This window comes from Cellulomonas edaphi (genome assembly GCF_030362815.1).
GTDB classification, from domain to species: Bacteria; Actinomycetota; Actinomycetes; order Actinomycetales; family Cellulomonadaceae; genus Cellulomonas; species Cellulomonas edaphi.
In genome coordinates this window covers 167,571-223,306 of the sequence record NZ_JAUCGR010000004.1, presented here as the reverse complement: position 1 = coordinate 223,306, position 55,736 = coordinate 167,571, and the positions used below count along the sequence as shown (strand labels likewise).

At 73.3% G+C, this 55,736-nt stretch carries 58 protein-coding genes and 1 pseudogene (1 of these 59 only partly in view); 25 read left to right on the top strand and 34 right to left on the bottom strand.

Going from position 1 to position 55,736, the window contains the following annotated elements; translation table 11 throughout:
* Positions 1-42: 42 nt before the first annotated feature.
* From QRT05_RS14645 to QRT05_RS14615, 7 genes are all read right to left on the bottom strand, one after another.
* Positions 43-411, bottom strand: a complete 369-nt coding sequence (locus tag QRT05_RS14645) for a DUF3039 domain-containing protein (RefSeq protein WP_289448081.1) — start codon at positions 409-411, stop codon at positions 43-45.
* Between the two features lie 120 nt (positions 412-531).
* Positions 532-1,314: a glucosamine-6-phosphate deaminase gene (gene nagB / locus QRT05_RS14640; protein WP_289448080.1), complete on the bottom strand. Its 783-nt coding sequence runs from the start codon at positions 1,312-1,314 to the stop codon at positions 532-534.
* Complete coding sequence (locus QRT05_RS14635) at positions 1,314-2,339, bottom strand: ROK family protein (protein ID WP_289448079.1); 1,026 nt, start codon at positions 2,337-2,339, stop codon at positions 1,314-1,316. Before QRT05_RS14635 ends, nagB begins: the two co-directional genes overlap by 1 nt.
* Position 2,340: 1 nt before the next feature.
* Complete coding sequence (locus tag QRT05_RS14630) at positions 2,341-3,261, bottom strand: carbohydrate ABC transporter permease (protein WP_289448078.1); 921 nt, start codon at positions 3,259-3,261, stop codon at positions 2,341-2,343.
* Positions 3,258-4,202 (bottom strand): carbohydrate ABC transporter permease, encoded by a 945-nt coding sequence (locus QRT05_RS14625; protein ID WP_289448077.1) that lies wholly within the window; start codon positions 4,200-4,202, stop codon positions 3,258-3,260. The genes QRT05_RS14630 and QRT05_RS14625 overlap by 4 nt, the downstream gene beginning before the upstream one ends.
* Before the next feature lie 155 nt (positions 4,203-4,357).
* Complete coding sequence (locus tag QRT05_RS14620) at positions 4,358-5,701, bottom strand: extracellular solute-binding protein (RefSeq protein WP_289448076.1); 1,344 nt, start codon at positions 5,699-5,701, stop codon at positions 4,358-4,360.
* An 86-nt stretch (positions 5,702-5,787) separates the two neighbouring features.
* Positions 5,788-6,948 (bottom strand): ROK family transcriptional regulator, encoded by a 1,161-nt coding sequence (locus QRT05_RS14615; RefSeq protein ID WP_289448075.1) that lies wholly within the window; start codon positions 6,946-6,948, stop codon positions 5,788-5,790.
* 159 nt (positions 6,949-7,107) lie between these two features.
* Between QRT05_RS14615 and QRT05_RS14610 the strand changes: the two genes are divergently transcribed.
* Positions 7,108-8,175, top strand: coding sequence for an LLM class flavin-dependent oxidoreductase (locus QRT05_RS14610; protein WP_289448074.1), 1,068 nt, complete (start codon positions 7,108-7,110; stop codon positions 8,173-8,175).
* 4 nt (positions 8,176-8,179) lie between these two features.
* Here the strand turns inward: QRT05_RS14610 and QRT05_RS14605 are convergent, their stop codons facing one another.
* From QRT05_RS14605 to QRT05_RS14595, 3 genes are read right to left on the bottom strand one after another with little or no spacing between them, the layout of a single operon-like run.
* Positions 8,180-8,674 carry a DUF6584 family protein gene (locus tag QRT05_RS14605; RefSeq protein WP_289448073.1) on the bottom strand — a complete coding sequence of 165 codons (495 nt, stop codon included), beginning with the start codon at positions 8,672-8,674 and terminating at the stop codon, positions 8,180-8,182.
* A gap of 39 nt (positions 8,675-8,713) precedes the next feature.
* Positions 8,714-9,550 (bottom strand): PfkB family carbohydrate kinase, encoded by an 837-nt coding sequence (locus QRT05_RS14600; protein WP_289448072.1) that lies wholly within the window; start codon positions 9,548-9,550, stop codon positions 8,714-8,716.
* The gene (locus tag QRT05_RS14595) at positions 9,547-9,852 is read right to left on the bottom strand and encodes a hypothetical protein (RefSeq protein ID WP_289448071.1); all 306 of its coding nucleotides are present in this window, start codon (positions 9,850-9,852) and stop codon (positions 9,547-9,549) included. Before QRT05_RS14595 ends, QRT05_RS14600 begins: the two co-directional genes overlap by 4 nt.
* Positions 9,853-9,955: 103 nt before the next feature.
* On the opposite strand from QRT05_RS14595, the gene pgi reads away from it, so the two are divergent.
* The gene (gene pgi / locus QRT05_RS14590; protein WP_289448070.1) at positions 9,956-11,626 is read left to right on the top strand and encodes a glucose-6-phosphate isomerase; all 1,671 of its coding nucleotides are present in this window, start codon (positions 9,956-9,958) and stop codon (positions 11,624-11,626) included.
* A gap of 113 nt (positions 11,627-11,739) precedes the next feature.
* Here pgi and QRT05_RS14585 read toward each other — a convergent pair whose 3' ends face one another.
* Positions 11,740-12,963 carry an amidohydrolase gene (locus QRT05_RS14585; protein ID WP_289448069.1) on the bottom strand — a complete coding sequence of 408 codons (1,224 nt, stop codon included), beginning with the start codon at positions 12,961-12,963 and terminating at the stop codon, positions 11,740-11,742.
* 70 nt (positions 12,964-13,033) lie between these two features.
* On the opposite strand from QRT05_RS14585, the gene QRT05_RS14580 reads away from it, so the two are divergent.
* From QRT05_RS14580 to QRT05_RS14555, 6 genes are all read left to right on the top strand, one after another.
* Complete coding sequence (locus QRT05_RS14580; RefSeq protein ID WP_289448067.1) at positions 13,034-13,405, top strand: RNA-binding S4 domain-containing protein; 372 nt, start codon at positions 13,034-13,036, stop codon at positions 13,403-13,405.
* 83 nt (positions 13,406-13,488) lie between these two features.
* A complete protein-coding gene (locus QRT05_RS14575; RefSeq protein WP_289448065.1) occupies positions 13,489-14,304 on the top strand; it encodes a DNA-3-methyladenine glycosylase family protein in 816 nt (271 codons plus the stop codon).
* A gap of 104 nt (positions 14,305-14,408) precedes the next feature.
* The gene (locus tag QRT05_RS14570; protein WP_289448064.1) at positions 14,409-14,747 is read left to right on the top strand and encodes a YciI family protein; all 339 of its coding nucleotides are present in this window, start codon (positions 14,409-14,411) and stop codon (positions 14,745-14,747) included.
* A gap of 121 nt (positions 14,748-14,868) precedes the next feature.
* The gene (locus QRT05_RS14565) at positions 14,869-15,090 is read left to right on the top strand and encodes a hypothetical protein (protein WP_289448063.1); all 222 of its coding nucleotides are present in this window, start codon (positions 14,869-14,871) and stop codon (positions 15,088-15,090) included.
* Positions 15,091-15,208: 118 nt separating this feature from the next.
* Positions 15,209-16,384, top strand: coding sequence for an LCP family protein (locus QRT05_RS14560; RefSeq protein ID WP_289448062.1), 1,176 nt, complete (start codon positions 15,209-15,211; stop codon positions 16,382-16,384).
* Positions 16,385-16,405: 21 nt separating this feature from the next.
* Positions 16,406-17,140 (top strand): pentapeptide repeat-containing protein, encoded by a 735-nt coding sequence (locus QRT05_RS14555; protein ID WP_289448061.1) that lies wholly within the window; start codon positions 16,406-16,408, stop codon positions 17,138-17,140.
* Positions 17,141-17,171: 31 nt separating this feature from the next.
* On the opposite strand, the gene QRT05_RS14550 is transcribed toward QRT05_RS14555, so the two are convergent.
* Positions 17,172-19,262, bottom strand: coding sequence for an acyltransferase family protein (locus QRT05_RS14550; protein WP_289448060.1), 2,091 nt, complete (start codon positions 19,260-19,262; stop codon positions 17,172-17,174).
* Between the two features lie 103 nt (positions 19,263-19,365).
* Here QRT05_RS14550 and QRT05_RS14545 point away from each other — a divergent pair, with 103 nt between their 5' ends.
* Together QRT05_RS14545 and QRT05_RS14540 are read left to right on the top strand one after the other, a co-directional pair.
* On the top strand, positions 19,366-19,818 hold the full coding sequence (locus tag QRT05_RS14545) for an S-ribosylhomocysteine lyase (RefSeq protein ID WP_289448248.1): 453 nt from the start codon (positions 19,366-19,368) through the stop codon (positions 19,816-19,818).
* Entirely contained in the window at positions 19,815-20,543 is a 729-nt protein-coding gene (locus tag QRT05_RS14540) for a 5'-methylthioadenosine/adenosylhomocysteine nucleosidase (protein WP_289448059.1), read from the top strand. Before QRT05_RS14545 ends, QRT05_RS14540 begins: the two co-directional genes overlap by 4 nt.
* 86 nt (positions 20,544-20,629) lie before the next feature.
* On the opposite strand, the gene QRT05_RS14535 is transcribed toward QRT05_RS14540, so the two are convergent.
* The 7 genes and pseudogenes from QRT05_RS14535 to QRT05_RS14505 all read right to left on the bottom strand — a co-directional run bounded on the left by QRT05_RS14535 (position 20,630) and on the right by QRT05_RS14505 (position 27,743).
* On the bottom strand, positions 20,630-22,495 hold the full coding sequence (locus tag QRT05_RS14535) for a carbohydrate-binding domain-containing protein (RefSeq protein WP_289448058.1): 1,866 nt from the start codon (positions 22,493-22,495) through the stop codon (positions 20,630-20,632).
* 19 nt (positions 22,496-22,514) lie between these two features.
* Positions 22,515-23,258: a polyphosphate polymerase domain-containing protein gene (locus QRT05_RS14530; RefSeq protein ID WP_289448057.1), complete on the bottom strand. Its 744-nt coding sequence runs from the start codon at positions 23,256-23,258 to the stop codon at positions 22,515-22,517.
* Positions 23,255-23,850, bottom strand: a pseudogene (locus QRT05_RS14525) (DUF4956 domain-containing protein). The gene QRT05_RS14530 and the pseudogene QRT05_RS14525 overlap by 4 nt, the downstream one beginning before the upstream one ends.
* 32 nt (positions 23,851-23,882) lie before the next feature.
* A complete protein-coding gene (locus QRT05_RS14520) occupies positions 23,883-24,956 on the bottom strand; it encodes a bifunctional glycosyltransferase family 2/GtrA family protein (protein ID WP_289448056.1) in 1,074 nt (357 codons plus the stop codon).
* A complete protein-coding gene (locus QRT05_RS14515) occupies positions 24,953-25,939 on the bottom strand; it encodes a phosphodiester glycosidase family protein (protein ID WP_289448055.1) in 987 nt (328 codons plus the stop codon). The genes QRT05_RS14520 and QRT05_RS14515 overlap by 4 nt, the downstream gene beginning before the upstream one ends.
* Positions 25,940-26,048: 109 nt before the next feature.
* Positions 26,049-26,921 (bottom strand): LLM class F420-dependent oxidoreductase, encoded by an 873-nt coding sequence (locus QRT05_RS14510; protein ID WP_289448054.1) that lies wholly within the window; start codon positions 26,919-26,921, stop codon positions 26,049-26,051.
* A 3-nt stretch (positions 26,922-26,924) separates the two neighbouring features.
* Entirely contained in the window at positions 26,925-27,743 is an 819-nt protein-coding gene (locus QRT05_RS14505) for an SDR family oxidoreductase (protein ID WP_289448053.1), read from the bottom strand.
* A 135-nt stretch (positions 27,744-27,878) separates the two neighbouring features.
* Here QRT05_RS14505 and QRT05_RS14500 point away from each other — a divergent pair, with 135 nt between their 5' ends.
* Positions 27,879-28,457, top strand: coding sequence for a TetR/AcrR family transcriptional regulator (locus tag QRT05_RS14500; protein ID WP_289448052.1), 579 nt, complete (start codon positions 27,879-27,881; stop codon positions 28,455-28,457).
* A gap of 33 nt (positions 28,458-28,490) precedes the next feature.
* Here QRT05_RS14500 and QRT05_RS14495 read toward each other — a convergent pair whose 3' ends face one another.
* Positions 28,491-29,204, bottom strand: a complete 714-nt coding sequence (locus tag QRT05_RS14495; RefSeq protein WP_289448051.1) for a copper homeostasis protein CutC — start codon at positions 29,202-29,204, stop codon at positions 28,491-28,493.
* A gap of 79 nt (positions 29,205-29,283) precedes the next feature.
* Here QRT05_RS14495 and QRT05_RS14490 point away from each other — a divergent pair, with 79 nt between their 5' ends.
* Complete coding sequence (locus tag QRT05_RS14490; RefSeq protein WP_289448050.1) at positions 29,284-29,628, top strand: iron chaperone; 345 nt, start codon at positions 29,284-29,286, stop codon at positions 29,626-29,628.
* A gap of 28 nt (positions 29,629-29,656) precedes the next feature.
* Positions 29,657-30,679 carry an LLM class flavin-dependent oxidoreductase gene (locus tag QRT05_RS14485; RefSeq protein ID WP_289448049.1) on the top strand — a complete coding sequence of 341 codons (1,023 nt, stop codon included), beginning with the start codon at positions 29,657-29,659 and terminating at the stop codon, positions 30,677-30,679.
* Here QRT05_RS14485 and QRT05_RS14480 read toward each other — a convergent pair.
* Genes QRT05_RS14480 through rlmC form a run of 4 tightly spaced genes read right to left on the bottom strand, consistent with a single transcriptional unit; the run spans position 30,676 to position 34,792 of the window.
* Positions 30,676-31,674 (bottom strand): matrixin family metalloprotease, encoded by a 999-nt coding sequence (locus QRT05_RS14480; protein ID WP_289448048.1) that lies wholly within the window; start codon positions 31,672-31,674, stop codon positions 30,676-30,678. The genes QRT05_RS14485 and QRT05_RS14480 overlap by 4 nt on opposite strands.
* A 56-nt stretch (positions 31,675-31,730) precedes the next feature.
* Positions 31,731-32,546, bottom strand: coding sequence for a glycoside hydrolase family protein (locus tag QRT05_RS14475; protein WP_289448047.1), 816 nt, complete (start codon positions 32,544-32,546; stop codon positions 31,731-31,733).
* The gene (locus QRT05_RS14470) at positions 32,546-33,640 is read right to left on the bottom strand and encodes a flavin-containing monooxygenase (RefSeq protein ID WP_289448046.1); all 1,095 of its coding nucleotides are present in this window, start codon (positions 33,638-33,640) and stop codon (positions 32,546-32,548) included. Before QRT05_RS14470 ends, QRT05_RS14475 begins: the two co-directional genes overlap by 1 nt.
* Positions 33,641-33,649: 9 nt before the next feature.
* Positions 33,650-34,792: a 23S rRNA (uracil(747)-C(5))-methyltransferase RlmC gene (gene rlmC, locus QRT05_RS14465; protein WP_289448045.1), complete on the bottom strand. Its 1,143-nt coding sequence runs from the start codon at positions 34,790-34,792 to the stop codon at positions 33,650-33,652.
* A gap of 328 nt (positions 34,793-35,120) precedes the next feature.
* Between rlmC and QRT05_RS14460 the strand changes: the two genes are divergently transcribed.
* Complete coding sequence (locus QRT05_RS14460) at positions 35,121-36,761, top strand: endonuclease/exonuclease/phosphatase family protein (RefSeq protein ID WP_289448044.1); 1,641 nt, start codon at positions 35,121-35,123, stop codon at positions 36,759-36,761.
* A gap of 25 nt (positions 36,762-36,786) precedes the next feature.
* Here QRT05_RS14460 and QRT05_RS14455 read toward each other — a convergent pair whose 3' ends face one another.
* Both QRT05_RS14455 and QRT05_RS14450 read right to left on the bottom strand, forming a co-directional pair.
* The gene (locus QRT05_RS14455) at positions 36,787-38,085 is read right to left on the bottom strand and encodes a sensor histidine kinase (RefSeq protein ID WP_289448043.1); all 1,299 of its coding nucleotides are present in this window, start codon (positions 38,083-38,085) and stop codon (positions 36,787-36,789) included.
* A 6-nt stretch (positions 38,086-38,091) separates the two neighbouring features.
* Entirely contained in the window at positions 38,092-38,745 is a 654-nt protein-coding gene (locus tag QRT05_RS14450; protein WP_289448042.1) for a response regulator transcription factor, read from the bottom strand.
* A gap of 83 nt (positions 38,746-38,828) precedes the next feature.
* Here QRT05_RS14450 and QRT05_RS14445 point away from each other — a divergent pair, with 83 nt between their 5' ends.
* The 5 genes from QRT05_RS14445 to QRT05_RS14425 are packed head-to-tail and all read left to right on the top strand — an operon-like array spanning position 38,829 to position 42,637.
* Positions 38,829-40,019, top strand: coding sequence for a LolA family protein (locus QRT05_RS14445; protein WP_289448041.1), 1,191 nt, complete (start codon positions 38,829-38,831; stop codon positions 40,017-40,019).
* Positions 40,016-41,005, top strand: coding sequence for an ABC transporter ATP-binding protein (locus QRT05_RS14440; protein WP_289448040.1), 990 nt, complete (start codon positions 40,016-40,018; stop codon positions 41,003-41,005). Before QRT05_RS14445 ends, QRT05_RS14440 begins: the two co-directional genes overlap by 4 nt.
* Positions 40,992-41,870, top strand: coding sequence for an ABC transporter permease (locus tag QRT05_RS14435; protein ID WP_289448039.1), 879 nt, complete (start codon positions 40,992-40,994; stop codon positions 41,868-41,870). Before QRT05_RS14440 ends, QRT05_RS14435 begins: the two co-directional genes overlap by 14 nt.
* Before the next feature lie 29 nt (positions 41,871-41,899).
* Positions 41,900-42,040 (top strand): VOC family protein, encoded by a 141-nt coding sequence (locus QRT05_RS14430; protein WP_289448038.1) that lies wholly within the window; start codon positions 41,900-41,902, stop codon positions 42,038-42,040.
* Between the two features lie 15 nt (positions 42,041-42,055).
* A complete protein-coding gene (locus QRT05_RS14425; protein WP_289448037.1) occupies positions 42,056-42,637 on the top strand; it encodes a VOC family protein in 582 nt (193 codons plus the stop codon).
* Positions 42,638-42,728: 91 nt separating this feature from the next.
* Here the strand turns inward: QRT05_RS14425 and QRT05_RS14420 are convergent, their stop codons facing one another.
* On the bottom strand, positions 42,729-43,025 hold the full coding sequence (locus tag QRT05_RS14420; RefSeq protein WP_289448036.1) for a DUF1905 domain-containing protein: 297 nt from the start codon (positions 43,023-43,025) through the stop codon (positions 42,729-42,731).
* Positions 43,026-43,078: 53 nt separating this feature from the next.
* On the opposite strand from QRT05_RS14420, the gene QRT05_RS14415 reads away from it, so the two are divergent.
* Genes QRT05_RS14415 through QRT05_RS14405 form a run of 3 tightly spaced genes read left to right on the top strand, consistent with a single transcriptional unit; the run spans position 43,079 to position 45,045 of the window.
* The gene (locus QRT05_RS14415) at positions 43,079-43,735 is read left to right on the top strand and encodes a maleylpyruvate isomerase N-terminal domain-containing protein (protein WP_289448034.1); all 657 of its coding nucleotides are present in this window, start codon (positions 43,079-43,081) and stop codon (positions 43,733-43,735) included.
* A complete protein-coding gene (phzG, locus tag QRT05_RS14410; RefSeq protein ID WP_289448033.1) occupies positions 43,732-44,355 on the top strand; it encodes a phenazine biosynthesis FMN-dependent oxidase PhzG in 624 nt (207 codons plus the stop codon). The genes QRT05_RS14415 and phzG overlap by 4 nt, the downstream gene beginning before the upstream one ends.
* A gap of 24 nt (positions 44,356-44,379) precedes the next feature.
* Complete coding sequence (locus QRT05_RS14405; RefSeq protein WP_289448032.1) at positions 44,380-45,045, top strand: hypothetical protein; 666 nt, start codon at positions 44,380-44,382, stop codon at positions 45,043-45,045.
* A gap of 21 nt (positions 45,046-45,066) precedes the next feature.
* Here the strand turns inward: QRT05_RS14405 and QRT05_RS14400 are convergent, their stop codons facing one another.
* From QRT05_RS14400 to QRT05_RS14385, 4 genes are all read right to left on the bottom strand, one after another.
* Complete coding sequence (locus QRT05_RS14400; protein WP_289448031.1) at positions 45,067-46,533, bottom strand: DHA2 family efflux MFS transporter permease subunit; 1,467 nt, start codon at positions 46,531-46,533, stop codon at positions 45,067-45,069.
* 43 nt (positions 46,534-46,576) lie between these two features.
* The gene (locus QRT05_RS14395; RefSeq protein WP_289448030.1) at positions 46,577-48,007 is read right to left on the bottom strand and encodes an MATE family efflux transporter; all 1,431 of its coding nucleotides are present in this window, start codon (positions 48,005-48,007) and stop codon (positions 46,577-46,579) included.
* Between the two features lie 109 nt (positions 48,008-48,116).
* Complete coding sequence (locus QRT05_RS14390; protein WP_289448029.1) at positions 48,117-49,598, bottom strand: amino acid permease; 1,482 nt, start codon at positions 49,596-49,598, stop codon at positions 48,117-48,119.
* Between the two features lie 146 nt (positions 49,599-49,744).
* On the bottom strand, positions 49,745-50,122 hold the full coding sequence (locus tag QRT05_RS14385; RefSeq protein WP_289448028.1) for a nuclear transport factor 2 family protein: 378 nt from the start codon (positions 50,120-50,122) through the stop codon (positions 49,745-49,747).
* 65 nt (positions 50,123-50,187) lie between these two features.
* Between QRT05_RS14385 and dinB the strand changes: the two genes are divergently transcribed.
* The 3 genes from dinB (at position 50,188) to QRT05_RS14370 (ending at position 53,744) form a co-directional block, all read left to right on the top strand.
* Entirely contained in the window at positions 50,188-51,387 is a 1,200-nt protein-coding gene (dinB, locus tag QRT05_RS14380; RefSeq protein WP_289448027.1) for a DNA polymerase IV, read from the top strand.
* Positions 51,388-51,507: 120 nt separating this feature from the next.
* On the top strand, positions 51,508-53,067 hold the full coding sequence (locus tag QRT05_RS14375; RefSeq protein WP_289448026.1) for an AMP-binding protein: 1,560 nt from the start codon (positions 51,508-51,510) through the stop codon (positions 53,065-53,067).
* Positions 53,064-53,744, top strand: coding sequence for an alpha/beta fold hydrolase (locus QRT05_RS14370; protein ID WP_289448025.1), 681 nt, complete (start codon positions 53,064-53,066; stop codon positions 53,742-53,744). The genes QRT05_RS14375 and QRT05_RS14370 overlap by 4 nt, the downstream gene beginning before the upstream one ends.
* Positions 53,745-53,803: 59 nt before the next feature.
* On the opposite strand, the gene QRT05_RS14365 is transcribed toward QRT05_RS14370, so the two are convergent.
* The 3 genes in view from QRT05_RS14365 to QRT05_RS14355 are tightly spaced (at most 23 nt apart) and all read right to left on the bottom strand, a layout consistent with a single transcriptional unit that may run on beyond the window.
* Positions 53,804-54,538, bottom strand: a complete 735-nt coding sequence (locus tag QRT05_RS14365) for an FAD:protein FMN transferase (protein WP_289448024.1) — start codon at positions 54,536-54,538, stop codon at positions 53,804-53,806.
* 23 nt (positions 54,539-54,561) lie between these two features.
* Positions 54,562-55,167 (bottom strand): FMN-binding protein, encoded by a 606-nt coding sequence (locus tag QRT05_RS14360; RefSeq protein ID WP_289448023.1) that lies wholly within the window; start codon positions 55,165-55,167, stop codon positions 54,562-54,564.
* Positions 55,167-55,736: the 3' end of a ferredoxin reductase family protein gene (locus QRT05_RS14355; RefSeq protein ID WP_289448022.1), read on the bottom strand. The gene runs 789 nt beyond the window's last position; only the last 570 of its 1,359 coding nucleotides appear in the window; the start codon falls outside the window, past its right edge — the gene reads right to left on this strand; the stop codon is at positions 55,167-55,169. The genes QRT05_RS14360 and QRT05_RS14355 overlap by 1 nt, the downstream gene beginning before the upstream one ends.

Below are 55,736 nucleotides of genomic sequence, written 5' to 3'. Positions count from 1 at the left end.
CGGGCTCGGGCTGGGAGGTGGACGACGGGCGCGGGGCGCCGCTCACTTGCCGCCGCGGCCGAAGCCGAACCGTCGCCCGGAGCCGCCGTCCCCGGACCCCTTGCCGGAGCCCGCGTCGTCGCCGTCCTGCGGCTCGCGCAGCCCCTCGTAGATCTCCTTGCACACGGGGCAGACCGGGAACTTGTTGGGGTCCCGCCCGGGGACCCACACCTTGCCGCAGAGCGCGATCACCGGCTTGCCGCTCATGGCGGACTCCATGATCTTCTCCTTGCGCACGTAGTGCGCGAAGCGCTCGTGGTCGCCCGGCTCGACCTGCTCGGTCGTCTCCTGGCGCTCCAGCACGCTCGTCGAGGTCCCCTGGTCCGGTCCGCTCGGGTCGACGGTCGCGGGGTTCGGCAAGGGCTCGCTCATGGCGAGAAGTGTACGACGCGGGCCCGACACCACCCGGCCCGGGACGGCGCCCGGGCGCGGACGCACGGCGGCCCGGCTCACCCCACGTGAGGGGAGAACCGGGCCGCCGAGTCGCTCGGGCTAGAGGTGCTGCCAGTCCGGCTTGGCGGCGTACGTCTCGCGGTAGTAGTCCGCGAGCTGGAGCCGCGAGGCCGCCGCGTCGTCCACCAGCACGGTCACGTGGGGATGGTGCTGCAGCACGGTGGCCGGCCACATCGCACTGACCGGTCCTTCCACGAGCTGGTGCACGGCCTCCGCCTTGCCACGACCGGTGGCGAGCAGCACCAGGTGCCGGGCCGCCATGATCGTGGCGAGCCCCTGCGTGAGGCAGTGCTCGGGCACCTGCGTGATGTCGTCGTCGAAGAACCGCGCGTTGTCCTCGCGGGTCTGCCGCGTGAGCGTCTTGATGCGGGTGCGCGACGCAAGCGACGAGCCGGGCTCGTTGAACGCCACATGCCCGTCGGTGCCGATGCCCAGGATCTGCAGGTCGACACCGCCCGCGTCCGTGATGGCCCGCTCGTAGTCGGCGCAGGCGGCGATCACGTCGTCGGCCAGGCCGTCCGGGCCCTGGACGGCGCCGGGGGCGAAGTCGACGCGCGAGGCGATCTCCTTCTCGATCACGTTCCGGTAGCGCTCCGGGTGCTCGGCGGGCAGGCCCACGTACTCGTCGAGCATGAACGCGCGCGCGCGGGCGAAGGACAGGCCCTGCTCGGTGTGGCGCCGCGCCAGCTCGTCGTACACGGCCAGCGGGCTCGACCCCGTGGCGAGCCCGAGCACCGCGGTGGGTCGCGCACGCAGCAGCGCCTCGATGGCGTCCGCCGCGATCCTGGCGAGCTCCGCCCCCGGGGCGATGACGACCTCCATCAGATCGCTCCTTCCGTGGCGCGGCGTCCGGCGAGGGCGGCACCGACGGCGCCGACCGGCATCCCGGCGGGGGCCAGGCTGATGCGGTTCGCGAGGCCCATCGAGGCGAGGAACGGCGAGGCCTGCGCCTCGGCGACGAGCACGTCGCGGACGGCCTCCAGCAAGGGTGCGCCGACGCCGGACACGCCGCCACCGATCACCACGTGCTGCACGTCGCACGTGAGCACCAGGATGCGCACCGCGGACGCGACGGCCCACGCGAACCGGTCGCGCACCTCGACGGCGCGCGGGTCCCCCGCGGCGGCCGCGTCGAACAGCTCGAGCGGAGCGGGTCGTGCGTGCGGCCCGGGCCAGGCCACGTCGATCGCCGTACCGGAGGCGTACTGCTCCACGCAGCCTGCCTGGCCGCACTTGCACGGCAGGCCGTCGACGATGAGCGTCAGGTGGCCGATCTCGCCGGCCGCGCCGGTCGCGCCGCGGCGCAGCCGCCCGTCGAGCAGCAGCCCGGCGGCCACGCCGGTGCCGAGCGCCAGGAAGGCCAGGTCGGCCACGGGCGCGTCGGTGAGATGGGCGGCGCCGAGCGCGGCCATGTTGAGGTCGTTCTCCACCTGGACCGGGAGCGCCGCGCCCAGCCGGGCCGCGACCAGCGCACCCAGGGCCACGCGAGCCTCGATCCCCAGGTTGACCGCGTGCTCCACGGAGCCGTCGACGGGGTCGACCACCCCGGGGAGCCCGATGCCCACGCCCGCCAGGTCCTCGACAGAGACCCCGGCCAGGCCCGCCAGCTCGTGCACCGCAGCCACGACCCCGTCGACGACGCCGTCCACGCCGCGCACGGTCGTCGACCGCACCTCGTGCCGGACCACGCCGGCGGGGTCCAGCACCACGCCGAGCACCTTGGTGCCGCCCACGTCGAGGCCCACGGACCAGCCCTGCGGAGACCCGTCGGGGGTTCCCACCACGCTCGCGGGCAGGCCGTCCGACGGCACCTGCCCCCCGGGCGCCGTGATGAGTTGCTCGCTCACGTCAGCCCTTCACCGCACCCGAGACCAGACCCGAGGTCATGCGGCCCTGCACCAGCAGGAAGAACGCGATGACGGGGATCGCGATGACGGCGGAGCCCGCCATGACCACGCCCCAGTCGGTCGCTCGGTTGGACTCGACCAGGCTCTGGAGCCACAGCGGCAGCGTGCGCTGCTCGGGGTCCGTCATGACCACGAGGGCCAGCGTGTACTCGTTCCACGCCTGCAGGAAGCCGAACACCCCGGCCGCGACGAGGCCCGGGGCCAGCAGCGGGAAGGTGATACGGAAGAAGGCACCCACGCGCGAGAGCCCGTCGACCATGCCGGCCTCCTCGAGCTCGATCGGGACGCCCGCCACGAAGCCGCGCAGCATCCAGATGGTGAAGGGCAGGATCGCGGCCGTGTAGACCAGCGCCAGGCCGAGCACCTTGTTGACGAGGCCCCAGCCGTCGAGCACCTGGTACTGCGAGATGAACAGGCCCTCGGCGGGGATCATCTGCACCACGAGGATCGCGAGGATGAACGACTTGCGGCCCTTGAACCGGAACCGGCTCACCGCGAGCGCGGCGAGGAAGGCGAAGATCAGCGCAGCGAACAGCACGAGGACCACGACGGCCAGCGAGGTCCGCATGGCCTGCCAGAACGTGCCGTCGTCGATGACCTGGCGGAAGTTCGCCACGGTTCCGCCCAGCGGCAGCCAGGTGGGGTCCTCGGCCTGGAGCTTGTTCAGCGGCTGGAACGCGCTGTTGATCATCCAGTAGATGGGGAAGACCCAGGCGATCGCGACGACGATGGCGAGCGCGCCCAGCACCCGGCGCGACGTGCTCGTCTGGCTGCGGCCCGAGTCGGTGGCCCGGGTGGCCGCGACGCGGGTCGGGCGGTCGGCGGGGACTCCGAGCGTGGTGGGGGCGGCGACGGCGCTCACAGCTCGTCCTCCTTCAGCATCTGCCGGATGTAGAACCCGGTGAGGGCGAGAGTCAGCACCAGCATGATCGTGGCGAGCGCCCCGGCCAGGCCGAACTCCTTCGAGTACGAGTAGATGAGCGTGCCCAGCAGGTTGGTGTCGCGCGTCGGTGCGCCGGCACGCTGCAGCACGTAGATCTGCGTGAAGACCTTGAGGTCCCAGATCACCTGCAGCAGCAGGACGATCGACAGGACGGGGCGGATCATCGGGATGGTGATGCCCCAGAACCGCTGGCGCGCCGAGGCGCCGTCCAGCTGCGCGGCCTCCATCGTCTCGGTGGGGACCTGGAGCAGGCCCGCGTAGACCGAGAACGCCACGAACGGCACGGACATCCACACGACGATCACGGTGGCGACGAAGAAGAAGGACAGCGGCTCGATGATCCACGAGTGCTGGGCCATGGACTCGATGCCGAGCACGTTCGACAGCGTCCAGTTGATCAGGCCGTTCTGGGTGTCGAACAGCCACTGCCACACCGTCATCGAGGCGAGCACCGGCGTGCCCCACGCGAGCAGCAGGGAGACCTGGAGCGTGATCCGCGCGCTGCGGCCCACGCGCTGCATCAGGACCGCGAGGCTCATGCCGATCGCCATCGTCACGACGGCGTTGACGAGGCAGAACGCGACCGAGCGGGCGATGACCGTCCAGACGTAGCTGTCGGTCAGCAGATCCTTGTAGTTCTGCAGGCCCACCCACTCGGGGGCCGCACCGAACTGCTGCTTGAGGCCGAACTCCTGGAAGGAGATGACGAACTGGCGCACGAGCGGGTAGCCGAGCGCGATACCGATGATGATGCTCGCGGGCACGAGCAGGCCGTACGCACCGACCTTGGGGCGTCGGCGACGGGCGGGCGGGACGGGCGTTGCCGTGGTCCCGGCGACCGTGGGGGCAGTGGCTGCCATGGGGAGCTCCAGTCTGATGGCACGGCCGAGCCGGCCTGTGAGCAGGCCCGGCCGCGCCGGATCAGGGGTCGCGGTCTCGGCGGGGGTGCGGTTCCGCGACGGGTGATCGGGTGGTCGGTGGCCGGCCGACTCGTGATCGGCCGGCCACCGACGTACTAGTTGAGCGTGTCGGTGATGAGCTTGTCGGCGTCGGCGGCCGACTTCGTCACGTCAGCACCGGTCGCGAGCTTCTGGAAGAAGTCCTCCAGGATGCGGTCGCCCTCGACGGTCGCCCAGTTCTCGGCGGCGGGCGTCAGCTTGGCACCGAGGGCGGCGGCGATCGCGGCCTTGGCGTAGACGTCGTCACCCATCGAGGTCGCGTACTCCGAGTTGCCCGGGATGAGACCGTTCTGGCCGAGCATGTTCTGGAACTCGGCCGAGAAGATGATCTTCAGCAGGTTCTGGGCCAGCTCCTGGTGCTGCGACTTGGCGGGGATGCCGATGTTGGAGCCACCGGCGAACGCCGTGGCGACCTTGCTCGCGTCGAGACCCGGCATCGGGAAGACACCGGTGTGCTCCTCGTTGCAGGCCTGCTGCTTGGTGCGCTTGGCCGTGGCCTCGTCCGACTTGTCGTCAGCGGCGACGCCCTCGTTGCACTCGGGCAGGTCGATGCTCCAGCGCGCCCAGGTGGGAGCGGAGAACATGGCGGCCTTGCCCTGGTTGAAGGGAACCCACGGCTCGTTCGAGTCGCTGTCCGCCGGCGCCTTGGTGGCCGTCTTGAACAGCTCCTGGACCTCGGTCAGGCCCTTGATCGACTCGGGCGAGGAGAGCGCGCCCTTCCACTGGTCGCCGTCCTGCACGGCGAGGTCGCCGCCGTTGGTGTAGATCCAGGTGGCGCCGTTGTACCAGTCCTGGCCGGGGAACCAGAAGCCGGAGACCTTGTCGGTCGTGAGCTTCTGCGCGGCCTTGGTGAAGTCGGCGAGCGTGGTGGGGACCTCCACGCCGGCGTCCTTGAACATGTCCTTGTTGTAGAACACGGCGCGGGCGCCCGAGTAGTACGGCACCGCCATGATCTTGCCGTCGGCCGTGCCGGCCTCGACGAAGCCGGGGAGCAGCTTGTCGCCGCCGAGCTCGGGGTACAGGCTCGTCAGGTCGGAGAACGCACCCGCGTAGGTGAAGGTCGCCGACTGCGTGTTGCCGACCTCGACCACGTCGGGGGTCTGGTCCTCGGACGCGAGGGCCGTCTGGAGGCGCGGGACCAGCCCGTTCCAGTCCTGCTGCTCGATGACGAGCTTGGAGCCCGGGTTCTGCGCGGCGAACGTCGTCGTCAGGTACTCGCGCAGAGCGTCGGGGGTGTCCGTGCCGTTGAGCCACAGCTTGATCGTCGCGGCCTCGGGGGCCGCAGCCGACTCCGAGGCGGTCGGCTTCGTCGTCTCCGACGGGGTGTCGCTGTCGGAGCTGCACGCGGTCAGCGCAAGCGCTGCCGCCACGCCGACGGCCGCGAAACGTAGGATCTTCACGTTGGGGTTTCCTCCCGTGAGCGAGGCGAGCGCCGGATGGCGTCGCCGGGGGTTGTTCCGACCTGCAGTTGGTCGGCTCGGGGTCGTCACGAGACCCCGAGCTGACCTGCCAGGACGAGCACTGCAGCGCCTGCCAGCGCACCGTCCTCGTCTAGTGATCCCATCCGCAGCGCGAACGTCTGCCCGATCACGGGCATGGTTCGCGCCCGGACGGCGTCGAGCGCCGCCTCGCGCAGAGGTCCGTCCAGCAGCTCCGGCGGACCGGAGAGCAGGACCTCGCCGAGGTCGAGCGCTGACACGACCGGTGCCAGGGCGAACCCCAGCAGCCGTCCGACCGACGCCAGCTCGGCGTCGGAGTCCTCGGTGCTCAGACCGGAGGTGCGGCGGCGCAGGGCCGGCACGCTCAGCACGGTCTCGAGGCAGCCGCGGCGCCCGCAGGCGCACTCGTCGGCGTCCTCGTCCAGCACGGTCACGTGACCGATCTCGCCGGCGGCGTGGTGCCGCCCCACGACGAGCGCACCGTCGACGACGATCCCCGCGCCCACACCGGCGCCGATCGTCACCACCATGCTCCCGCCGGCGGCCTCGCCGTACGTGAACTCGGCCAGCGCGCGGGTGTTGGCGTCGTTGGCCACGTGCACGGGGACCTCGAGGCGCTCGTGCAGCAACTCGGCCAGCGGCAGGTCGTACCAGCCGCGGTTGGGCGCCTGCACCACGCGGCCGTCGTTGTCGATGACGCCGGGCGACGAGATCCCGACACCCACCACGGGCCGGTCGGCGAGCGCCAGCAGGTCGCGGCAGAGCGTCTCGAGCAGCTCGACGGCGGCCTCGCCGGTGCGCCCCTCCAGCGGGACCGAGCGGCGCTGCAGCACGTCCCCCACCAGCGTCATCACCGCACCCAGCAGGCGCGAGTCGTCCGTGAGGTCCACGGCCACGATCTGGAAGGCCTCGGTCTGCATCCCCACCAGGGTGGCCGGCTTGCCGACCTTGCCCTCGGACCGGACGCCCAGCTCGGTGACCAGGCCCTCCGCCATGAGGTCCGCGACGAGTCCCGACACCGTGACGCGGGTCAGGCCCGTGGAGCGCGCGACGTCGGCACGCGACGAGGGGCCCTCGTGGAACAGGTGCGCCAGGACCATCGACCGGTTGTGCGCCCGGGCGTGCTCGGGCAGCGCCTTCGCCGTCGGACGGAGCATCCGTCCGACGGCTCGCGCACCCGTCACGGGAAGCTGCCCGACCGTCGTCATGTTTGTTAGTAGACCTGCCTTACTAATCCGTGTCAACCACCTTCTGTGACCGTGACCACATCGTGACCGACCCGAAACATGGCGTAACCAGCGGCGTCGCTCCTCGTCACACCGCTCGGGCCGTGGGGCAGAATCACCCGCGCGGCCTATCGTCGGGACATGGAACTCGGCTTCTACACCTTCGGCGACGTGCACCCCTCCCCGGTCACCGGCGAGGTGGTCTCCCCCGGCCAGCGCCTGCGCGACGTGCTGGAGCGCATCCGGCTGGCCGACGAGGTGGGCCTCGAGTACGCCGGGATCGGCGAGCACCACCGCCCGGACTACGCGATCTCCTCCCCCTCCACCGTGATCGCCGCCGGCCTGGCCCAGACGTCGCGCATCACCGTGGGGTCGGCCGTGACCGTGCTGTCGACCGAGGACCCGGTGCGCGTCTACCAGCAGTTCGCGACGATGGACCTGTACTCGCAGGGCCGCGTCGAGCTGCTGGCGGGACGCGGCTCCTTCATCGAGTCCTATCCCCTGTTCGGCGCCTCGCTCGACGACTACGACGAGCTGTACGACGAGAAGATCGCCCTGCTTCTCCAGCTCGACCTGGCCGAGCGGACCACCTGGTCGGGCCGCTTCCGTCCCGCCCTTGACGACGCGCTGGTCCTCCCGCGCCCGTCCGACCTGCCGGGCCGGGGCGCGCACCTGAACATCGCCGTCGCCACAGGGGGCAACCCCCAGTCGTCCGCCCGCGCCGGCCTGCTGGGCCTGCCCATCAGCTACGCGATCATCGGGGGGCAGCCGGCCTCGTTCGCGCCGCTCGTCGACCTGTACCGCCGCTCCTACGCCGAGGCCGGACCCGCGGTGCGCGAGCGGCTGGCGGACGACGCGCGGCCTTTCGTCTCGGTCGCCGGCATGGGGTTCATCGGCGAGGACGGCAGGTCCGCCCGCGAGTTCTTCTACCCCTACTGGCTCGAGTCGATGCGGCGCATCTCCGCCGAGCGCGGCTTCTCGATGCCCAACCGGATCTCCTACGAGTCGCAGGCGGCGCGCGGTGGCGCGTACTTCGTGGGCCACCCCGAGGAGGTCGCCGAGCGGATCGTCGCGCTGCACGCCGTGCTGGGGCACGACCGGCAGTCGTTCCAGATGGACCTGTCGGGCGTCCCGCAGGCGGAGTCGTTGCGTGCCATCGAGCTGCTGGGGACCCGCGTCGCTCCCCTGGTGCGGGAGGCGCTGGGCTGAGGACTCAGCCGGAGAGCCAGTCGAAGATCGCCACCGCGCCGGCTGTCGCGAGCCCCAGCGCGAGCACGATGACGACGAGGCAGCCCAGGTCGGCGGGCTTGAACGCGTCGCGGCGGAGGGGGTCCTCCCAGGTGAGGCGCCGTCCAGCCAGCGCCTGCGCGCGTGCCCGCACCTCGGCCAGCCGCGCGCGAGCATCCGGGTCAGAGGCGTCGTCCTCGGACCCCCTCCACCGCAGCGCCGCCATGATCTGCACCGGATCGTCCTGGAAGAGCCTTTCGAACGCCCGGTCCTCCGCCGAGACACGAGACTCCTTCAGGTAGCTCCACCGACCCGCCTGCGCCGCGTTGCCCTCGCGCCGGTACACGTCGGCGAGGCGGGCGCGCAGGTCGAGGCGGCGGGGCTGCTCTCGGACCAGGTCGCGAAGCCTGACGCGGGCAGCGCGCAGATCGCCGGCGGCGATCAGCTCGTCAACGGCGACGAGGGTCTGCTCGATCGGCACGCCCGCACCCTACGTGGCGCCAGCCGACCGGTCATCCCCTTATCGCACCCAGCCGAGCGCGCCCGCGTACCGGACCGACTCGCTCGCCTGCCGGATCCCGAGCTCGAGCGCCTCGAGAGGAGCAGCACCCCGCGCGAGCGCCGCGGCCATCGCACCGTGCAGCACGTCGCCCGCGCCCAGCGTGTCCACCACGTCGTCGACGCCCGGCGGCACGAGGACCGACTCGGCCCCACCGGCCCGCACCCGCACTGGCCCGGCCCCGGCGGAGACCGCCACCGTCGAGGGGCCCAGCTCGGCGACAGCGTGCATCGGATCCCCCGAACCCGGTGCGCGGAAGTCGGCCGACAGCACCGCGTGGTCGACGACGGCGAGCAGCCGCTCCAGGCCCGGCTTCCAGCTGCCGCCGTCGAGCAGCACGGGGACGCCGGCGGCCCGCGCGGCCGACGCCAGCTCCAGGCCCGCGTCGAGCAGGTGCCCGTCGACCAGCACGGCCGTCGCATCGCGGGCCCACGGCGCGGCCGGCAGCAGCTCCGCGAGCCCGGTCGCGTTGACCGAGACCACGGCCCGCTCCCCCGTCGCTGCGGTCACCAGGACGGTGGAGACCGCGGGCGCACCCGGCCCGTCGAGCAGGTCGACGACCTCGACACCCGCCTCCTCGAGGCCGTGCCGCACCAGCTCGGCCAGCGGCGACCGGCCCAGGGCGGTCACGAGCCGCGTCGGGACGCCGAGCGCGGCGGCGGTCGCGGCGGCGTTGGCGGCCGGGCCACCGAAGGTCACGGACACGCTGCGGGCGACGACCTTCTGGTCGGCCGCGGGCACCTCGTCGACCACCTGGACGACGTCCAGGGTGGCCAGCCCGCAGCAGACGAGCCTCACGCGCGGGGTCGCCGGTCCACGAGAGCCCAGGTCACCGCGCCCAGCACGGCCGCGACCAGCAGCACCGACGGCCACGCCCCCAGGTGCGGCGCGAGCACGTGGGCGGCGACGAAGCACACCGCGCCGACCACCACCACCGTCGCCAGCCGGAGCACGCCCGCCGCACGCGCGCGCCACACGCACCACGCGACGCCGGCCACGAGCACCAGCCCGCCCAGCGCCCGCACGTCGGTCACCTGCGCGACGAAGAACCCGGCCGCGAGCGTGAGGGCAGCGATGAGCGAGGTGGGCACGCGCGACATGGCGTCAGCCTAGGTCCGTGCGTCGATGGTCCCGCGCACGGACGGTGCCGCCCGCACTAGGTTGGGATCCAGCCCCGCCGCACCCGTCAGAGAGGGAACACCCGTGTCCACGCAGCCCATCGACGCCACCACCACGAGCGCCTGGCAGGCCCTGTCCGAGCACGAGTCCACGCTCACGCCCGACCTTCGCGGCTGGTTCGCGGCGGACCCGGGCCGCGCCGAGCGGCTCTCGTTCGAGCTCGCCGACCTGCACGTCGACCTCTCGAAGAACCTCGTCACGGACGAGACGGTCGCGCTCCTGCTCCGCCTCGCCGACGAGGTGGGCGTCGCCGACCGCCTCCAGGCGATGCTGCGCGGCGAGCACATCAACGTCACCGAGGACCGCGCGGTGCTGCACACCGCGCTCCGCCGGCCGGCCGGCGCGCGGCCCGCACTCGTCGTCGACGGTCAGGACGTCGACCACGACGTGCAGGAGGTGCTCGCCAAGGTGGCCGCGTTCGCCGACAAGGTGCGCAGCGGCGAGTGGACCGGGGTCACGGGCAAGCGCGTCGCCACGGTCGTGAACATCGGCATCGGCGGGTCCGACCTGGGGCCGGTCATGGCGTACGAGGCGCTCAAGCCGTACGTGCAGGACGGGCTGGAGGTGCGGTTCGTCTCGAACATCGACCCCACCGACCTCGCCGAGAAGGTCAAGGGCCTGGACCCGACCACGACGCTGTTCATCGTCGCGTCCAAGACGTTCGGCACGCTGGAGACGCTCACCAACGCGCGCCTGGCGCGCGACTGGCTGTGGGAGCAGCTGGGCACGCCGGACGACGAGAGCGCGCGCAACGAGGCCGTCGCGAAGCACTTCGTCGCCGTGTCCACGGCCCTCGACAAGGTGGCGGCGTTCGGGATCGACCCCGCCAACGCGTTCGGGTTCTGGGACTGGGTGGGCGGCCGGTACTCGGTCGACTCGGCGATCGGCACGTCGCTGGCCATCGCGATCGGCCCGGACGCGTTCCGCGACTTCCTCGCGGGCTTCCACGCGGTCGACGAGCACTTCGCCACCACCCCCGCCGAGCGCAACGTGCCGCTGCTCATGGGTCTGCTCAACGTCTGGTACGTCAACTTCCTGGGTGCCCACACGCACGCGGTCCTGCCCTACGCGCAGTACCTGCACCGCTTCCCGGCGTACCTGCAGCAGCTCACCATGGAGTCGAACGGCAAGTCGGTGCGCTGGGACGGCGAGGCCGTCACCACCACCACGGGTGAGGTGTTCTGGGGCGAGCCCGGCACCAACGGGCAGCACGCCTTCTACCAGCTCATCCACCAGGGCACGCGGCTGATCCCGGCCGACTTCATCGCGGTGGCCAACCCGGCGCACCCGCTCAAGGACGGCGACGTGGACGTGCACGCGCTGTTCCTCGCGAACTACTTCGCCCAGACCAAGGCGCTCGCGTTCGGCAAGACGGCCGACGAGGTGCGCGCGGAGGGCACCGACGAGGCGATCGTGCCGGCCCGCGTGTTCTCCGGGAACCGCCCCACCACCTCGATCCTCGCGCCGTCGCTGACCCCGTCCGTGCTGGGCCAGCTGATCGCCCTCTACGAGCACATCACGTTCGTGCAGGGCGTGGTGTGGGGCATCGACTCGTTCGACCAGTGGGGCGTGGAGCTGGGCAAGAAGCTCGCACTCGAGGTGGCCCCGGCCGTGCAGGGCGACGCCACGGCGCTCGACGCGCAGGACCCCTCGACGAAGTCGCTCATCGCGAAGTACCTCTCGCTGCGCGCCTGACCACCGCGCCGGGCCGGTCGGCCCTCTGCCGCCCGCCCGGCCCGCCGGCCGGCCATTCGATGGGCAGCGTTCCTCCCGCTGAGCGGGAAGAACGCTGCCCGTCGGGCGAGCGGCTACCGCGGGGGGAACCGCTCGACCACCACGCCACGGTGCGCGGCGGCGTCCCACGTGTAGACCGTTCGCCCCTCGATGAGCACGTGCTCCGCGCGCGACGCCACGTCGAGCGGGTCGCCCGACCAGACGACGACGTCGCCGTCGCGACCGACCTCGAGCGCGCCCACCCGGTCGTCGAGGCCCAGGAACGACGCGGGGTTCGTGGTCAACGCCTCGAGCGCGGTCTGCACGGGCAGGCCCTCCTTGACCGCGAGCGTCGCCTGGTGCACCAGGAAGTTGATGGGCACCACGGGATGGTCGGTGGTGATCGCCACCCGGACGCCGGCCGCCGCGAGCGCTGCGAGGTTCTCGATGGCGCGGTCGCGGAGCTCCACCTTGGAGCGCGAGGTGAACATCGGCCCGAAGATGACGGGCACGTCGCGCTCGGCCAGCACGTCCGCGAGCTTGTGCCCCTCGGTGCCGTGGTTGATGACGAGCTTGTAGCCGAACTCGTCGGCCAGCCGCAGCGCGGTGGCGATGTCGTCGTGCCGGTGAGTGTGCTGGTCCCAGTAGAGCTCGCCGTCGAGCACGCGGGCCAGCACCTCCAGGCCCAGGTCGGATGCGAACGGCTCACCCTTGTCGGCCGCCGCGGCCCGCGCCGCGCGGTAGTGCTGGGCCTTGGTGAAGGCCTCACGGATCACCAGCGCGGTGCCGAGCCGCGTGGACGGGAGCTGCTTGCGCTCGCCGTACACCCGCTTGGGGTTCTCGCCCAGCGCCGACTTCACGCTCACGGCCGCGCGGATCACCTGCTCGTCGACGGTCCGCCCGCCCCACGTCTTGAGGGCCACGGACTGCCCGCCGATGGGGTTCCCCGAGCCGGGCTTGACCACGACCGACGTCACGCCGCCCGCGAGCGCGTCCCGGAAGCCCTCGTCCTCGATGTTCACGGCGTCGATCGCGCGGACGGCCGCCGTGTCGGGGCGCACCATCTCGTTGGTGTCGTTGCCGGCCGGGCCCTCGCCCTCCTCGTGCAGACCCACGTGGCCGTGCGCCTCGACGAACCCCGGGAGCACCCAGCGGCCCGTCGCATCCACGATGCGGGCCTCGGCGGGGACGGCGACGTCGGTTCCGACGGCAGCGATGCGGCCGTCCACGACGAGCACCGTGCCGTCCTCGATCGGTGCGGCGCTGACAGGGACGACGCGGCCGCCGACGACGGCGACGACGGACGGGGAGGTGGTCATGCGAGCCAACCTACGTCGGACCCGTGTGCGAGGCTGGGCGGGTGCGGTGCTCGACGACGGACCAGGCGCGATGCCCGAGGTGACGCGGGCCCGCGTCGATGCGTGGACCTGGGCGGTCCGCCTCTTCCCGACGCGGTCGGCGGCCGCCGCGGCGTGCAAGGCCGGCCACGTGCGGGTCAACGGCGACCGGGCCAAGCCCGCCACCATGGTGGTGCCCGGCGACGAGATCGTGGTGCGCGGCGGCGAGCGCGAGCGGATCGTCATCGTGCAGCGCACGGTGATCAAGCGCGTCGGGGCGCCGGTGGCGGTCACCTGCTACCTCGACCGTTCCCCCGCCGTGGTGCCCAAGGAGCAGAAGGTCGTGATGGCCGAGCGCGACCGCGGCGCGGGCCGGCCGACGAAGCGCGACCGTCGGCTCATCGAGCGCCTGCGGGGGCACTGACGCCCGCCACCGTCTACCGGCCCGCGCGCCCCGTCGACGTCCGTCGCACGCTGGCGCCGCTGCGGCGCGGTGCCCACGATCCCGTGTGGCGCGGCGCGCCCGACGGGGCGCTGTGGCGCGCGACGCTCACGCCCGACGGGGCGGCGACCGCGCGCATCGAGGTGCGCCGCGACGGGGTGCACGTCGAGGCGTGGGGCCCCGGGGCGGAGCGGGTGCTCGAAGCGGTGCCCGCGCTGCTGGGCGCCCTGGACGACGACGAGGGGTTCGACCCCGGGCTGCACCCGCTGGTCAAGGACGCGTACCGGCGGCTGCCGGGCCTGCGGATGACGCGGGGCGGCAACCTGTTCGAGTCGCTGGTGCCCGCGGTGCTGGAGCAGCGCGTGGTCGGGCTCGACGCGAAGGCGGCCTGGCGGCAGGTCGTCGCCCGTCACGGGCTCCCTGCGCCCGGACCGGCCCCGGCCGGGATGCGCGTGCCTCCGCCCCCGACCGGGTGGGCCGACGTCCCCGTGTGGGACTGGCGGCAGGCCGGGGTCGAGGGGCAGCGCTCCGACACGGTGCGGCGTGCGGCGGCCGTGGCGCACCGTCTCCAGGAGGACGTGCCGCTCGACGAGGTCCGTCGGCGGCTGCTCACGGTGCGCGGGATCGGGCCGTGGACGGTCGCGGAGACCACGTCGCGCGCGTTCGGCGACGCCGACGCCGTCTCCGTGGGGGACTTCCACCTCGCCCACCTCGTCGGGTGGGCGCTGACCGGCAGCCGGACCGACGACGCGGGCATGCTCGAGCTGCTCGAACCCTGGCGCGGGCACCGGCAGCGCGTCATCCGGCTCATCGAGCTCACGCAGGCCGCGAACGCGCCGCGGTACGGGCCGCGCAGCCCGCGTGCGCGCCCTCTGACCTAGCGGGCGAGAACTGCTCCAGAATGCGAGTCGATTCCTGCAGCGACCGCGCGTCACCCCATCGAACCGACCAGCGCGAGACCCCTCGCCGACACCCGGAGGATCCCATGCAGTTCCTGATGCTCGTGTGCACCGACCCGACCGCCGAGCCGTACGTCGCCAGCGAGGACAACATCGCCGAGTGGGTGGAGCGCAACGACGCCGCCGGCACCCGCAAGCTGGGCGAGCGGCTCGTGGGCGCCGCCAAGGCGAAGACGGTCCGCGTGCGCAACGGCTCGACGTCGGTCACCGACGGACCGTTCGCCGAGCTCGGCGAGCTCATCGCGGGCTTCGACATCCTCGTCGCCGACACGCTCGAGGAGGCGATCGCGATCGCCGCCGACCACCCGATGGCGCGCTTCGGTCAGCTCGAGATCCGGGCGTTCGACCCGTTCGAGTCCGCGTGACGCCCGTGCGTCCGCGGCCGTCGGACCGGCCTGGTCCCCGCGGCCGCGGACGCACTGGCGCAGTGCCCGCCGGACGAGGCAGGATCGGGGAAGACACCCGACCCACCCAGGAGGACCACCCGTGAGCAGCAGCAGCCCCGTCGAGCGCAACGGCTCCCCCGCCAACGCGGTGGGCGCCTTCTTCGCCTTCCTGCTGTTCATCGGCGGCCTCGTGCTGTTCACGGTCGCCTTCAACGTCGGCGACGCGGGCCCGTACGTGTTCGCCGCCGGCATCCTCGCGGTCGCGCTCGCCTTCGGCATCCCGACGACGATCCTGCCCGCCCTCGAGGACCGCGAGAGCTGACGCCCGGCCGCCGCGAGGCCCTGACCTGCGGCGACCTTCACACCTCGCACACCTGATCTCTCCGGGACCGGCTCCGCGGCGCCCGTATCGGCACCCCGGGGAGCCCTAGGTTTCGAGCGTGAGCACCACCGCCCCTCGGCACTCGCGTCGTCCCGCCCGCCCGCGCCGCGCACTGCGCGCCGCCGCGCTCGTGGCCCTGGCCGTGCCGCTGTTCGTCGTGAGCGCCGCCGGGGCCACCTACCTGCGCCTCGACGCCAACATCGACACCGCCGACGGGATCGACGCGTACCTGGGCACGTCGCGCCCGAGCGCCTCCGCCGACCCGCTGGTGGACGGCTTCGCGGGGCGCCCGCTCAACATCCTCGTGATGGGCATCGACGCCCGCGACGGTGACAACGCCGACTTCGCCGGGCACGACGACGGGCAGCGCTCGGACTCGACGTTCCTCGTGCACCTGCCCGCGGACCGGTCGCGCATCGACATCGTCTCGGTGCCGCGCGACTCGCTCGTCGAGATCCCGTCGTGCCTGCTGGAGGACGGCACCCAGACCCCGGCCCGGGCCTCGGACATGTTCAACGCCGCGTTCCAGATCGGGTCGGGGCCGGACCTGAACCTCACCACCGCCGCAGCCTGCACGCGCCGCACCTTCGAGCACCTCACCGGCGTGCGCACCGACGAGCACGTCGTGGTCAAGATGAACGGGGTCCGGGACATCATCGACACCCTCGGCGGCGTGCCCTTCTGCCTCCCCGAGGCGATGGACTCCCCCAAGGCCCGCTTCAAGGCACCGGCCGGGCACCAGGTGTTCAACGGCAGGCAGGCGATCGGGTTCCTGCGCTCGCGCACCGGCACGGGCAACGGGCTCTGGCTCGGCAGCGACCTGGGCCGCCTCGACCGGCAGCACCAGTTCCTCGTGGCGCTGACCGACAAGATCCATCGCGCGCGCCTGCTGAGCAAGCCCCGCACCCTGCTCACGGTGCTGAACCAGGCGACGAAGGCGATCAGCGTCAGCCCGGGCCTCGGCGACCTGCGCACCATGGCGGGGCTGGCGAACGGCCTGCGCGGCATCGACGGGGCCCGGGTGAACGCCATCACGGTCCCGACCGAGTCCGTGGAGGGGTCCGGCCGGGTGCGGTGGACGGCCGCCGCCGACGACATCTGGGAGAGGATCAACGCGGACCGCCCGCTCACCGACCCGGCGCCCGCGCCGACCGGGACCCACAAGGCGCCCAAGCCGAGCAAGCCCAACCCGACCGGGCCCAAGCCGACCGCGTCGGCCGGCATCTGCGGCTGACCAAGGGCGCACAATCGGGTGGTGCCCGACCAGAGCCTCGTCGCCGACTGCGCGCGCTGCGTAGGCCTGTGCTGCGTCGCGCTGCCGTTCACGCGCTCCGCCGACTTCGCGTTCAGCAAGCCCGCCGGCGACCCGTGCCGCAACCTGGCCGACGACGACCGCTGCCGGGTGCACGCGACCCTCGCGGACCGCGGCATGCACGGCTGCCTCGCGTTCGACTGCTTCGGCGCGGGCCAGAAGGTCACGCAGGTGACGTTCGGGGGCAGGTCGTGGCGCGACGGCGGCTCCGGCCCGATGTTCGCCGCGTTCGCGGTGATGCGCCAGCTGCACGAGCTGCTGGTGCACGTCGACCAGGCCCTCGAGCTGCGCGAAGCAGCTCCGGTGCACGCCGACCTGCGCTCGCTGCGGGACGAGATCGACGCCGAGACGCGACGCCCCGACGTGGTCGACATCGACCCCGCGGCGCTGCGCGCACGCGTCGGGCCGCTGCTCGCCGCGGCGAGCGCGCTCGCCCGGGCCGGGCTGCCGGGCGCCCCGCACCGCGGCGCGGACCTGGTGGGCGCGCGCCTGCGGCGGGCGGACCTGCGCGGGGCCGACCTGCGGGGCGCGCTGCTGCTGGGCGCGGACCTGCGCGAGGCCGACCTCCGACGCGCCGACCTGCTCGGGGCGGACCTGCGGGGAGCGGACCTGCGCGGCGCCGACCTGACCGGTGCCCTGTTCGTGGTGGGCCCGCAGCTGGCCGCGGCGCGCACGTAGCCGCCGAGCGCGCCGACGCGCGAGCTCCGGCTCAGCGCGGGACGAGCGGGACGAGCCGGTCGGCGAGCCGCGGCGCGAGCGTGCGGGCGTAGGTGGCGGTGAGATGATGCGCGTCGCGCCACACCAGCACGTCGCCGATGATCGCCGGGCACGCGTCCTGCGGGCAGATGTAGTCGTCGAGGTCGACGAGCGGCACTCCGGCCAGCTCGGCGGCCGCTCGCTGCTGCGCGAGCGCCGACCGCGCGACCGCCGGTGCGCGCGGGACGGCGCACCGCGTGGTCCACGCGTCGGTGTGCTCCGCGACGCACTCGGGCACGTCCTTGGCCAGCCACGGGGTGTCGCCGAGCGCGACGACTGCCGTGCCGGCGTCCTGCAGCGTGCGCCACGTGCGGGCGAGCCCCGACGCCACGTCGTCGTCGAGGGTGGCCGATCGTTGCGGCGCACCGCCGACCGCGAGCGCATCCACCGCGTCGTTCGAGGTCACGACGATCGTCGGCGGGTCGGCCAGGAGCGCGTCGGTGACCGCGTCGTTCCACCGCGAGCACGTCTCGTACGGCGCGCCGATGGTGCCGAGCCAGACGTCGAGGTCCGCGAACGCGCAGCTCCCCTTCGTGTACGTGTCCAGGCGCCAGCCCTGCTGCTCCGCGATGGCACGCAGCGCCGGCTGCCACTGGGCCGCGTGCGAGTCACCCACCAGCGCCACCACCGTGGCGGCACCGGGCGCGCCGTACGTGCACGCGACCGCCTCGGTACCGAGCTTGTCCTGGTGGCAGCCGTCCGCGTACAGGTCGGCCACGTCGGCGGTCACGTCCGCCAGCGCGGGGGTGACCTCCGCGAGGTCCGTCTCCGGGTCGGCCTCACCCGTCCACGCGCTGGTGCCGATGACGGCCGCGCCCGGGGCGGCACCCGACGGCGCCGACGGGACGGCCAGCCAGACCGCTGCCGCGGCGCACAGGCCGACCAGCGTGCAGGCCAGCCCGACGAGCGCCGAGCGTCGGACGCTGGCTCGCAGGCTCGCGGACAGGTGGACCGGCTGCTCGACGAGCCGGTAGGCGAGCCAGGCGGGCACCGCCGAGAGCGCGACGGCGGCGACGCCGACCGGCACCGGCAGGCGACCGTCCTCCCCCGCCCACAGCGTGGTGGCGACCACGACGGCGGGCCAGTGCCACAGGTAGAGCGAGTAGGACATCGCGCCGACGCGCTGCATGACCGGCAGGCCCAGCACCGCGATGCCGCGGCCGTCGCGCAGTCCCGCGGCCAGCACCAGCGCGGCACCCACCGTCGGAATCAGGGCCGCGGTACCGGGGAACGGCGTGGCGCCGGTGAGCACGCACGCGGCGTACGCGATGAGCGCCAGCCCGGCCACTCCCGCCCCGGTCAGCCACCGCTGGTCCAGCAGCGCGAGCCGCGCCGCGCCCACCGCGAGCAACGCCCCGACGGCCAGCTCCCACAGGCGCGTCGTCGTCACGAAGTAGGCGGCCTCCGGCTGCTGGGCCGTCAGGTGGATCGACCACATGAGCGAGGGCACCGCGATCGCGCCGATCGCCACCGCGAGCGCCCCCGCGCGGACCGGCCGGCCCCGGCGGCGGGCCCACAGCGCCACGGCGAGAACCAGCACGGGCCACAGCAGGTAGAACTGCTCCTCGACCGCGAGCGACCAGAAGTGCTGCACGGGGCTGGCTGCCGCCCCCTCGGCCAGGTAGTCGACCGAGCGACCCGCGAGCCGCCAGTTCACGACGTACAGCGCCGTGCTGGCCAGGTCTCCGGAGATCTCCCGCCACCTGGTGAGCGGGAGCCACAGCACGGTCGCGACCGCCGTCGCGACCATCACGGTCGCGGCTGCCGGCAGCAGGCGCCGGGCCCGCCGTGCGTAGAAGCGGCCCAGCCGCAGGCGGCCGGTCTGCCGGACCTCGGCGAGGATCATCGAGGTGATGAGGTAGCCGGAGATCACGAAGAACACGTCCACGCCGACGTATCCGCCGGGCAGTCCCGGCACGCCGGCGTGGAAGACGAGGACCAGAACCACCGCGATCGCGCGCAGGCCCTGGATGTCGGGCCGGAAGCCCGCTCCGGCGCGCGCGGGTGCCGCGGACGCCCGCGACTGCGTCTGGGTCGTGGTCACGCCGCAGGCTAACCGCTGCCCCGGCGCCGTGCCCGCGCTGGGCGGACAGGCGGCAGAATGGGACCTCCGCCCCACATCGAGGAGCCCCGCCGTGCCCGAGCGCATGAACGTCGAGTCGTTCAACCTGGACCACCGCACCGTCGCCGCGCCGTACGTGCGCCTCGCGGACACCAAGACGCTGCCGGCCGGCGACGTCATCGAGAAGTACGACGTGCGCTTCACGCAGCCCAACGTCGCGCACCTCGAGATGCCCGTGGTGCACTCGATCGAGCACCTCTTCGCCGAGAAGTCGCGCAACCACTCCGACCGCGTCATCGACTTCTCGCCCATGGGCTGCCAGACGGGGTTCTACCTGATCCTCCAGGGCAGCTGGGACTACGACGACGTGCTGGCGCTGGTCGCCGACACGCTCGAGGACGTCCTGGCGGCCGACGAGGTTCCGGCGGCCAACGAGGTGCAGTGCGGATGGGGCGCCAACCACACGCTCGCCGGCGCGCAGGACGCTGCGCGCGCCTTCCTGGCGCAGCGGGAGTCCTGGTCGCAGGTGACCGCGTGACGGCCGGCGGCCGGGCCGCCCACCGCGCGCCCGCCGCCGCGGTGGACGCCGTCGTGATGGTGGCCATGGCCGACGAGGCCGCGCCGTTCCTTGTCCGCGCCTCGGCGGTCGGTGAGCCGGTGCAGGTGGGCGGCGCCGAGCACCACCACCTCACGCTGGCCGGGCGGTCGGTGCTCCTGGTGCGCTCCGGCATCGGGCTGGTCAACGCCGCCTCGGCCGCCTCGGTCGCGCTCGCCTCGTCCTCCCCTCGCGCGCTGGTCAGCGCCGGCAGCGCGGGCGGTCTCGGGGTCGACATCCGGGTCGGCGACGTCGTGGTCGGCTCCTCGCACGTGCTGGCCGACGCGGACGCGCGCGCGTTCGGCTACGCCCTGGGCCAGGTGCCGGGCATGCCGGCCACCTACCCGGCCGACGAGGCCCTCGCCGCCGCCGCCTCCGCGCCCCGCCAGGACCTGCGCGTGCACGCCGGGACGACCATCTCCGGCGACTCGTTCATCGACGCCGAGCGGGTGTCCCGCGTGCGCGAGGCCTTCCCCGGTGCCCTCGCCACCGACATGGAGTCCGCAGCGCTGGCCCAGACCGCGCACGTGTTCGGCGTGCCGTTCGTCTCCGTGCGCGGCATCTCCGACCTGTGCAGCCCCGTCGAGGCCGGTGAGTTCCTCACGCACGTCGATGACGCCGCGGACCGGTCGGCCGCCGTGGTCGAGTCGCTCCTCGCCACCCTCTGAGGCACGCAGCTTCTGAGGCACCCAGCACAGCCGGGACCCCGGGGGCGTGAGGGCCACCGGCTGCCGGCTGTGCTGGTGCCGGGAGATCAGGTCTGGGACGACTGCTGGTCGGTGGGTGGAACGCCCCCGGGGCCACCGCCGTCGCCCGGGCCGCCCGGGCGACCGCCGCCGCCGGGACCGCCCATCCCCTCCTGGACCTCCCCGGCCGTGCCGGTCGCCACGGACGCCGCTCCGGCGGTCGAGCCGTCGTGGCTCAGCCCGCCCACCGCACCGCTGCCGGCCGATCCGCCGACGCTGACCGTGTAGGTGTCGCCGTCGACCACGTCGGGCGAGGAGTACACCACCGACGAGTACGCCTTCGTGGCCGCGAACGAGGCGAGCACGGTGCCGTCGGCCGCGACGACGTGGCCGACGCTGCCCGCCTCCTGGGTGGCGTCGAGCGTCACCCCGACGAACGACTGCGTCGAGGCGGCAGACGGCGTCTGCGCCATGCCCGAGGACCCGACGGCGATGAGCTCGCCGCCCGCGATCTCGAACGTGCCGTTGAAGTCGAGCGCGCCGTTGCCGTCGGTGGTCGGGCCGGACACCACCACCGTGCCGCCGCTCATGGTCATCGAGCCATTGGAGTCCAGGCCGTCCCCCTGCGCGTCGACGACGAGCGTGCCGCCCGTGATGTCGACCAGCAGGTCCGGGTTCGCCGACATGTCGCCCCCACCCTGACCGCCGGCGTCCGACGACGAACCCGCCGACGCGTTGACCCCGTCGTCGCTCGTCGTCAACGAGGTGGACCCGCCGGACACGGTGATCACGGGCGCCTCGAGTCCCTCCACCGCGACAGGTACGTCCACCGAGCCGCCCGAGACCTGCAGCCCGCCGTCGGCATGGATGCCATCGTCGCCGGTCGCGAGGGTCAGCGTGCCGTCGGTGACGGAGACGACGCCGCCCGAGTGGATCGCGTCGTCCGCCGCGTCGACCGCGACGGTCCCGCCACCGACGACGACCACCGCGTCCGCGACGATCCCCTTCGGCGACGCGCCGTCCGCGACCGCCGTGCCGTGCCCACCGCCGGAGACGACCGTCACGGTGCCGCCCGCGATCACGGCGTCGGTCGCCGCGGAGATCCCGTCGTCACCCGACGTCAGGCTCAGGTCTCCGTCCGTCACCTCGACGTAGCCCAGGGCTGCGTCCTCGGCGTTGTCTGACGTCAGGGCGTCACCCCCGGCGGTGACGTCCAGCGTGCCGCCGGCGACCACCAGGTAGTCCTTGCCGCGGATGCCGTCGTCCGCCGCGGTCACCGAGAGGGTGCCCGACTCGATGACGAGCCCGTCCTTCGACGTGATGCCGTCGTTGGCGTTGCCCTCGACGTCGAGCACGCCCGTTCCCGTGAGGGTGAGGTCGGCGGTGCTGAACAGCGCCGCGTTCGGATCGTCGCCGCCGGCCACGTAGTCCTTGGCATCCGCCAGGTGGTTCGTGGAGCCGGCAGCGAGCTCGACCACCACGTCGCCCGCGTCCGCGACCTGCAGCGGCGCCGTCGTCGAGCTCGTGACGTCGGCCCCGTCGAGGATCAGGTGGACCGTGCCGTCGTCCGGGCTGTCGACGACGACAGCGCCGTCGCTCAGCGTGCCGCTGATCCGGTACGTGCCGGCAGCCATGATGGTGACGGTCGACCCGTCGGCCTTCGCGCCGGCGCCGTCCACGCTCGCCGACGTGCCGTCCAGGGCGATCGTCGTCTCGGTCGAGGCGGACGTGCCCGCCGTGTGCGGGGCGGTGTTCTCAGCCATGACCTGCTCGACCGTGACGTCGGCATCGGTCGCGACGGGGGTCGTGACGGTGGTGCTCGTGGTGCCGGAGTCCGAGGCCGCGCCGGTCGCGCCGGGTGAGCTCGAGCAGCCGGCGAGCAGGACGGCGACAAGCGCGGCGGGCGCGATCACGCGAGTGGTGAGTCGTCTCATGGGGAGTGCTCCGTTCGGTTCAGCCCACGTGCCGGTCGATGACACGGCGCCACGGGGTCGAGGGAAGGTCGGGGTGCAGGACGGCCATGCCGGTCCCGTACTTGGAGATGCGCACGGGCCGATGACCCTGGCGCCACAGCAGGCGGTCGGTCGACGAGGGCGTCGAGCCGGTCTTGGTCTCGATGACCGCGAGCCCCACGAGCACCCGTTCGCGCCCGGTGTCGGCGTCCGTCCACGAAAGCGCGGTGTCGATCGTCGTGCGGCTGTCCGGGCCGGGCCCGGTGGCCGGGACGTGCAGCGTGACCCGGTCGTAGGTGCTCACCAGCGTCGGCGCCATGGGCCCGTCCAGCAGCCCGTCGAGGACGCCCGTGGTGAACCGGATCGCGGGATCGTCGAGCTCCGTGCGGCCGGTGGCCTCGTGCGGCAGGCGCGTCTTGACCGTCGCCCCGCGCGGCCCGCGGGTCTTGACCTCGACCCAGCACTGCTCCGAGTCGACGTACGTGCGGGTGCGGACCTTGAAGCGGCGGCGCCGACGACGTGCCGCACCCAGGTAGCTCGTCAGGGCAGGGGTGTCGAAGTAGACCGACTCGTAGGCGAACACCCTCTCGCCGTCGATCTCGAGCGCCCGCACGCCCGGGTCGAGCGCATCGAGCAGTGCCGGGAGCGCACGGGTGGGCACCAGGTACTTCCGGTCGATGCGCGTCTGGAGCGACGCCGCGGCGTCGAGCTCGGCGAGCGAGATGGGCGCCAGCGCCGCGGTCACCGGGTCACCTGCTCCCAGGCGGGCGCCTCGGCCGCGAGCCGTGCTGCCCGGTCCGACTCGTAGCGAACCTCGACCGTCGTGGTGTCGTTGACGAGGTCGAGACGCTGCACCGAGACCTGGTGCACGTGGCAGCCGAGCAAGCGCTCGACGTGCGCCACGAGGGCGACCTCGTCGGCGATCGCCTGGTCGACGACCATCGTCTGCTGCCGGTAGCGCGACATCAGCCGCGGGCTGTCAGCGAGCGCGAGCACCACGACGAGGAGCACCATCATGCCGACGCTGAGCCCGAGGGGCGCGACGCCCAGGCCTCCGACGAGGCCGAGAGCCAGTGCCGCGAAGTAGTAGGCGACCTCGTGCTGGGTCAGCTCCGTCGAGCGCAGCCGGATGATCGACAGCACGCCGAACAGACCCAGCCCGAGCCCGGCGCCCACGGTGCTCTGCGCGAGCACCCCCCGGCGACGGCCAGGACCCCGACGTTGACGCCCAGGTAGGCGACCACGAGGTCACGGCGGCGGTGGCGGGGCAGGTAGACCGCGAACGTCAGGACGCTGATCGCGACCAGGTCGACGGCGTAGAGCGTGTACTGGACCATAGGGGGGACCTCCGTGTTCTCGTTGATCTCATTCAGCCGTCGGCCGCTGAGCGCTCGCTGTGCGCCCGCTGAGGCCGGCGTACGGATGTGGCACCGGTGAAGACCGCGGTGCGCTGCACCTGGAACCCGACGACGAACAGGGCCAGGTCCGTGGCCACCTTGGCCGCCAGCAGGGGCACGCCGACCGTGGTGAGGGTCCACAGCGATCCGTAGCCGGCCACGAGGAGCACGGCCGCGAGCACCCAGTACGCAAGCGCCTCGCGTCGGACGGGACGGCGTGCGCGTCGTCGGAAGACCCAGAACCGGTTCACCGCGAAGTTGCCGCCCGAGCTGAGGACTCGCGCGCCCAGCACGGCTACGGGCAGGGCGCCCGTCAGTCCCACGAGCACGACGAGCGCCGCCGCGTCCACCACGAAGGCGAGCGACGACGAGGCCGCGAAGCGCAGGAGCGGCGCGTAGATGCGCACCGAGTCCACGACGGGACGGAAGTGCGAGGAGGAGTTGCCGTCGAGGTAGACGGTCGAGATCGTCATCTCCTCGACGGGCAGCCCCTCCTCGGCGGCCCGGAGCAGCACCACGAGCTCGTACTCGAACCGCTCACCACGCACGCCCAGCAGCCACGGGAGCACGTGCGCCGGGTACGCACGCAACCCCGTCTGCGTGTCCTGGACGGCACGGCCGGTGCCCGCCCGGAACGCCACGCGCGTGCAGCCGTTGCCGAACCTGCTGCGCAGCGGGACCGCGCCGGTGAACCGCCGCGAGCCGAGCACCACGGCCGCTCCGGTAGCCCGGGCATGATCTGCCACCGCGAGGACGTCCGCGGGCGTGTGCTGACCGTCGCAGTCCGCGCACACCACACCCTCTCCGGGGTGCTCGCGGGCCACGTGCGCGAACCCCGTCTTGAGCGCTCGCCCCTTGCCACGGTTGACGCCGTGGACCAGCACGGTGGCGCCTGCGTCGACCACCGCCGCGAAGACCTGCCGGTACTCGGGGCCGCTCCCGTCGTCCACCACCACCACGGGAAGCTCCGGCCGCTCGTCCCGCAGCCGCCGCACCAGCGCGACCAGCCGCTCGTCCGGCTCGTACGCCGGCACCAGCACGATCACGAGGCGACCGCGGACGACAGCCCGCCGACGTAGAGGATGTCCGAGGTGCCCCGTTCCTTGCCGCGCCCGAGCGGGTTGTTCACCAGGTCACCGTCGAACACCATGGTCGACGACCCGCCGCCGTCGATGTTGTAGGCGGTCGTCGCCCCGAGTCCCTGCATGATCTCGGCGAGGCCGGTCATGGTGACGCCGGCGCTGTAGCCGGTGCTGCGGCCGTCGACGACGACGAACACCAGGTGGTTGTCGTCGATGACGCCCACCGCCGTGCGCGGCTGCTCGCCCTGGATCGAGTGGTTGCCGAAGTTCGTGTCCACCTCGACGTCGTCGATCCCGGCGGCGATCTCACCGTCGTCGAGCAGCGACGGCCCGAAGCTCAGGGTGTTCCAGACCCCGGCGTCCACGAGCTGCTGGGCGGTCGTCGTCGTCTCGTCGTACACCTCGACGTGACCGTCGCGGTAGAACGCCAGGCCCTCCCTCGCGCCGTCGTCACGGAAGACGACGCCGTTGCGAATGACGATGCCGGTGTCACGGAAGCCGTAGTAGTCACCGTTGATCGCGAAGACCGCGTCGTTGTCCGCAGCGATGTCCGAGGTGTTCTCGACGATGTTGGTGCCGAACTCGTTGTCGGCGAACGCCGACCTCAGCAGGGTGGCGTCCGAGAGCGTGACGTCGGCGACGTAGTACGTGACCGTCGAGTCGCCCGACCCGGTGACCACCTTCTCGATCGAGATGTCGGCACCGTCGGACGAGTAGGTCGTGGCGGTGACCGCGCCCTGGTCGGTCGTCGCGGCGGGCGTGGCGGTCGCGCCGGACTGCTCGGCGACGTAGGCGGCCACGTCCGAGATCTCGACGTGGTCGATGACGAAGCGGTCGAGCGCCCAGGCCGCACCGCCGCCGGCCACGAGGACCACGGCGAGGGAGCCGGTGACGACGGCGCGACGCACGCGGTGCGTGCTGCGGGGTGCGGGGTCGGTGGTGTCCATGCCGCAGTTCTAGGAACCGGGCATATCCCTCCCGTGTGGCGGGGCTGTGCGGGTGCTGAGCATGCGTCGAGCCCGCCCCTGACGTCCAGGGGCGGGCTCGACACGTCCGTCAGAGCTCGGCGAGCCGCGGGATCGCGGGGGCCACGGCGTCGCGCAGCCACTGAGCGGGGCTGGTCTCGGGCACTCGCAGGATGACCGTCTCGACGCCGAGCTCCGCGTACGGCCGCATCTCGTGGACGAAGCCGTCGACGTCGCCGGTCAGGAGCTGGTCGCCGCCCGCGAGGATCGTGACCCGGATGTCCGCAGGGTCCCGCCCGACGTCCTCGCAGTGCCCGCGCAAGACCTCGAGCTTGTGCCGCGTCTCGTCGGGCGAGGCCGCGAACAGGTTGCACGCGTCCGCGTACTGCGCGACCAGGCGCAGCGTCTTGCGCTCGCCCGAGCCGCCGACCATGATCTCCGGCTTGCTCAGGGGCAGGGGCGAGCAGATCGTCTCCGCGAGCTGGTAGTGACGCCCCTCGAACGGCCCGATCTGCGCCGGGTCCCACATCTGGCGCATGATCTGCAGCGCCTCCTCGAGACGCTCGAAGCGCTCCTTGAGCGCCGGGAACGGCACCCCGAAGGCGGCGTGCTCGCGGTCGTACCAGGCCGCACCGATGCCCATGGTCGCGCGGCCGCCGGACAGCACGTCGAGCGTCGCGCCGATCTTGGCCAGCAGGCCCGGGTAGCGGTAGGTCACGCCCGTCACGAGGACGCCGAGCTGGACCTTCTCGGTCACGCCCGCCAGGTAGCCCAGCGTGGTGTAGGCCTCGAGCATGGGGTCCTCCGCCGGGAAGCCGGCGCGCTCCATCTGGAAGTAGTGGTCCATGACGGACAACCAGCTGAGCCCCACCTCGTCGGCCGCCCGGCCGGTGGCCGCGAGCTCCGCGCGCAGCTGCGAGGGCTCGACGGCGTCGAACCGGTAGACGTGTGCCCCGACGCGCACGGCTCAGCCCTGCGCGATCCGGGAGACGTGCTCCCACTCGCGCCAGGTCTCGAGGCGACCGGCGTAGTCGGCCTCCGCGATCCCGAGCGGTGCCGTCCCGAAGAAGACGCGCAGCGGCGGGCGCTCCGCGTCGACGATCTGCAGCACGGCGGCCGCGCTCGCCCTCGGGTCGCCCGGCGACGCCGTGCGGCCGCGGCGCATCTCGGCGACCTGCGCCCGGACCTCCGCGTAGTCGGGGTGCTCGGCCGCCCGCTTGGCGGACGCGCCGCCCCAGTCGGTGGAGAACCCGCCCGGCTCGATGAGCGTCACGTGGATCCCGAACGAGGCGACCTCGCCCGCGAGCGCCTGGCTCATGCCCTCGAGCGCCCACTTGGAGGCGTGGTACATGCCGAGGCCGGGGAACGCACTGATCCCGCCGATCGACGAGACCTGCAGGAGGTGGCCGGAGCCCTGCGCACGCAGGTACGGCAGGGCGGCCTGCGTGACCCAGAGCGCCCCGAACACGTTCGTCTCGATCTGGTCGCGGGCCTCTGCCTCGCTGAGCTCCTCGAGCATGCCGAACTGGCCGTAGCCCGCGTTGTTGACGACGACGTCGAGCCGGCCGAAGTGCTCGTGCGCCCGCGCGACGGCGGCGAAGTCGGCCTCGCGGTCGGTCACCTCGAGCTGCAGGGGCAGCAGCGCGTCCCCGTACTTCTGCACGAGGTCGTCCAGCGTGCTGGTGTCGCGCGCGGTAGCGGCGACGCGGTCGCCTCGGTCGAGCGCGGCGATGGTCCACTCGCGGCCGAAGCCACGGGACGCGCCAGTGATGAACCAGGTCTTCATGGGCTCTCTTCCCGGTGTGCGGGGCGTGGGGGTGCGCTGGGCTACCCTCGTAAGCGGAAGCGGTTCCGGTTACCTCGTCAGGTTAAGCGGAGGATCCTCCGCTTCGCAACAGCACCTCGCCCCGGGAGGCAGATGATGAGCGGCGGCCCACTGCGCGCCGACGCGGCCCGCAACCGCGCCAAGCTGCTCGCCGCGGCGATCGACGCGTTCGGGCAGGACGGCGCGGACGTGCCGCTCGAGACGATCGCCGCCCGGGCGGGCGTCGGGGTCGGGACGCTCTACCGCCACTTCTCGAACCGGGAGGCGCTCGTCGAGGCCGCGTACCGTCAGGAGGTGGCGGCACTCTGCGACGCGGTGCCGGACCTTCTCGACCGGCACCCGCTCGCGGTCGACGCGCTGCGCGAGTGGTCGGTGCGGTTCGTGCACTACGCCGCCACGAAGCGGGGCATGGGCTCGGCGCTGCGCTCCGCGGTCGGTGCCGACTCGAACCTGTTCAGCCAGACGCGCGAGCGGATCGTGGGTGCGCTGGCGCTCCTGCTCGCCGCGGGCGCGGCCGACGGCTCGACCCGTCCGGACGCCGACGCGGACGACCTCTGGATCGCGATGGGCGGCGTGTGGAACATCCCCCTGGGCGAAGCGTGGGAGGGCCAGGTCCGCCGGCTCCTCGACCTGGTGATCGACGGCCTGCGCTACGGCGCCCGCACGACCGCCTGAAGCCGGTCCGGGACGGGGCCGGCCGGGCGCGGGCTACGCCCCGTGGGCGCGCGCCAGCTCCACGAGAGCCCGGGCCCGCTCCGGGTCGGTGACCTGGTGGCTCCCGTACCCGCCCGCCGCCGCGCTCGGGTCCTGCACCCGGGTACCGGCGGAGAAGTGCACGGCGTCGACACCGGCCTCGAGCAGGCTCACCAGGTTGGTCTCGTTCACGCCGCCTCCGGCCATCACCTGGACGCGGCGCCCCGCCGTCGAGCACATCGCCCGCAGCGCGGGCAGCCCCGCCGAGACGTCCGCGCCGCCCGCGGTGAGGACGCGCGCGACCCCCGCGTCGCCCAGGACGTCCAACACACCCGGATCCGTCACGGCGTCGACCGCCCGGTGGAACGTGAGCTCGAGCGGGCCGGCCGCCTCCCGCAGGGCTGCCAGCGCCGCGAGGTCCACGCCACCGTCGCGCAGGACTCCGACGACGACGCCGTCGGCACCCACCTCGACCAGCCGGCGCACGTCGGCGACCATGACGGCCACCTCGTCGTCGGAGTACGTGAACCCACCGGCGCGTGCCCGCACGATGGGGTGGATGCCGAGCCCCGAGCCGGCCGCCAGCTCGATGGCACGGGCCACGAGCGACAGGGACGGCGTGATGCCACCCACCTCCAGGGCCCCGCACACCTCGACCCGGTCCATGCCGAGGTCGAGGGCGACGCGGAGGCCCGCGAGGTCGGTCACGGCGAGCTCGAGTGCAGTCACGGCGCCGACTCTAGGGTGCCGCCGGCCGACAGGCGCCCAGATCCGCGCGCGAGCACCCCGCGTGCGCAAGGATGCACCCATGCCCGACACCGTGGACGAGTACATCGCCACCTTCGACCCCGACGTCCAGGAGATCCTGCAGGGCGTGCGCCTGGCGATCCACCGGGGCGTCCCGGGCGCCGACGAGAAGATCCGCTACGGCATGCCCGCCGTGATGATGGGCGGACGGCACGCGATCCACTTCGCCGGCTGGAAGAAGCACGTGGGCCTCTACCCGGTCCCCCGGTTCGACAGCCCCCTCGAGGACGAGATCGCGCCCTACCGCAGCGAGAAGGACACCGTGACCTTTCGCTACGCCATAGAGATCCCCTACGAGCTGATCCAGCGCGTCTCGGCGGCGATCGCGATGCAGCGCGCGGAATGAAGCGCCGGGCCGCCCCGTTGCCGATGGGGTGCCCGCTCTCTCGGTCCTCGACCTGATCCCCGTCCGTACCGACCAGACCACGGGCGACGCGCTCGCCGCGACGCTGTCGCTCGCGCGCACCGCCGACGAGCTGGGTCTCGTCCGCTACTGGCTGGCCGAGCACCACAACATGCCGGCGGTCGCCTCGACCAACCCTCCGGTGCTCATGGCGATGATTGCCGCGGCCACGCAGCGCATCCGCGTGGGCTCGGGCGGCGTCATGCTGCCCAACCACTCCCCCCTGGTGGTCGCCGAGCAGGTCGCGCTGCTGGAGGCGGCCCACCCTGGTCGCATCGACGTGGGCCTGGGCCGCGCACCGGGGTCGGACCCCGTGACGGGTCACCTGCTGCGCCGCGGGCAGACGAGCGACGGCGTCGACACGTTCCCGGACGACGTGGCCACGCTGCACTCGCTGCTGCGGCCCGCCGGCGTCCAGGTCGCGGTGGGCGCCCGCACGTACGACCTGCGCGCGACGCCGGTCGCCACCACGGCGGCCCAGGTGTGGCTCCTCGGCTCGTCCATGTACTCGGCGCAGCTGGCGGGCGAGCTGGGGCTGCCCTACGTGTTCGCCCACCACTTCGCCGGCCGCGGCACCCACGAGGCGATCGCCCTGTACCGGCGGGCCTTCGTCCCGTCCGACGAGCTGCCCGAGCCTCGCACCATCGCCGTCGCGAACGTCGTCGTCGCGGAGTCGGCGGACGAGGCCGAGCGGCTGGCGCTGCCCAACGCGCGCTCCATGTGGCGGCTGCGCTCGGGGCAGTCGCTCACCGCGCAGGAGCTGGTCGAGGATGCCGAGGCCGCACCGCCCACTCCCCCCATGGACGAGCTGACGCAGTCCTGGATCGTCGGCGACCCGCAGCACGCGGCCACGGAGGTGGCGCGCCTGGCGGAGCGGCTCGGCACCGACGAGCTCATGGTCAGCCCCATCGCGGGCGCGCACCGGGGCGGTCGCCCCGACCGTTCGCCCGCGCGCGAGGAGACGCTGCGCCTGCTCGCCGCCGCCCTCGCCTAGAGGCCGGGCGCGCAACCGCCCGCGCCGAGGAGCGCGAGCCCGGTCAGGTCGCCGGCCTGGAAGGTCGTGATGCCCGGGACGGCCTCGGGGTTCATGAGCTGGGTCGGGTCGTCGACGTGCTCGAGTCCGAGGACGTGGCCCAGCTCGTGGCGGAGGACGGACATGTACGCGGGTTCGCCGGAGACACCCCTGGAGAACCGGCTGTCCAGCAGGTCCGAGTCGAAGATCGCGGTGCCCGTGATGTAGGAGATGCGCCCCGTGGTCCGGTCGGCGTAGGACCTGGCTCCGCCGACGCCGCCGACCGGGCCCGCCAGCTCCGGGACCTGCGCAGCGCTCGCGAACTCGACGAGGACCGGCGCCCAGCGCTTCCCGTAGCGGTCCGGCTGGTAGTCCTGCCGGTCCCACCCGACGGCCTCGTCGCTGACGCCGTCGTCGACGACGTGCAGGCCCGTTGCCGCCTCGAGCTCGGCGAACACCGCCGCCACGTCCGAGGCGAACCGCGCCGGGGCACCGGCGGTACGGACGACGTAGTGGATCGGGCGGCACGGCGACCAGGTGACGGGGCCGCCCTCGACGCCGTTGCCCGTCTGCCTGCCGAGGAAGGCGTACGACGGGCTCTCCTCCCGCAGCGTCGGCGGGTGCCCCAGTGGGCCCTCGGCCTCCTCGAACCCCGCCGGGGGCCGGATCGACGAGCCCGCGGGCACGCCGGCGTGACCGGACAGGACGCCCGCCCAGCCGCCCGGAGCTGCCAGGCCGCCCACCACCACGACGAGGACGACCAGGCCCGCGATGAGCGTGGTCGACCGGGTGCTGATGCTCGACGAGCCGCCGGCGCGGCGCGCGCGCCAGCTTCGCCGCTGCGGCGGCACCGCGCCGGGCGCCCCGCTCGAGGTGCGCCACTCGGTCGAGGTGGTGACCCGGCAGGCGGCCTCGTCGATGACCCACTGCGGGATCCGTCCGGTCGGCGAGCGCGGCAGGTCGTCGGGTGCGGGCACGGGACTGGATCGGCACCCGATCGCCCCGAGTTGAGGTGCCCGAAGCACCTGACGGGCTAGTGCCCCACGGCGCGGTACGCCCGGCCGGCTGCCGTGGGCGAGTCGCCGTCCTTGTACAGGCCGTTCGGGTAGCCCTTCGCGGGCAGCCCGAAGTACGCGTAACGCCGCACGTAGGACAGCTTCTCCATCATCGTCGTCGCACCCCTGAGGAACCGGACCAGCTGCTTGCTCGTCGGGTAGGAGGGTGTCGCGCCGAAGCGGATGAGGCTGAACTCGGTGACCCAGATCGGCTTCTTGTACTTCTTGTGCACCGACACGATGTACGACTTGAGCTGCTCGACGGACGCCGCCGAGAAGTCCGAGCCGTACCAGTGCAGCGTGATGAAGTCGACGCGCAGGTGCTTCTTCTTCGCACCCTTCATGAAACGGTCCAGCCAGCCGCCCGAACGGTCGGCTCCCCACGCGACGGCCGGGCTGCCCAGGACCCTGCCGGTGGCCTGGAGCCGCGGCCAGAGCGCGAGCGCGCGCGAGACGGACATGTCCGCCTGCCCGGCCAGGTCCGGCTCGTTGAAGCCGAGGATGACCTTCGACCGCTTGGCCGCGGCGAGGTTCGCCTTGGTGACGGACGCCGCATCGCGGATCATCGGCACGAACGTCGAGCCCGCGGGGCCCTTCATGCCGGCGTTCGTGGGCGCCCAGGTGTAGTACCAGCTGGCACCGACGTCCTTGAGCGCCGCCTTCAGTCCCGGCATCGCCCAGGTGGCGACGCCCTTCTTGGCGCTGTGGTGCGTGGCCGCGGAGGCCTGGGCGGTGGGCGCGACGACGAGCGCCGTCAGCAGCACCGCCACCACCAGACCGCGACGCGAGCGCATCAGCCGATGGCCCGCGCGATGCGTTCCGCGTCGATGCGCAGCTCGCGGAACATCCCGCTGATCGGGTTGGTGTAGCCCGTGAAGTACAGCCCGGGCCGCGCCGGACGCGGCCCGTGGGACCGAGGGACGCCCGCGTCGTCGAGCACCCCCAGGTGGCCGACCAGCGGCTCGAGCCCGCGCCGGTACCCGGTCGCCGCGAGGATGACGTCGGGGCTGACGCGCGAGCCGTCGGCGAGCAGGACGTCCGCCCCCTCGACCCCGACGACCGCGGCGACCGGGGTCACCGCCCGCGACTGCACCGCCGCGATGAGTCCCACGTCCTGCACCGGCACCGAGCCCTCGAGCACGCGGGAGTAGAGCCCGGTGGTGGGGCGCGGCAGCCCGTACGACGACAGGTCGGGCACCTCGACGCGCGAGATGCCGCGCGCGACGGCGTCGACGAGCGGCACGGGGAGGTGGCGTACGACGATCCCGGTCCCCTGCGCGGGCCAGCCGAGGTTGGACCGTCGCACGATGTGCGGCGGCGTGCGCACGGCGAGCCGCACCGAGGACGCGCCACCCTCGGCCAGGTCGACGGCCAGCTCGGCTCCGGTGTTGCCGACGCCCACCACCAGCACGTCCTTGCCGACGAAGGGCGCGGGGTTGCGGTACGTCGAGGCGTGCAGCACCTCGCCGGGGAACGAGTCGATGCCGGGCCACGCCGGCGGCACCGGCGTGTGGTTGTACCCGGTCGCCACGACGACGTGGCGGGCCCGGTGCTCGCCCGACGTGGTGGAGACCACCCAGTCGGTGCCGTCGGCGTCGACCCGCGCCACGGTGACCCCGGTGCGCACGTCCAGGCCGCGCGCGTAGTCCTCGAGGTAGGCGACCACGTCGTCGCGCGCCACCCAGCGCCCGTACCTCCGTGGGATCGGCTTGCCGGGCAGGCTCGACCAGCGACGCGTGGTGTGCAGGTGCAGGCGGTCGTAGTGGCGGCGCCAGGACGCGGCGACGTGGTCGGCACGCTCCAGGACCACGGTGTCGACGCCCCGGCTGCGCAAGGAGGCCGCGACAGCGAGACCCGCGGGGCCGGCGCCGATGACGAGGGTGCTCATGCGCCTGTTCTATCCCGCCACTGGCAACGGCCGCGAGAGCCGATCGTGTCCGCGTTCGAGCAGCGTGATGACCTCGTAGTGCGCGGTCTGCGGGAACATGTCGAGCAGCCGCGCCCGGGTGGGCCGCAGCGAGGGCATCGCCGCCAGGTCGCGCGCCAGCGACTCGGCGTTGCAGCTCGAGTACACGACGTGCCGCACGCCCGACGACTCGAGCCAGCCCGCGAGCTCCGGCCCGATCCCCCGCCGCGGGGGGTTCACGATCACCAGGTCGGGTGGCCTTGCCGCCCCGAGCGCGAAGGCGGTGGCGTCCGCGGCGGTGAACCGCACCCGCTCGAGCCCGAGCTCGTCGCGCGAGGTCCGGGCGCTCGCGATCGCCTCGGCGCTCACCTCGATCCCCGTCACGTCGCGACCGGGCGACGCGCAGTGCAGCGCGAACCCGCCGACCCCGCAGTACAGGTCCCACAGCGAGCCCGGGTCCGCCTCGTCGACCCACTCCGCCGCCTGGCGGTACATGGCCGAGGCCACCTCGGTGTTGGTCTGGAAGAACGACTGCGGCCGCAGGTGCAGGTCGATGCCGTTGACGCGCATCCGCAGCGTCTGGGCGCTGGTCAGCGGGATCTCGAGCGGCCCCTCCACCACCGCCTTGTGCTCGGCGAGGATGTTCGCGGAGACCACCGCCACGTCGCCGAGGTCCGGCAGGTGCTTGCGGATGCGGGCCACCGACTCCTGCGATCGCAGCACGAAGCGCACCATGAGCTCGCCGTCGGGCGACAGGGTCACGAGCACGTTCTTCAGCTCGCCGGACCTGTCGGGCACCGAGTAGGGCGTGAGGCGTGCCGTGGTGATGAACGCCTCGAGGACCGGGAAGATCCGGCTCAGGGCCGGCGGGTACAGGCCGCACGCCTGCAGGTCGACGCCCCGCCCGGCGCCGTCGAGGATGCCCAGCGTCGGGCGCGCGGAGGTGCCGCCCACCACCATCTTGGCCTTGTTGCGGAACCCGCTCTCGGGCCCCGCGACCGCCGGGAGCCACTCGACGCCGCCGGGAAGCAGGCGTCGCACGTGCCGTTCCTTGCCCTGCACTTGCAGGTCGTACGCCTGCCCCATGAGCGCGCACGAGCGGCAGACCGCCGCGTCGTAGTAGGAGCACTGCACCCCGGGAGTCTAGGCAGCGGCTAGGCGAGCACGGTGCACCTGGTAGAGTCGGGCCCCGAACCCGCCCGACGCGCGGCACCCGGCCTCCCCGTGAGCCAGATCTCGTGCACCAGGTGAGGCCGCCCCCGGTGGCACGGCCACCTGGATGCTCCGCCGCCGGTGAGACACCCGAACCCGCCTGCGCGCATCGCGCGCGCCGCGGGGGGCACCCCGCCCCGCGAGGGCAGCGAACGAAGCGCGGCCAAGCCCTGAAGTTCCGCGCCGTCCGGGCCGATGGGACAACAGACGACCGAGACCCACCCTGACGAGAGATGGAGGCGGCCACCCGATGCTCCGCCGCACGCTCCGCACCACCGTCCTTGCCACCGTCGCCGCCCTCGGGCTGGTGGGCCTGGTCCCCGCAGCCGCGCAGGCCGCCGCGCCTGCCCCGGCCTCCGTGGTGATCGTCCCCGGCGACCGGCAGCTCGCGGTCGACTGGACCGCCGTCAAGGGCGCGAAGAAGTACACGGTCCAGGTGTCGCGGAGCTCGTCGTTCCCGTCGGGCAAGACGCGCACGCTGAGCGCGTCCTCCAGCCAGCTGACGGTGAAGTCCCTCACGCTGCGCGTCCGGTACTGGGTGCGGGTCAAGGCCGCGACCGGCAGGTGGAGCGCCAAGCACGACGCCACCCCCAACACCAACTCCCCGCGCTACAAGGACTCGGTCAAGGTCACGGCCGCGGGGCAGAACAAGGTCAAGGTGAGCTGGCCCCGCTACGTCGCGGGCACCTCGCTGAGGGTCGCCGCGTCGTGGAGCAACGACAACGTCTACACCAGCGGCAAGACGACGATCTCGAGCGTGAACACCAACAAGGCGTGGGTGACGAGCGTGCCGATCACCCGGACCTCGGTGGTCCTGACGGTTCCCAGCGCGTGGCGCTCGCTCGCCGGCTCGCGGGGCACCGAGCCGGTCTTCGTGCATCTCTACGCCCGCAACGGGTCCCGCACCGCGCACTCCGTGACGGCCTTCGGCTACCCCTCGCCGCCGCCGCTGACCGGCTCGTCGGCGGACAACGTCACGTTCGCCACCTGGAACATCGCGAGCTCCACGGCGACCGCCGACATCCCCGGCCGCAGCTGGGACCAGCGCAAGCGGGCCGTCAAGAACGGCATCCTGCACGCCGGGGCCTCGGTGCTCGCGGTGCAGGAGGCCGCGTCGTCCGTGTCGTCCGGCCAGCAGTACCAGGAGCTGACGCGCATGCTCGGCTCGACGTACCGCAGCGCGGTCGCCACCAGCGCGCTGCCGGTCACCTCGGCGGAGATCGACGCGATGAAGCGCAAGGGCACGGGCGGCATCTCGCGCTCCGACCACATCCTCTACAAGCCGGCTGACGTCACCCGGCTGGCGGCGGGCCTGCAGTCCACGTTCGCGGTCTCGGGCGGCGTGCGCTGGGACAGCTCCAAGTACGACCGCCACTTCACCTGGGCCCTGCTGCAGTCCAGGGCCACCAAGCAGAAGTTCTACGTGGTCTCGACGCACCTCGAGAAGGGCAACAGCGCGACGCTGCAGGGCATGCGCAAGGCCGCGATGAAGGGGATCCGGGAGTTCCTGGCCACCAAGTCGCGCGTGGCCGGGCTCGGTGACGTCCCGCTCGTGGTCATGGGCGACCTGAACTCCGACTCGCGCTGGCCCAACGGGCCGCAGGAGGACATGGTCCAGGCCGGCTACGCGAGCGCCACGCAGGCCGTCAGCACCGTCCAGCGCGCCAACACGACGTCCAACAGCCACAACGCGTCGGTCGACAACGGCTACCCCACGCGGCCGTACCGCTACGCGTACACCGGCACCCGGATCGACTACATCTTCGTCAAGAACGGCGGCGGCGTCGGCAGGTTCGTCAACCAGATGGTGCTGACGTCCTCGGGCGCGTTCGACGAGCGCTACCGCGGCTCGGACCACAACCTGCAGTGGGCGCGGATCCGCATCTCCTGAGCGGACTCGACACCGCAGGCAGCGGTCACAGGCTCAGCGTCGCGCGCAGGCCCCCGAGCGGGGAGTCGGAGAGCAGCACGTCTCCGCCCTGGTCGCGGGCCAGCTCGCGCGCGATGGCGAGGCCGAGCCCGCTGCCACCGGCATCGCGCTCGCGCGCGTCGTCGAGCCGCACGAACCGCTCGAACACCCGGTCACGATCGGCGGGCGCGATTCCGGCGCCGTCGTCGTCCACGTCGACGCGTCCCGGCGCGACCGTGACCTGCACGCGCCCGGTCGCGTGGCGCAAGGCGTTCTCCAGGAGGTTGCGGAGCACGCGGCCCACTGCCTCGGGGTCGGCGCTCGCCTCCCCTGCGCCGCTCACCGGGGCGCGGCCTGCCGCGATTTCCACGGCGAGCGCGGCCAGGTCCACGGTCGTCGCCGCGTGCGGTGCCGCGCCCACACGTGCCAGCAGCAGCAGGTCGTCCACCAGCCCCTGCATGCGCGTGAGGTCGCCGTCCAGGTCGGCCGCAAGCTCCCCGGGCGCGTACGAGCCGGGGTGCTCCCGGGCGACGTCCACGGCCGCGCGCAGCGAGGCGATCGGTGAGCGCAGCTCGTGCGCGGCGTCGGCCACGAACGAGCGCTGACGGGCCGAGGCGGTCTCGAGCCGGTCGAGCATCTCGTTGAGGGTGCGGGCCAGCGCGCCCAGCTCGTCGTCGGCCGGCGGGACCGGCAGCGACCCGGGACCGCCGCTCACCGCGACCTGCGCCGCGGCCCGGCGCAGCTGCTCCACGGGAGCCAGGGCGCGCCCGATCGCGAACCACACCGCGACCGCGAGCAGCGCCGTGAGCAACGGGACCACCACCACCAGCGCGACGGTCAGCGCGCGCAGCAGCCCCTGCACCTCGCCGAGCGGCACGGTCGCGACCACCGTGACCGGCTCGCCGCCCACCGTCGCCGCCCGGACGGCCACGCGAGCCTGCTCGTCGTACGCGCTGTCCAGGGTGCTGCCCGTCCACGGGGCCCGCTCGCGCAGGTCTGCCACCGCCGAGGGCGGGAGCACGGCCAGCGTCCGGCTCGCGGTCGGCGACGACGCCAGCACCCGCCCCTCCGCGTCGAGCACCTGCACCACCTCGCCCGGCTGCTCGACCGGCAGGGTGGGCGGCATCCTGTCGTCGTCCGCGAGCGCCGCGACCGTGGACGCCCGCTGCGTCACCACGTCGTCGAGCGCGGCCGTGCGGCTGCGGGACAGGACCGTGGTCAGGGCGAAGGCGCCGACGACGAGCGCCACGCAGACGAGGCCCGCGGTGAGCACGGTCAGCCGCGCCCGCAGCGACCAGCGACGCACGCCCCCCTACCCGGCGACGCGGTAGCCCGCGCCCCGCACCGTCGCCACGGCGTCCCGTCCCAGCTTGCGGCGCAGGTACCCCACGTAGACCTCGACGACGTTGACGTCCTCGCCCGTCCCGTCCCAGACGTGGTCGCGCAGCTCGACCTTGCCGACCACGCGGTCCGCGTGCCGCATGAGGTACTCCAGCAGCGCGAGCTCGCGCGCCGTGAGCGAGACGGGTGCGCCGCCCCTGGTGAGCGTGCGCGCCGCCGGGTCGAGCACCAGGTCGCGGACCTCCAGGACGGGCGCTGTGAGACGAGCCGGGCGGCGCAGCAGCGCGCGCAGGCGGGCCACGAGCACCACGAACGCGAACGGCTTGGTGAGGTAGTCGTCGGCGCCCACGTCCAGGCCGTCGGCGACGTCGTACTCACCGTCCTTCGCCGACAGCATCAGCACGGGCGTGCGCACACCCCGCGCGCGCAGCTCGGTCACCACGTCGTAGCCGTTCCGACCGGGCAGCATCACGTCGAGCACGATCGCGTCGTACTCGTGGTCGCACGCCATGGCCAGGCCGGTGATGCCGTCGTGGGCGACGTCCACCGCGAAGCCCTCGGCCGTGAGGCCGCGCTGCAGCGCGCGCGTGAGCCCGCGCTCGTCGTCGACCACCAGAACCCGCACCTGCGCAGCATGTCACCGCGCGTCCACTGGTGCCCACAGCCCCTCTCAGGTTCCCCACAGCGGTCCTGTCGCAGGGTGTGGTCATGAGCAACCTGTCGCCCCGGGCCCGCTGGGCCGTTCCCGCCGTCGTCGGCGCGGTGGTCGCCGCCGCGTTCATCGCTCCCCCGCTCGTCGCCTCGGCGAGCAGCGAGGAGCTGCCCGCGATCTCGCCCCAGCAGCTGGTGACCGCGGTTGCGGAGGCGCGCGACCAGCCGCTGTCCGGCACCGTCGTCTACACCGCCCGCCTCGGGCTGCCCTCGCTGCCGCTGGGCGACATGGCCGGGGCGTCCCCGGTCAACCTGCTGGACGGCAGCTCCACGATGCGCGTGTGGACCGACGGGGTGGACCGGTCCCGCGCGGCCCTGCTGGGCGCGACCTCCGAGTACTCGGTGGTGCGCGACGGTCCGCAGGCGTGGACGTACTCGAGCACGGACGACGCGGTGGTCCACTACGTGATCGACGCCAAGGACCGGGCGCGCTACGACGCCCTGCAGCAGGACCCACCCGTCGCGGGCGACCTCCCGACGCCGGCCGCCGCGGCCTCCTCGGTGCTCGGGCTGGTGCAGCAGTTCTCCTCGGTGACCCTCGACGCCCAGTCGACCGTCGCGGGCCGCGCCGCCTACAACCTGGTGGTCACGCCGAAGAGCACCACGACGCTGATCGGGCACGTGGTCGTGTCGGTGGACGCCAAGACGAGCACGCCGCTGCGCGTGCAGGTCTGGGACAGGACCTCGAAGACGCCCGCGGTGGAGGTCGGGTTCACCGACATCCGCTTCGCCACCCCGTCGGACTCGGTGCTGTCGTTCAGCGCCCCCGCGGGTGCGAGCTCCAAGGAGGTCAGCGTCCCGCTGCCCGAGACGCCGGCGGCCGCGCACTCCGCGACCGTGCCGGACGGCACCACCGTCACCGGAACGGGCTGGGACACGGTCGTGCAGCTCGCAGGAGTCGACGTCGCGGGGCTGCTCGCGGGCGATGCGGACGCGCTCTCCACGGTGCCCGGCAGCGCGCCGGCCATCGGCTCCAAGAGCGGGCAGAAGCTGCTCGAGGAGTTCGGCGCCGACGGCAGCAGCAAGGTGCGCGACCTCGACCTCGGGACGCTCTTCGGCCAGATCACCAAGCCGGTCCCCGGCGGGCGACTCATCACCACCAAGCTGGTGAGCATCCTCGTGACCGACGACGGCCGGGTGCTGGTGGGCGCGGTCCCCGGGGCCACGCTGCAGGCCGACGCCCGATGACGGCACCGGCCGTGACGGTCGACCCCGCGTCGGCCTCGGGGGATCTCCCCGGGGCCGACGCGGGGTCGGCCGTGCAGACGCGGGCCCTCACCAAGCGGTTCCGCTCGGGGCAGGTGGCGGTCGACGGCATCGACCTGTCCGTGCCGCGCGGCGCCGTGTACGGCTTCCTCGGGCCCAACGGGTCAGGCAAGACGACGACCATCAGGATGGTGCTGGGCCTGGTTCGCCCGACGAGCGGCACGAGCTGGCTGCTGGGCTCACCGGAGCCTGCGACGGTGCTCTCGCGCGTGGGCGCGCTCGTCGAGGGCCCGGGCTTCCACCCCTACCTGACCGGCCGGGCCAACCTGCTTCGCCTCGACGCGGCCGACGCGACCGCCGACCCGCGCACCGCGGCCCGGCGGGCGTCCGAGGCGCTCGAGCGGGTGGGCCTCCTGGCCGCCGAGGGCAAGCCGTACCGGCAGTACTCGCTCGGCATGAAGCAGCGGCTCGGCCTCGCCGCGGCGCTGCTGCGGCCCCGCGAGCTGCTGGTGCTCGACGAGCCGACCAACGGCCTGGACCCGCAGGGCACCCGCGAGGTGCGGCTGCTGATCCGCGAGCTCGCCCAGGCTGGCACCACGGTGCTGGTCTCCTCCCACCTGCTCGGGGAGATCGAGCAGGTGTGCACGCACCTGGGCATCATGAGCCGCGGTCGCCTGCTGCTGCAGGGCCCGCGCTCGGTGCTGGACCAGCGCGGCGTGACGCGCGTGATGGTCACGGTCGCGCCGGGGCACGTGGCCACGGCGGCCGGGGTGCTGCGCGTGCTGGGCCTGGACGTCTCGGCCGAGGATCACGCGCTGAACGCCGAGCTGGGCGCGCTCGAGCCCGCGCGCATCCCGGCCGCGCTGGTGCACGCCGGCGTCGACGTCGTCGGATTCGAGGTGCGTCGGCCGAGCCTGGAGCAGGTCTTCGTCGATCTCACCGGGGAGGGATTCGATGTCGCTCGCTGAGACGCCCACGCCGGCAACCGCCCCCGCGCCCGTGCCGTCCATGGCGGCCGCGTACTGGCGGCTGCAGCGCTCCGAGCTCCGGCTCGTTCTGGGCCGCCGTCGCAACCTCGTGCTGCTGCTGGGGCTCGCGGCCGTGCCCCTCCTGCTCGGGCTCGTGCTGTTCTTCACGCAGGACACCGCGCTCGACGGGCAGGGCCCCGCCTTCCTGGGCCGCGTGACCGGCAACGGGCTGTTCCTGGTGGTCGCGTCGGTGTTCCTGTGCCTGCCGTTCCTGCTGCCGCTCACCATCGGCATCGCGTCCGGCGACGCGATCGCCGGCGAGGCGTCGGCGGGGACGCTGCGCTACCTGCTCACGGTGCCCGTCGGACGGACCCGGCTGCTGCTGGTCAAGGCGGTGGGCGCGCTCGCGTTCGCGGCCGCGGCGGTCTCGGCCATCGCCGTGGTGGGCCTGGTGGCCGGGGCGGCGCTGTTCGGCGTCCACGACGTGACGCTGCTGTCCGGCGACACGGTGCCGCTGGGTGCCGGAGCGCTGCGGGTGCTGGCAGTCGTCGCCTACGTGGGGCTGTCGCTGACCGGGCTCGTCGCGGTCGGCCTGTTCTTCTCGACGCTCACCGAGGTCCCGGTCGGCGCCATGGCCGCCACGGTGGTCGTGGCGATCGTGTCCGGCGTGCTCGACACCATCCCCGCGCTGTCCTCCATCCACCCGGCGCTGCTCACGCACCACTGGCTCGACTTCGCGGAGTTCCTGCGCCTCGAGCCCGACTGGGCCGTGATCGGGGGCGGGCTCGCGGTGCAGGCCGCGTGGGTCGCCATCTTCGGCGCGCTGGCGTGGAGCAGGTTCACCACGGCCGACGTGACGAGCTGAGTGGGCGGCCGCCGCTAGGCTCCGTCGACATGGCTCTGCAGCTCGTCCAGGTGAACATCAAGGCCCACGACGACGACGCGCTGGGCCGGTTCTGGGCGGCGGCGCTCGGCTGGGAGGTGTCGAGCGAGGGACCGGGCGTGACGAACGTCGAGCCGCCGGGATTCGCGTGACCCGACCCGGTCGCGGTGTGCGTCGACGTCGTCACGGTCCCCGACCCGGAGTCGGTCAGGTACCGCACGCACCTCGACCTCGCGACGACGTCGACCGCGCACCACGCCGCGCTGGTGCAGCGGCTGCTGGAGCTCGGGGCCACGCCCGCGGACATCGGCCAGGGCGACGTGCCGTGGACGGTCATGGCCGACCCCGAGGGGAACGTCTTCTGCGTGCTCGAGCCGCGCGAGGTCTACCGCGACACCGGGCCGATCGCGACCGTGGTGGTCAACTGCGAGGACCCGCGGGCCATGGCGGCGTTCTGGGGCGAGGCCACCGACTGGACGGTGCACGAGGTGACCGACGAGCACGCCCGGCTGCGCTCGGCGGCGGGTGTCGGGCCGTACCTCGAGCTGCTGCGGGTGCCGGGGCCGATCACCGTGCAGTCGCGGATCCACCTCGACCTGCTGCCCTCCCCCGGCGACGACCAGGGGGCCGAGGTCGAGCGCCTGCGCGGGCTGGGCGCCACCGACCTGGACGTCGGCCAGGGCGACGTGCCGTGGGCCTGCCTGCGCGACGTCGAGGGCAACGACTTCTGCGTCCTGCGCCCGCACTGACCCAGCCCGCACTGACCCAGCCCGCACTGCCCTGGCTCGCACTGACCTGGCTCGCACTGACCGGGCCCGGATTGACCTGGCCCGCGCTGACCTACACGTCGAGCAGCCGGATCCGCAGCCGGACGGTGTCGCCCACGTCGCATCCCTGCGCGGTGCGGACCGCCTTCTTGATGGGCAGCACGTAGGTGCTCGCCCCGGGGAACAGACTGGTGCGCCACGTCGAGTCGCCGAGCCGCACCTCGACGCGTACCGAGCCGAAGCCGCGCGTCACGGGCTCGGCCACCTCGGCGATCTCGTCGGCCACGGCCTCGGGGACGCTGACGAACGTCCACCGCTCTGTGCGCCGCGCGTCCCAGAGCCACAGCTGTGCCTCGAACTCGACGTCCACCCCGCCACGGTATCGAGTCGCAGGCCAGGGGCGCGGCGTGGTGTGCTGGGCGCATGACACCCGAGGACCTGCTCGGAGGTGACGCGCGACTGCTCGAGCGGGCTTCGCACCTCACCGAGGCCGAGGCCCACGCTCCCGTCGCACTGCCCGGCTGGACCCGGGCGCACGTGCTCACCCACCTCGGCGACCTGTCGGCGGCCTTCGCGCGTCAGGCCCGCTACGCCCAGCGCGGCGAGCGCATCGACGTCTACGACGGCGGCCGCCCGGGCCGCGACGCCTCCATCGAGGCGGGCGCCGCGCGTCCCCTGCCGGAGATCCTCGACGGGCTCCGCGCGGGCTTCACGGCGCTCGAGGAGGCCTGGTCCGACCTGTCCGACGAGGACTGGTCGTTGCCGTGCGCGTACCGCGACCTCGACCTGCACGCCACGCGGCTGTGCTGGTGGCGCGAGCTCGAGGTGCACTGGGTGGATCTCGAGGTGGGGCGCACGCCCGCCGACTGGTCGTTCGCCACCAGTGGCCACCTGGTGGACTGGCTGCGGGTGCGCATCCCCGTGCCCGCGGTCCTGACCGCGACGGACAGCGGCCGCACCTGGGGCGAGAGCGGCACCCCCGTGGAGGGCCCGCAGCACGCGCTCGCCGCGTGGCTCGCAGGCCGCTCGTCGGGCGACGACCTGACAGGCGCCCTCCCGCTGCTGGACCCGTGGCCGTGAGCACGCTGTCGGGCGACGCGAACCTGTCGCTTCCGGAGTTCGACGCGCCGCCGCCGGACCCGCTCGCGCTGCTCCGTGCGTGGATCGCCGCGGCCGAGCAGCGTGACGTGCGCGAACCGTGTGCTGTCACCCTGGCCACCGCGGACAGCTCCGGGGCACCGGCCACCCGCTCCGTCATGGTCAAGGCCGTGGACGAGCGCGGGCTCGTGTTCGGCAGCTACCGCACCAGCCGCAAGGGCGAGCACCTCGCCGCCAACCCGCGCGCCGCGCTGACGTTCTACTGGCGCGAGCTGCTCCAGCAGGTGAACGTCGCCGGCGTCGTCGAGACCCTGGCGGACGACGCCTCCGACGTGCTCTTCTCGCAGCGCCCGCCGGCGGCGCAGGCCACCACCGCGGCGTCCCGGCAGAGCCGTCCCCTCGCCTCCGAGTCCGCGCTGCGCGCGGCGGCGGCGGCCCTGCTGGACTCGGGCGAGCCCGTCGTCCGGCCCGCCGACTGGGTGGGGTACCGGCTGGTCCCCGACGCGATCGAGTTCTGGTACGGCAGCACCGAGCGCCTGCACCGCCGGCTGCAGTACACCGCCGCCCATGGCGCGTGGAGCGCCGAGCGCCTTCAGCCCTAGGCCCCGCCGGCCGATGACCTCAGGGTGCTCCTCACCCTGACGCTCATCGGGTTCCTCACCCTCGCGGCGGTCGTGAGCATCCGCTGGGTGCTGCGACGCGTCGACGCGCTCGGGCGGGTGCGGGCGTTCCCGAAGATCCGCGTCGGCCTCTGCCTCGCCCTCGCGCTGTCCTGCGCGGTGCCGCTGTGGACCCAGGCACGGCTCGAGGGGCGGCTCGAGCGCGCGGCGAGCGCGATGGTCGGCGCGCAGGTGCAGGTGCACTGCCAGACGTTCGGAGAGGCGTTCGTCGACCTCGGGCAGGAGCTCGGCTACGTCGCCTGGGGCCCGGGCGGCGTGCCGGAGCGTGCGACGGTGATCAAGCGGGGGCCGTGCGCCGACCTGCGTTCCTGGCTGGCCTCCTCCAAGGACGCACCGAGCCGGGACCAGGTGGTCGCCGTGCACGTGCTGACCCACGAGGCCATGCACATGGCCGGTCTCATGGTCGAGGCGGAGGCGGAGTGCGCGGCGGTGCAGCGCGACGCGGCGATGGCCGTCGCGCTGGGTGCGAGCGCGGCCCAGGGCCGGGCGCTCGCGCAGGAGTACTGGTCGACGGTGTACCCGGCCATGCCCGCCGACTACCGCGGCGGATGCGGGCCGGGCGGCACGTACGACGAGCGCCTCGCCACGGCGCCGTGGCAGACCGGGTCGTGATCCCCTCCGGTCCGGTTCCGGTCAGGCCGCGTACTGGTTGACCTGCTTGGGCAGCGCGAACACCAGCGCGAAAGCGACCACCGCGAGGGCGGCGCTCACGCCCATCGCGTGCGCCGCCGCGTCGGTGAACGCCTGCATCACCTGGGCCGGGTCGCGGCTCACGATGTGCAGGCTGCCGAACAGCACGCTGCCGATGACGGCGATGCCGATGGCACTGCCCACACGCTGCATCACCGAGATCACGCCGCTGGCGGACCCGGCCTCGCGGCGGTCCACGGTCGCGACGATGAACTGGGCGTTGGGCGCGATGAACAGCCCGTTGCCGATCCCCGCGATGGCGAGCGGCGCCGCGAGGTCCCAGCTGGTCAGCCCGGTCGCGTCCTGCGTGCGGAGCACCAGCCACACCCACACGAGCCCGCACGCCACCATGGCGGTCCCCACGACGAGCACGGTGCGACCGAGCCGCTGCGACAGCCGGTTGCTCTGCGATGCGCCGACGATGCTGCCGAGCGCGAAGGGGACGCCCACCACGCCGGACTGCAGCGCGGTGTGCGACAGGCCGGCCTGCCACAGCAGCGAGATGGTGAAGAAGATGCTCGTGAACGCCGCGAAGTAGACCAGCGCCAGGACGGTCCCGCCGGTGAACGACGGGTGCGAGAAGAGGTGCGGCGGCACCAGCGGGTTCCTGTCCGCTCTCGCCTCGCGCAGCTCCCAGAGCGCGAACACCACGATGAGGAGCGCGCCGGCGGCCAGGCTGACGAAAGTCCAGACCGGCCACCCCTCGTCCTGCCCCTCGATCAGGGGAACGAGCAGCGCGACCAGTCCCGCGGTGAGCAGCAGCAGCCCCACGAGGTCGGTGCCCGCCCGCGCACCGCCCGCGGCGCCCGCGGGCAGCAGGCGGGCGGCGGCGACCAGCGCCACGATGCCGATCGGGATGTTGACCCAGAACACCAGGCGCCACCCGTTCTCGTCGCCGAACGCCTCGATGATCAGCCCGCCGAGGATCGGCCCGAGCGCGGTGGAGACCCCGATCACGGAGCCCAGGATCGCGAAGGCCTTGCCGCGCACGGGGCCGGGGAACAGCAGCTGGATGAACGCCGTGACGGCGGGGACGAAGATGCCGCCGGCCAGGCCCTGGACCACGCGGGCGACCACGAGCTGGATGCTGTTCTGCGCGAGACCACAGAACAGGCTGGCCACCGTGAAGAGCGCGAGACCGGCGAAGAACACCCACTTGTGCCCGACGCGGTCCCCGATGCGGCCGGCCGGGATGAGGGCGATGCCGAACGCGAGCGCGTAGCCGGAGATGATCCAGCTGAGCGTCGCCTCGCTCGCGTCGAGCGACTGCTGGATGGTGGGCAGCGCGACGTTGACGATCGTCGTGTCCAGCAGCGCCATGAACATGCCGGCCATGAGCACGACCCCCGCCCGCCACGCGGCGCGCGGGACGGTGGTCTGCGGAGCGGGCGCGCCGGTCAGGTCGGTCATGGTCCTCCACGATTCCCCCGGGCCCCACGTCCCGCAATGCGAGTCAGCGCGCGGGCGTGCCCTCGCGCGCTGCGCGTGGCTGCGGGATGACGGCGTCGAGCACGACGGAGCCGTCGTTCGGTCCCTCGATCACCAGCACGTCCGCCGGTGCCCCCAGCGAGCGGCGCGCGTGCAGGTACGCCGGGATCAGCAGCACCATCGCCCCGAACCAGGCGAGGGGGTTGCTCCAGACCACGCCCGCGTAGCCGAACGCCGATCCGAGCACCAGAGCTGCTCCGACGCGCATCACGAGCTCGACCACGCCCGTGATGGTCGGCACGAGCGCGTGCCCCAGGCCCTGCAGCGCACCGCGCAGCACGAAGAGCACGCCGAGCGCCGAGTACAGCAGGCCGTTGACCGTGAGGAACTGCGCGGCCAGGTCCACCACGTGCTGCTCGTCCGGACCCACGAACATGGAGACGATCGAGCTGCCGGCGCTGACGAGCACCAGGCCGAGGAGCACCGCGACACCCACGGACATCGCCACCGCCTGCGAGACGCCGCGCCGGATCCGGTCCGGCCGGCCCGCGCCGTGGTTCTGCGCCACGAACGTCGAGACGGCCAGGCCGATCGAGCCCAGGAACGCCACAGCGACGCCGTCCACGCGGGCGGCCGTCGTGTACGCCGCCACGGAGTCCGCGCCGAGCTCGTTGAGCCGCAGCTGCACGACGAGCGAGCCGATCGCGATGATCGACGCCTGGAAGCCCATCGGGAGCCCGATGCGCAGCTGGGCGGCCACGGCGGCGCGGTCGAGCCGCCAGTCCTCGCGCGACGGCTGCAGCGCGGGGACGCGGCGCCGGATGAACGCCACGCACAGCGCGACCGACAGCGCCTGCGAGACGACGGTGGCCAGCGCGGCGCCGCCGACGCCGAGCCCGGCGGCGCGCACCAGCAGGACGACGAGGCCGACGTTGAGACCGCAGCACACAGCGAGGAACACCAGCGGCGTGCGCGAGTCGCCGATGGCTCGGATGATCGCCGACAGGTAGTTGAAGAACATGGTGGCGACGGCACCGGCGAAGCTCACCGTCGCGAACGTGCTGGCCTGCCCGACGAGCTCCGGCGGCGTCTGCAGCACCCGGAGCGCCGGGCCGGTGGCGAGCACCGCGAGCAGCGTCAGCACCAGGGAGCCGACGGCGGTCAGCACCGTGCCCGCGGCCACCGAGCGCCGCACGGCGGCGGAGTCGCCGGCCCCGAACGCCTGTGCGGTCGGGATGGCGAAGCCGGAGGTCAGACCCCACGCGAACCCGAGGAGCAGGAACAGCAGGCTCCCGGTGGACCCGACCGCGGCGAGCGCGTCGACGCCAAGGGTGCGACCGACGATGAACGCGTCGGTCACCTGGTAGAGCTGCTGCACCACGTTGCCGAGGAGCAGCGGGACGGCGAACACCGCGATGACGTGCCACGGACGGCCGACGGTGAGGGTCTTGGGCATGACGAGGTGAGGCTCCGTGCTGGGGTGAGGGGTCGTATCGATTCGACCCTATCGGCGACCTAGCGCCGGCCTCGCACGAATATCGCGTGCCGGACCCGTGACGCGCGGCTCACGTCCGGTCGGGCACGCGCGCGTCCCGGGCGGTGCCTGCGAGCCGCGAGTGCCGCATCGAGTACCCGAAGTAGATGGCCAGCCCGATGGCGAGCCACACCAGGAACCGCAGCCACGTCTCGACCGACAGGTTCACCATGAGGTAGGCGCAGATCAGGGCGGAGACGATCGGAAGCACCGGGACCCACGGGACGCGGAACGCGCGCGGCAGGTCGGGGCGCGTCCGCCGGAGCACGACGACCCCGATGCTGACCAGCACGAACGCGCTGAGCGTGCCGATGTTGACCATCTCCTCCAGCACGCCGACCGGCGTGAGCCCGGCCACCAGCGCGGTGACGACCGTGACCACCGCCGTGATGACGTACGGCGTGCGGAACGTCGGGTGCACCCGGGCCAGGCCGCGGGGCAGCAGGTTGTCGCGGCTCATCGCGAACACCACGCGCGTCGCGCCGATCATGAGTGTCAGCACCACGGTCGTCAGCCCCGCGACCGCGCCCGCCGCGATCAGCGTGGCCATCCAGTCCTGGCCGTGCGCCTCGAACGCGTTGGCCAGGGCCGCCTTCGGGTCGAGCTTGTCGTACGAGACCATCCCCGTCACCACGATCGCGACCGCGCAGTACAGGATCGTGCAGATGATGAGCGACCCGATGATCCCGATGGGCAGGTCGCGCTGCGGGTTGCGCGTCTCCTCGGCGGTGGTCGCCACCACGTCGAACCCGATGTAGGCGAAGAAGACCAGGGCCGCGCCGGCGAAGATGCCGCCGATGCCGAACACGGTCGGCTCGAAGCCGAGCAGCGCCTGCACGAGCGGCTGCGTGAGCCCGTTCGCCGCCTCGCTCGGCTGGGCCGGCGGGATGAAGGGGTGGTAGTTCGCGGTCGAGATGAACCCGATCCCCGCCACGATGACGAACAGCACGATGAAGAGCTTGATCGCGACGAGCACGATGTTGACCCGCATCGACTCCTTGATGCCGATGGTGATCAGGACGCCCAGGACCACGACGAGGCCGATGGCGAGCAGGTCGACCGTGCCGCCCGAGCTGATCTCGGCCGGCACCGTGATGCCGAGGTTCTCCAGGAGCAGCGCCAGGTAGGCGCTCCACCCCTGCGCGACGACGCTCGCGCCCAGGAACATCTCCAGGATCAGGTCCCAGCCGATGATCCAGGCGAAGATCTCACCCAGGCTCGCGTAGCTGAACGTGAACGCGGACCCGGAGACGGGCACGGTGGACGCGAACTCCGCGTAGCACATCGCGGCCAGCGTGCAGCAGACGGCCGCGATGACGAAGCTGATGACGATCGCGGGACCCGCGGTCTCGTGCGCCGCCCGGCCGGTGAGGGTGAAGATGCCCGCGCCGATCACCACGCCGACGCCGAAGACGACGAGGTCGAGGGCGGACAGCGACCGCTTGAGCTGGAACTCCGGTTCGTCGGCGTCGGCGAGCGACTGCTCGACGCTCTTGGTGCGCAGGATGCTCATGCCGGCTCCTCTGCTCTGCGGTGCTGCCGTGCGTGCTGGCTGGTTCTGGCTACGTCCCGACTCAGGTTCCGGCTCGGGCTGCCAGCAAGTGTGGTGGAGGTAGGGGCCGCGCGCGCGTCCAGCCGGGTCGAGCCCGGGGCCGTGGCTCAGTCGCTCGCGCCGGGGTCGGTGCTGCTCCACCCGGGCATGCCGGGCCAGTGCGCCCACTCCTCGAACCGCCGCGCGCGGCCGTCGTCGGCGAAGGTGATGATCCACAGGTCCCGGTACTCGTGCGGTTCGGCGCCCCCGTAGTGCACCTCGACGCGGACCACGGCCGTGTCCCCCTCGGCCGCCACCGGCTCCCACGTCATGGTGAACGGCTGGTCGTCGGACCAGAAGTCACGGATCGCGGGCAGACCCACCAGCCCGTCGTCGTAGGCCGAGCGCAAGTACACCGCGTCCGGCGTGAACAACCCGTCGAGCGCGGGCACGTCCTGGGCGCGCCACGCTCGCTCGTACTCGGTCACCCAGGAGGTCACGTCCATCCGCGCATTCTGGCGCGGTCGGCGGTCGAGCGCCCGGTGTCAGACCCCCGTTAGAACATGTGTTCGTGTCCGAGAGCCCGCGCCGCGCCGCGATCCTGCACGCCGATCTCGACGCCTTCTACGCGTCGGTCGAGCAGCGCGACGACCCGCGCCTGCGCAACCGGCCGGTCGTCGTGGGTGGGGGCGTCGTGCTCGCGGCGTCGTACGAGGCGAAGCGGCGCGGCGTGAAGACGGCGATGAGCGGCAGGCAGGCGCGGCGACTCTGCCCGGACCTCATCGACGTGCGCCCCCGGTTCGAGGCCTACGTCGAGGCAAGCAAGGCGGTGTTCGAGGTGTTCCGGGACACGACGCCCCAGGTGCAGGGCGTCTCGATCGACGAGGCGTTCCTCGACGTCGGCGGGCTGCACCGCATCGACGCGCCGCCGGTGCAGATCGCCGCTCGGCTGCGCGAGCGCGTCCGCGACGAGGTGGGCCTGCCCATCACCGTGGGCGTGGCACGCACCCCGTTCCTCGCCAAGGTGGCCAGCCGCGTCGCCAAGCCGGACGGGCTGCTCCTGGTCGAGCCGGACGCGGAGGACGCGTTCCTGCACCCGCTGCCGCTGACGATGCTGTGGGGCGTCGGGGAGGTGACGGCCACGAAGCTCGGCTCGTACGGGCTGGCGACCGCGGGCGACGTGGCCATGCTCGGCGAGTCGGTGCTCGTCGGGCTCCTGGGTCCCGCGGCGGGACGGCACCTGTACGCGGTGGTCCACGGGCGCACGCCGGAGCGCGTGGTGGTCGGCACCAGGCGCGGCTCGATCGGCGCGCAGCGGGCGATCGGGCACGGAGCGCACCCGCCCGAGTTCGTGCGCGCGGCGCTGCTGGGGCTCGTCGACCGCGTGTGCCGCCGGATGCGCACGGCCCACCGCACGGCCCGCACCGTGGTCCTGCGCCTGCGCTTCGAGGACTACTCGCGGGCGACGCGGTCGCACTCGTTCCCGCACGCCACGTCCTCCGGCGCGGACATCGGCGCGACGGCGACCATGCTGCTCGACGCCGCCGGCGACCTCATCCGCGAGCGCGGGCTGACCCTGGTGGGGGTCGCGCTGACCAACCTGGAGTCGGACGCGGTCGTGCAGCCGCAGCTCTCGTTCGGACCGGTCGACACCGGCGGCATGGACAGCGCGGTCGACGCCGTCGCCGCCCGGTTCGGCTCGGGCGCGGTGATGCGCGCGAGCCTCCTGCGCACCGGCGACGGGTTCAGCGCGCCCATGCTCGAGGACTGACCTTCCGGGCCTGCGTGACCTGGGCCAGCGTGACCTGCGCGGACACGCCCTCGCGGGTAGCGTGCGAGAGGTCGCGCACGACGAGGTGCGCGCCGCCGATCTGTCCGCGAGGAGCCCGTCGTGACGATCACCAGCCCGTACCCCGACGTCGAGATCCCGGACCTGTCGGTGCACGACTTCCTGTTCGGGGACCTGCCGGACGACGCGGGTCACCGTGTCGCCGTGATCGCCGCGGGCGCGGAGCGCGGCACCACGTACACCGAGCTGGTCGAGCAGATCGACGGGATCGCCGGCGCGCTCGCCGCCCGCGGCGTGGTCCCGGGCGACGTGGTCGCCCTGCACTCCCCCAACTCGCCGGCGTTCGTCGCGCTCTTCCACGGCATCCTGCGCGCCGGTGCGACCGTCACCACGGTCAACTCGCTGTACACGTCCGCCGAGATCGGCCGGCAGCTGGCCGACGCGGGCGCCACCCTCGCGATCACGGTCGGCGCGCTGAGCCCCGCGATGCTCGGCCACCTGCCCGACGAGCGCGTGATGGTGGTCGACGGGGCCGACGGGCACGAGTCGCTCGCCGACTGGCTGGCCGAGGGGCGCTCGGCACCGAGCGTCACCATCGACCCGGCGACGCACCTCGCCGTGCTGCCGTACTCGTCGGGCACCACGGGGCTGGCCAAGGGCGTGATGCTCACGCACCGCAACCTCGTGGCGAACGTGGCGCAGACCATCGGCATCATCACCCTCGGCCCGCAGGACCGCGTCGCGGCGGTGCTGCCGTTCTTCCACATCTACGGCATGACCGTGCTGCTCAACCTCTCGCTGTTCGCGCGCGCCCAGCTGGTGACCTTCCCGCGGTTCGACCTCGCCCAGTTCCTGGGCGCTGTCGCCGCGCAGCGCTGCACCTACCTGTTCATCGCGCCGCCCATCGCCCTCGCCCTGGCCCGGCACCCGCTGGTCGCCGAGCACGACCTGTCGAGCGTCCACACCATCCTGTCCGGCGCCGCCCCCCTGGACGGCACGCTGGCGGACGCGGTGGCCGACCGCATCGGCTGCCGGGTGGTGCAGGGCTACGGGATGACCGAGATGAGTCCGGTGTCGCACGTCGTCCCCGCCGACCGCACGGACATCCCGCGCGGCTCGGTCGGCCTGCTCGTGCCGAACATGGCGTGCCGGCTCGTCGACCCGGCGTCCGGTGGCGACATCGAGCCTCCGACGGACGGGATGAGCGCACCGGGCGAGCTGTGGTGCCAGGGCCCCAACGTGATGACGGGCTACCTCGGCGACGACGAGGCGACGCGCGAGACGCTCGACGCAGACGGCTTCCTGCACACGGGGGACATCGCGACCGTCGACGCCGGTGGGGCGTTCTTCATCGTCGACCGGCTCAAGGAGCTCATCAAGTACCACGGCTACCAGGTCCCGCCCGCGGAGCTCGAGGCGTTGCTGCTCGCGCATCCCGACGTGCAGGACGCCGCGGTGATCGGCGTCCCGGACGACGAGGGCGAGGAGGTGCCGAAGGCCTTCGTCGTGCGCTCCTCGGAGCACCTCGAGGCGGATGCCCTCATGGCCTGGGTCGCGGAGCGGGTCGCCCCGCACAAGAAGGTGCGCCGGGTCGAGTTCATCGACTCCGTGCCGAAGTCGGCGTCCGGCAAGATCCTGCGCAAGGACCTGCGGGCCCGATGACGGGGATCCCGATCGTCCTCGTCCCGGGCGCGGGTGGCGCGGGCTGGTACTGGCACCTGGTCGAGGCGGACCTGCGCGCTCAGGGGTTCGACGCCTTCGCGGTCGACCTCCCCACGGGCGACGACGCGCGCGGCCTGGCCGAGTACGCCGACACGGTGGCCGAGGCGATCGGCGGCCGCGGGCCCGTGGTGATCGCGGCGCAGTCGCTCGGCGGGTTCGTCGCGCCGCTGGTCGCCCGGCGCGTCCCCACCCGGATGATCGTCCTGGTCAGCGCCATGGTCCCGCTCCCCGGCGAGACGCCCGGCGAGTGGTCGGACGCCGTCGGCTCGACGCAGGCCCGGCTGGACGCGGCCGCACGCGGCGGCTGGTCCCCGGAGTTCGACGACAGCTTCTTCACCCACGACCTGCCCGAGGACCTCGCGCGCGCGATGACGCTCCACGACGGTCCCCAGTCCGAGGCGGTGTTCGCCCAGCCCTGCGCGTTCGACGCCTGGCCCGACGTGCCCGTGCACGCGATCACCGGTTGCGACGACCGGATCTTCCCGATCGACCTCCAGCGCCGCGTCACGCGCGAGCGCCTCGGCATCGAGCCCGACGTCGTCGCGGGCGGCCACCTGGCGACGCTGAGCCATCCGGGCGAGATCGCGGCGCTCATCGCGTCCTACCTGGCGCGCTGACGCATGGCCGTGCGCGCGGGCCGGCCGCCTGGCTCAGCGCGCACAGCCGGCCCCTCTGCTCAGACGGACGTGCCCAGCAGGGACGCGCCCGCACGGTCGGTCAGCACCTGGCCGTCGGGGCGCACCGCGATCACGGCGGCCGCCCCGTGCGCGCTCGCCCACGCGATGCCGTCGGGCCCCAGGGCGAGGACCGACGTCGCGAGCAGGTCGGCCGTCACCAGGTCGGCGGCCACGACGGTGGCGGAGACCAGCCCCGCCGCGGTCGCACCCGTCCGGCCGTCCCACACGTGACCGCCGCGCTCGTAGGTGCCCGAGGTCGCCACGCCTCCGTCGCGCACCTCGAGGATCGCGAGGAAGCGCTGCGCGTCCGCGGGGTCACGCACCGCCACGTTCCACCCGCGGCCTTGCTCGGGCTCGCCCGCGGTCGCGACGTCTCCGCCCGCGTTCAGGCAGAACCGGGTCAGGCCCGCGGCGCGGAGCACGTCGGCGGCGCGCTGCGCCGCCCAGCCCTTGACCACGCCGTCGGTGTCGAGCGACCCGTCGGGCGCCCGCACGGAGAACGCACCCCCGCTCGCGTCCGTCGTGCGCTCGGCGAGCGCGAGCACCTCGCGGAGCTCGTCGGAGATCAGTGCGGGCGGCACCTCGCCCCGCCCGTAGCGGCTCACCTCGCTGTCGGGCCTGCGCCGGTCGAACCTCCGATCGGCGGCGTGCAGCAGCTCGAACGCCTCGGTAACCGCCGCCCAGGCCTGCGGCCTGTCCGCGCCGCGCACGTCCAGCGACATGGGGATCCCCATCACCGTCTCGCAGTGCCGCACCCTCAGCCCCTCTGGTCGATCGCCGACTGCAAGGACTGCCGGTAGCCGTCCGAGGTGTAGGTCGCTCCCGAGATCGTGTCGATCTGCGCCGACTGCGCGGCCAGCACCTCCTGCGTGAGCATCGGGATCGCCTGCTGGGAGATCTCCATGCTGCGGCGCTCCCGGTCGGGCGACTGGAGCGCCTGCACGTCGGTGATCGAGTCACCGGAGAAGGTCACCGACAGCTGGACCGCCCCGTACCGGGTCTGCTCGGCCGCGCCGACGATCGTGACCTCGTCGCCGGTGGACGCGTCGGGCGCGGCGGTGGCAGTCGGGTCGGAGGACGAGCCGTCGGTGCCGGCGTCCGGCGCGCTCGCATCAGGCGCGCTCGCCTCCGGTGCACTCGCGTCCGGCGCGCTCGCGTCCGGTGCGCTCGTGTCCGGCGCGGCGGCCCGGGTCGGCGTGCTCCCGGCCGTGAGCCCGCTCGACGAGTCGTCGGCGCCCGCTGCCCCGGCTGCCGCGATCGCCCCGTCGGGCTGGACCCCCGCGAACCTGGCGAACCCGGCGGCCGCGATCACGGCGACCGCCCCGGCGTAGATCAGCGTCCCGCGCCACGGTCGTGCGGCCATCAGTAGAGCTCCTCTCGGTGGATCGCCGCGGCGGGCACACCCAGGGCGCGCGCGGAGCGGACGACGGTCTCGGTCATCGGGGCCGGCCCGCACACGAAGACATCACGCGACGCGATGTCCGGCACCGCCGCGGCGAGGGGCCCGGGCGCGAGCGGGTCGTAGCCCAGCTGCACGCGGCGTCCCGGCACGGGCAGGTAGGCCAGGCGGGGGGACGCGGTGAACTCGGCCGCGAGCGCCAGCTCCTCGCTCCGGTGCGCGCGGTGCACCACCACCACCTCGTACCCGCGCACCACGAGCTCCTCGGCGAGCGCCCGGATGGGCCCGATGCCCGCCCCGCCGGCGACGAGCAGCACCTTGCGGGTGGTGGCCCGGTCGGCGGTGAACCGGCCGAAGGGGCCCTCCACCTGGACGCGGGTCCCGGGAGGGACGGAGGCCACCGCGGCGGAGTGGTCGCCCAGAGCGCCGATGGTGAAGCGCATCCGGCCCGCGCTCGGCACCGTCGACAGCGAGTACGGGTGCGCCGTGCCCAGGTGCCCGCGGGCGAGGAAGCGGACCAGGAAGTGCTGGCC

Coding starts and splice junctions, on each gene's coding strand:
- QRT05_RS14645 (WP_289448081.1), bottom strand. CDS start 411: ATGAGCGAGCCCTTGCCGAACCCCGCGACCGTCGACCCGAGCGGACCG.
- nagB (WP_289448080.1), bottom strand. CDS start 1,314: ATGGAGGTCGTCATCGCCCCGGGGGCGGAGCTCGCCAGGATCGCGGCG.
- QRT05_RS14625 (WP_289448077.1), bottom strand. CDS start 4,202: ATGGCAGCCACTGCCCCCACGGTCGCCGGGACCACGGCAACGCCCGTC.
- QRT05_RS14615 (WP_289448075.1), bottom strand. CDS start 6,948: ATGACGACGGTCGGGCAGCTTCCCGTGACGGGTGCGCGAGCCGTCGGA.
- QRT05_RS14610 (WP_289448074.1), top strand. CDS start 7,108: ATGGAACTCGGCTTCTACACCTTCGGCGACGTGCACCCCTCCCCGGTC.
- QRT05_RS14595 (WP_289448071.1), bottom strand. CDS start 9,852: ATGTCGCGCGTGCCCACCTCGCTCATCGCTGCCCTCACGCTCGCGGCC.
- QRT05_RS14585 (WP_289448069.1), bottom strand. CDS start 12,963: ATGACCACCTCCCCGTCCGTCGTCGCCGTCGTCGGCGGCCGCGTCGTC.
- QRT05_RS14580 (WP_289448067.1), top strand. CDS start 13,034: ATGCCCGAGGTGACGCGGGCCCGCGTCGATGCGTGGACCTGGGCGGTC.
- QRT05_RS14570 (WP_289448064.1), top strand. CDS start 14,409: ATGCAGTTCCTGATGCTCGTGTGCACCGACCCGACCGCCGAGCCGTAC.
- QRT05_RS14545 (WP_289448248.1), top strand. CDS start 19,366: ATGAACGTCGAGTCGTTCAACCTGGACCACCGCACCGTCGCCGCGCCG.
- QRT05_RS14535 (WP_289448058.1), bottom strand. CDS start 22,495: ATGAGACGACTCACCACTCGCGTGATCGCGCCCGCCGCGCTTGTCGCC.
- QRT05_RS14515 (WP_289448055.1), bottom strand. CDS start 25,939: ATGGACACCACCGACCCCGCACCCCGCAGCACGCACCGCGTGCGTCGC.
- QRT05_RS14505 (WP_289448053.1), bottom strand. CDS start 27,743: ATGAAGACCTGGTTCATCACTGGCGCGTCCCGTGGCTTCGGCCGCGAG.
- QRT05_RS14500 (WP_289448052.1), top strand. CDS start 27,879: ATGAGCGGCGGCCCACTGCGCGCCGACGCGGCCCGCAACCGCGCCAAG.
- QRT05_RS14490 (WP_289448050.1), top strand. CDS start 29,284: ATGCCCGACACCGTGGACGAGTACATCGCCACCTTCGACCCCGACGTC.
- QRT05_RS14475 (WP_289448047.1), bottom strand. CDS start 32,546: ATGCGCTCGCGTCGCGGTCTGGTGGTGGCGGTGCTGCTGACGGCGCTC.
- QRT05_RS14470 (WP_289448046.1), bottom strand. CDS start 33,640: ATGAGCACCCTCGTCATCGGCGCCGGCCCCGCGGGTCTCGCTGTCGCG.
- QRT05_RS14460 (WP_289448044.1), top strand. CDS start 35,121: ATGCTCCGCCGCACGCTCCGCACCACCGTCCTTGCCACCGTCGCCGCC.
- QRT05_RS14445 (WP_289448041.1), top strand. CDS start 38,829: ATGAGCAACCTGTCGCCCCGGGCCCGCTGGGCCGTTCCCGCCGTCGTC.
- QRT05_RS14440 (WP_289448040.1), top strand. CDS start 40,016: ATGACGGCACCGGCCGTGACGGTCGACCCCGCGTCGGCCTCGGGGGAT.
- QRT05_RS14435 (WP_289448039.1), top strand. CDS start 40,992: ATGTCGCTCGCTGAGACGCCCACGCCGGCAACCGCCCCCGCGCCCGTG.
- QRT05_RS14430 (WP_289448038.1), top strand. CDS start 41,900: ATGGCTCTGCAGCTCGTCCAGGTGAACATCAAGGCCCACGACGACGAC.
- QRT05_RS14415 (WP_289448034.1), top strand. CDS start 43,079: ATGACACCCGAGGACCTGCTCGGAGGTGACGCGCGACTGCTCGAGCGG.
- QRT05_RS14400 (WP_289448031.1), bottom strand. CDS start 46,533: ATGACCGACCTGACCGGCGCGCCCGCTCCGCAGACCACCGTCCCGCGC.
- QRT05_RS14395 (WP_289448030.1), bottom strand. CDS start 48,007: ATGCCCAAGACCCTCACCGTCGGCCGTCCGTGGCACGTCATCGCGGTG.
- QRT05_RS14390 (WP_289448029.1), bottom strand. CDS start 49,598: ATGAGCATCCTGCGCACCAAGAGCGTCGAGCAGTCGCTCGCCGACGCC.
- QRT05_RS14385 (WP_289448028.1), bottom strand. CDS start 50,122: ATGGACGTGACCTCCTGGGTGACCGAGTACGAGCGAGCGTGGCGCGCC.
- QRT05_RS14370 (WP_289448025.1), top strand. CDS start 53,064: ATGACGGGGATCCCGATCGTCCTCGTCCCGGGCGCGGGTGGCGCGGGC.
- QRT05_RS14365 (WP_289448024.1), bottom strand. CDS start 54,538: ATGGGGATCCCCATGTCGCTGGACGTGCGCGGCGCGGACAGGCCGCAG.
- QRT05_RS14360 (WP_289448023.1), bottom strand. CDS start 55,167: ATGGCCGCACGACCGTGGCGCGGGACGCTGATCTACGCCGGGGCGGTC.